General features: G+C 68.2%; 40 protein-coding genes. 22 read left to right on the top strand and 18 right to left on the bottom strand.

Features of this window, described 5'->3' with window-relative positions:
* Positions 1-35: 35 nt before the first annotated feature.
* The 6 genes from RJ1_RS35255 to RJ1_RS35230 all read right to left on the bottom strand — a co-directional run bounded on the left by RJ1_RS35255 (position 36) and on the right by RJ1_RS35230 (position 5,931).
* Positions 36-539 (bottom strand): flavin reductase family protein, encoded by a 504-nt coding sequence (locus RJ1_RS35255; protein WP_073367237.1) that lies wholly within the window; start codon positions 537-539, stop codon positions 36-38.
* A gap of 9 nt (positions 540-548) precedes the next feature.
* Positions 549-980: an ester cyclase gene (locus RJ1_RS35250; RefSeq protein ID WP_073367234.1), complete on the bottom strand. Its 432-nt coding sequence runs from the start codon at positions 978-980 to the stop codon at positions 549-551.
* 72 nt (positions 981-1,052) lie between these two features.
* A complete protein-coding gene (locus RJ1_RS35245) occupies positions 1,053-2,501 on the bottom strand; it encodes an aldehyde dehydrogenase family protein (protein WP_073367232.1) in 1,449 nt (482 codons plus the stop codon).
* 2 nt (positions 2,502-2,503) lie between these two features.
* Positions 2,504-3,892, bottom strand: a complete 1,389-nt coding sequence (locus RJ1_RS35240; RefSeq protein ID WP_083400509.1) for an MFS transporter — start codon at positions 3,890-3,892, stop codon at positions 2,504-2,506.
* Positions 3,893-3,924: 32 nt separating this feature from the next.
* Entirely contained in the window at positions 3,925-5,469 is a 1,545-nt protein-coding gene (locus RJ1_RS35235; protein WP_073367229.1) for a long-chain-fatty-acid--CoA ligase, read from the bottom strand.
* Positions 5,470-5,502: 33 nt separating this feature from the next.
* A complete protein-coding gene (locus RJ1_RS35230) occupies positions 5,503-5,931 on the bottom strand; it encodes a VOC family protein (protein ID WP_073367226.1) in 429 nt (142 codons plus the stop codon).
* A gap of 232 nt (positions 5,932-6,163) precedes the next feature.
* Between RJ1_RS35230 and RJ1_RS35225 the strand changes: the two genes are divergently transcribed.
* Both RJ1_RS35225 and RJ1_RS35220 read left to right on the top strand, forming a co-directional pair.
* Positions 6,164-7,252, top strand: a complete 1,089-nt coding sequence (locus RJ1_RS35225) for an LLM class flavin-dependent oxidoreductase (protein ID WP_073367224.1) — start codon at positions 6,164-6,166, stop codon at positions 7,250-7,252.
* Between the two features lie 213 nt (positions 7,253-7,465).
* Positions 7,466-8,053, top strand: coding sequence for a TetR/AcrR family transcriptional regulator (locus RJ1_RS35220; RefSeq protein WP_073367221.1), 588 nt, complete (start codon positions 7,466-7,468; stop codon positions 8,051-8,053).
* A gap of 69 nt (positions 8,054-8,122) precedes the next feature.
* On the opposite strand, the gene RJ1_RS35215 is transcribed toward RJ1_RS35220, so the two are convergent.
* From RJ1_RS35215 to RJ1_RS35200, 4 genes are all read right to left on the bottom strand, one after another.
* On the bottom strand, positions 8,123-8,302 hold the full coding sequence (locus tag RJ1_RS35215; RefSeq protein ID WP_073367218.1) for a hypothetical protein: 180 nt from the start codon (positions 8,300-8,302) through the stop codon (positions 8,123-8,125).
* A gap of 174 nt (positions 8,303-8,476) precedes the next feature.
* A complete protein-coding gene (locus tag RJ1_RS35210; protein ID WP_073367215.1) occupies positions 8,477-9,013 on the bottom strand; it encodes an LppP/LprE family lipoprotein in 537 nt (178 codons plus the stop codon).
* An 83-nt stretch (positions 9,014-9,096) separates the two neighbouring features.
* The gene (locus tag RJ1_RS35205) at positions 9,097-9,786 is read right to left on the bottom strand and encodes a response regulator (protein WP_073367213.1); all 690 of its coding nucleotides are present in this window, start codon (positions 9,784-9,786) and stop codon (positions 9,097-9,099) included.
* Entirely contained in the window at positions 9,783-11,348 is a 1,566-nt protein-coding gene (locus RJ1_RS35200) for a sensor histidine kinase (RefSeq protein ID WP_073367209.1), read from the bottom strand. Before RJ1_RS35200 ends, RJ1_RS35205 begins: the two co-directional genes overlap by 4 nt.
* 160 nt (positions 11,349-11,508) lie before the next feature.
* Here RJ1_RS35200 and RJ1_RS35195 point away from each other — a divergent pair, with 160 nt between their 5' ends.
* The 3 genes from RJ1_RS35195 to RJ1_RS35185 all read left to right on the top strand — a co-directional run bounded on the left by RJ1_RS35195 (position 11,509) and on the right by RJ1_RS35185 (position 14,274).
* On the top strand, positions 11,509-12,894 hold the full coding sequence (locus RJ1_RS35195; RefSeq protein WP_073367206.1) for a cation:dicarboxylate symporter family transporter: 1,386 nt from the start codon (positions 11,509-11,511) through the stop codon (positions 12,892-12,894).
* Between the two features lie 83 nt (positions 12,895-12,977).
* Positions 12,978-13,472: a glutathione peroxidase gene (locus RJ1_RS35190; RefSeq protein ID WP_073367242.1), complete on the top strand. Its 495-nt coding sequence runs from the start codon at positions 12,978-12,980 to the stop codon at positions 13,470-13,472.
* A gap of 97 nt (positions 13,473-13,569) precedes the next feature.
* The gene (locus RJ1_RS35185) at positions 13,570-14,274 is read left to right on the top strand and encodes a DUF2334 domain-containing protein (protein ID WP_073367204.1); all 705 of its coding nucleotides are present in this window, start codon (positions 13,570-13,572) and stop codon (positions 14,272-14,274) included.
* Between the two features lie 50 nt (positions 14,275-14,324).
* Here RJ1_RS35185 and RJ1_RS35180 read toward each other — a convergent pair whose 3' ends face one another.
* On the bottom strand, positions 14,325-14,972 hold the full coding sequence (locus RJ1_RS35180; RefSeq protein ID WP_073367201.1) for an MBL fold metallo-hydrolase: 648 nt from the start codon (positions 14,970-14,972) through the stop codon (positions 14,325-14,327).
* Between the two features lie 131 nt (positions 14,973-15,103).
* Here RJ1_RS35180 and purS point away from each other — a divergent pair, with 131 nt between their 5' ends.
* Together purS and purQ are read left to right on the top strand one after the other, a co-directional pair.
* Positions 15,104-15,343 carry a phosphoribosylformylglycinamidine synthase subunit PurS gene (gene purS, locus RJ1_RS35175; RefSeq protein WP_005244409.1) on the top strand — a complete coding sequence of 80 codons (240 nt, stop codon included), beginning with the start codon at positions 15,104-15,106 and terminating at the stop codon, positions 15,341-15,343.
* Positions 15,340-16,017: a phosphoribosylformylglycinamidine synthase subunit PurQ gene (gene purQ / locus RJ1_RS35170; protein ID WP_073367198.1), complete on the top strand. Its 678-nt coding sequence runs from the start codon at positions 15,340-15,342 to the stop codon at positions 16,015-16,017. The genes purS and purQ overlap by 4 nt, the downstream gene beginning before the upstream one ends.
* Positions 16,018-16,070: 53 nt before the next feature.
* Here the strand turns inward: purQ and RJ1_RS35165 are convergent, their stop codons facing one another.
* Positions 16,071-16,718: a HemK2/MTQ2 family protein methyltransferase gene (locus tag RJ1_RS35165; protein WP_073367239.1), complete on the bottom strand. Its 648-nt coding sequence runs from the start codon at positions 16,716-16,718 to the stop codon at positions 16,071-16,073.
* A 194-nt stretch (positions 16,719-16,912) separates the two neighbouring features.
* Between RJ1_RS35165 and malQ the strand changes: the two genes are divergently transcribed.
* Complete coding sequence (malQ, locus tag RJ1_RS35160) at positions 16,913-19,018, top strand: 4-alpha-glucanotransferase (RefSeq protein ID WP_073367196.1); 2,106 nt, start codon at positions 16,913-16,915, stop codon at positions 19,016-19,018.
* 9 nt (positions 19,019-19,027) lie between these two features.
* Here the strand turns inward: malQ and RJ1_RS35155 are convergent, their stop codons facing one another.
* Positions 19,028-19,618, bottom strand: a complete 591-nt coding sequence (locus RJ1_RS35155; RefSeq protein WP_073367193.1) for a TetR/AcrR family transcriptional regulator — start codon at positions 19,616-19,618, stop codon at positions 19,028-19,030.
* Positions 19,619-19,719: 101 nt separating this feature from the next.
* On the opposite strand from RJ1_RS35155, the gene RJ1_RS35150 reads away from it, so the two are divergent.
* The 7 genes from RJ1_RS35150 to RJ1_RS46340 all read left to right on the top strand — a co-directional run bounded on the left by RJ1_RS35150 (position 19,720) and on the right by RJ1_RS46340 (position 27,889).
* Entirely contained in the window at positions 19,720-20,919 is a 1,200-nt protein-coding gene (locus tag RJ1_RS35150; RefSeq protein ID WP_073367190.1) for a macrolide family glycosyltransferase, read from the top strand.
* A gap of 40 nt (positions 20,920-20,959) precedes the next feature.
* Positions 20,960-21,313 (top strand): VOC family protein, encoded by a 354-nt coding sequence (locus tag RJ1_RS35145; RefSeq protein ID WP_073367188.1) that lies wholly within the window; start codon positions 20,960-20,962, stop codon positions 21,311-21,313.
* Between the two features lie 25 nt (positions 21,314-21,338).
* Positions 21,339-22,622: a M18 family aminopeptidase gene (locus RJ1_RS35140; RefSeq protein ID WP_073367185.1), complete on the top strand. Its 1,284-nt coding sequence runs from the start codon at positions 21,339-21,341 to the stop codon at positions 22,620-22,622.
* 140 nt (positions 22,623-22,762) lie between these two features.
* Positions 22,763-25,084, top strand: a complete 2,322-nt coding sequence (gene purL / locus RJ1_RS35135) for a phosphoribosylformylglycinamidine synthase subunit PurL (protein ID WP_073367182.1) — start codon at positions 22,763-22,765, stop codon at positions 25,082-25,084.
* A 3-nt stretch (positions 25,085-25,087) separates the two neighbouring features.
* Positions 25,088-26,857, top strand: coding sequence for an alpha/beta hydrolase (locus tag RJ1_RS35130; RefSeq protein WP_073367179.1), 1,770 nt, complete (start codon positions 25,088-25,090; stop codon positions 26,855-26,857).
* Positions 26,854-27,498: a CPBP family intramembrane glutamic endopeptidase gene (locus tag RJ1_RS46345; protein ID WP_073367176.1), complete on the top strand. Its 645-nt coding sequence runs from the start codon at positions 26,854-26,856 to the stop codon at positions 27,496-27,498. Before RJ1_RS35130 ends, RJ1_RS46345 begins: the two co-directional genes overlap by 4 nt.
* A gap of 4 nt (positions 27,499-27,502) precedes the next feature.
* Complete coding sequence (locus RJ1_RS46340) at positions 27,503-27,889, top strand: sterol carrier family protein (RefSeq protein WP_073367173.1); 387 nt, start codon at positions 27,503-27,505, stop codon at positions 27,887-27,889.
* Here the strand turns inward: RJ1_RS46340 and RJ1_RS35115 are convergent, their stop codons facing one another.
* The gene (locus RJ1_RS35115) at positions 27,890-29,209 is read right to left on the bottom strand and encodes a class I SAM-dependent methyltransferase (RefSeq protein ID WP_073367170.1); all 1,320 of its coding nucleotides are present in this window, start codon (positions 29,207-29,209) and stop codon (positions 27,890-27,892) included. It lies immediately after the preceding gene.
* 173 nt (positions 29,210-29,382) lie between these two features.
* On the opposite strand from RJ1_RS35115, the gene purF reads away from it, so the two are divergent.
* Positions 29,383-30,966 (top strand): amidophosphoribosyltransferase, encoded by a 1,584-nt coding sequence (gene purF / locus RJ1_RS35110; RefSeq protein ID WP_073367167.1) that lies wholly within the window; start codon positions 29,383-29,385, stop codon positions 30,964-30,966.
* 120 nt (positions 30,967-31,086) lie between these two features.
* Positions 31,087-32,166: a phosphoribosylformylglycinamidine cyclo-ligase gene (gene purM, locus RJ1_RS35105; protein ID WP_073367164.1), complete on the top strand. Its 1,080-nt coding sequence runs from the start codon at positions 31,087-31,089 to the stop codon at positions 32,164-32,166.
* Between the two features lie 125 nt (positions 32,167-32,291).
* Here purM and RJ1_RS35100 read toward each other — a convergent pair whose 3' ends face one another.
* From RJ1_RS35100 to ygfZ, 4 genes are all read right to left on the bottom strand, one after another.
* Complete coding sequence (locus RJ1_RS35100; protein ID WP_005244376.1) at positions 32,292-32,492, bottom strand: DUF3073 domain-containing protein; 201 nt, start codon at positions 32,490-32,492, stop codon at positions 32,292-32,294.
* A 181-nt stretch (positions 32,493-32,673) separates the two neighbouring features.
* Positions 32,674-33,627, bottom strand: a complete 954-nt coding sequence (locus tag RJ1_RS35095) for an asparaginase (RefSeq protein ID WP_073367162.1) — start codon at positions 33,625-33,627, stop codon at positions 32,674-32,676.
* Positions 33,624-34,292: an MOSC domain-containing protein gene (locus tag RJ1_RS35090; RefSeq protein ID WP_073367159.1), complete on the bottom strand. Its 669-nt coding sequence runs from the start codon at positions 34,290-34,292 to the stop codon at positions 33,624-33,626. Before RJ1_RS35090 ends, RJ1_RS35095 begins: the two co-directional genes overlap by 4 nt.
* Positions 34,289-35,410, bottom strand: a complete 1,122-nt coding sequence (ygfZ, locus tag RJ1_RS35085; RefSeq protein ID WP_073367157.1) for a CAF17-like 4Fe-4S cluster assembly/insertion protein YgfZ — start codon at positions 35,408-35,410, stop codon at positions 34,289-34,291. The genes RJ1_RS35090 and ygfZ overlap by 4 nt, the downstream gene beginning before the upstream one ends.
* Before the next feature lie 62 nt (positions 35,411-35,472).
* Between ygfZ and RJ1_RS35080 the strand changes: the two genes are divergently transcribed.
* The 5 genes from RJ1_RS35080 to cydC all read left to right on the top strand — a co-directional run.
* Positions 35,473-36,345: an aminodeoxychorismate lyase gene (locus RJ1_RS35080; RefSeq protein ID WP_073367154.1), complete on the top strand. Its 873-nt coding sequence runs from the start codon at positions 35,473-35,475 to the stop codon at positions 36,343-36,345.
* Positions 36,346-36,478: 133 nt separating this feature from the next.
* Positions 36,479-37,975 (top strand): cytochrome ubiquinol oxidase subunit I, encoded by a 1,497-nt coding sequence (locus RJ1_RS35075; protein ID WP_073367151.1) that lies wholly within the window; start codon positions 36,479-36,481, stop codon positions 37,973-37,975.
* Between the two features lie 11 nt (positions 37,976-37,986).
* Complete coding sequence (gene cydB / locus RJ1_RS35070) at positions 37,987-39,024, top strand: cytochrome d ubiquinol oxidase subunit II (RefSeq protein WP_073367149.1); 1,038 nt, start codon at positions 37,987-37,989, stop codon at positions 39,022-39,024.
* Positions 39,021-40,733, top strand: a complete 1,713-nt coding sequence (gene cydD / locus RJ1_RS35065; RefSeq protein ID WP_073367146.1) for a thiol reductant ABC exporter subunit CydD — start codon at positions 39,021-39,023, stop codon at positions 40,731-40,733. Before cydB ends, cydD begins: the two co-directional genes overlap by 4 nt.
* The coding region (gene cydC, locus RJ1_RS35060) for a thiol reductant ABC exporter subunit CydC (protein WP_073367144.1) at positions 40,723-41,736 on the top strand (1,014 nt) is incomplete at its 3' end. The genes cydD and cydC, both read left to right, overlap by 11 nt.

Here is a 41,736-nt window from a genome sequence, read left to right as displayed (position 1 = left end):
CTCGTGGTGGTCATCGTTCTTTCCTTCCGTGGTGTCTACGCGGGGTGCAGCCGGGAGCTGTCGAAGAACTCGCCGGCTCGGTAGACGAGGGCGGGCCGGTCCGAGTGCTCGGCGCCGACGACACGTGCGACGAAGGCGGTGTGGGTCCTGACCTGCAGCCGCTCACAGATTTCCGCCTCCATCCACGCGCATGCGCCGGAGAGCACGGGGGAACCGTGCTCCGCCGGGCTCCACGGAACGGCCGCGAACTTGTCGACCCCTTTGCTCGCGAACACGCTTGCGGTCGAGAGTTGGTCGGCGGCGAGAATGTTGATGCCGAGATGTGTGGAGCGGAAGAGCGGATCGTGTGTGGCAGAGGAGCGCTGAACACACACCATGACCAGCGCCGGGTCCAGCGAGATGCTGGAAAAGGCGTTGACTGCCAGTCCTTTCGGGACCCCGTGGTCCATCGTGGTGACGACCGTGACGCCGGTGACGAAGGTGCGATGGACCCCGCGCATGGTGGCGTCGTCGACCGTGGGTGGCTGTGTGGTGATCATCTCTGCTCCTTACAACGCGGGGTGCTGACCGAGTGCGATCACGCCGAGGCTCCGGGTGATGTCCGAGTCGTCCCAGATCACCCATTCCTCGGCGATCGCGGACCTGTCGAATCGAACGAACGTCGTGCCCGACACGGTGACTGTTCGACCGGTGGGGGGAACGCCTCGGAACATGCGGTCGTGGGTGCCGGAGCCCTGCCATCGGAGGGCGACACGATCTGCGTCTTCGATCAGATCGTGCATCGTGAGGTGGAGATCGGGAAACGCTGTCCGCACCGCCGCGACGCTGTCCTTCATCGCGGTCGCGTCCTGATCACCGGACCTGCCGTGGCGAATGTACTGCGGAGACAAGTGTTCGTCGAGCGTGTCGAGTCGGCCGTGGTTCCAGACCGAGTCCCACACGGTGGCCAGCGTCGAGGCATGGCCGGTAGTCGGATCCATGAGAGTCTTCCTTGGTTCGGAGGGCGGGCGCGGGCCGGGCTGTCGGGCCGGCCCGCGCCGGACGGGTGGCGGTCAGTCCCGCAGGGCGATCCAGACCGACTTCTCTTCGGTGAACTCGTCGAGTCCGGAGCTGCTGAGTTCCCGTCCCCAGCCGCTCTGCTTGGCGCCGCCCCACGGCACCGAGGGATCGCACAGCGGCGACATGTTCACCCACACCATGCCGCTGCGGATGTCGGCGGCGAGTCGGTGCGCCGCAGTCAGATCGCGGGTCCAGATGCTCGCTCCGAGCCCGTAGGGAGTGTCGTTTGCCCGGGTGACCGCTTCCTGGATGTCGTCGTAGGGCATCACCGACAGGACCGGACCGAAGATCTCCTCGCGAGCGATGGTCATCTCGTCGGTGACGTCGGTGAACACGGTCGGCTGGAAGAAGTTTCCGCCGGCGAGGTCCCCACCGGGTCGTGCGCCGCCGCCGACCAGTCGTGCTCCTTCGGCGATCCCCTTCTCGACGTACGAGGCGACCCGGTCCAGATGAGCTTTCGACACCAGCGGACCCAGTACCGTCTGCTCCTGCAGTCCGTGGCCGATCGGCAGCGTCGCGGCCGCCGCGGCAAGATGCTCGGCGAAGGTGTCGGCCATCTTCCGTGGAACGAAGAAGCGGGTGTATGCAACACAGGTCTGGCCGCAGTTGACCAGACCTCCCTCGAGGTTCCCCGCGACCGCGGCTTCCAGATCCGCCGACTCGGTGACGATGCTCGGAGCCTTACCGCCGAGCTCCATGCTCACCCTCTTGAGGTTGCCGCTGACCGCCCGCACGATCTCCTTACCGACCTGGGTGGACCCGGTGAACGAGACCTTGTCGACATCGGGGTGCTGGACGAGAGCCTGCCCCACCTCCGGACCGCCGGTGAGACAGTTGACCACTCCGTCGGGTACCCCGGCTTCGACGCAGATCCGTGCCAGTTCGACAGTGGTCAGAGGGGTGTCCTCCGCGGGCTTGAGGATCACCGTGTTGCCGGTTGCGAGCGCGGCGGCGAGTTTCCAGGATGCGAGCAGGAGGGGGTAGTTCCACGGCGTGATCAGTGCACACACCCCGACCGGCCCCCGGGTGGTGTACGCGAGGACGTCGGGAATCGAGACCGACTTGACGGTGCCCTCGATCTTCGTGCACCAGCCGGCGTAGTAGCGGAAGGTCTCGACGGCGAACGGAACGCTGATTCCGGACGAAAAGCTCAGTGGCTGACCCTGGTCCAGAGTTTCCATGCGCGCGAGGCTGTCTGCGCGTTCTTCGATGAGGTCGGCGATCCGCCACAGTAGTCTGCCGCGCTCGGCGGCCGGGAGGTGCCGCCAGGTCCCGCGGTCGAAAGCGGTACGCGCCGCAGTCACAGCGCGTTTCACGTCCTCGGCGCCGGCTTCCGCGCAGACACCGATCGTCTCGGCCGTTGCCGGATCGAGGGTCGTGAACTCGGCGCCGGACGCCGAAGGGACCCACGAGTCCCCGATGAGAAGTTGTGACACAGTCATGTTCATTCCATTTCTTGTCGAGACAGTGGAGTTGCCGGTCGGGTGATGTCGGTTCCGCGCAGGCCCAGTCGCCGGGTGTCGCGGTCCGGTCGGGTGAACACGGCTGTGCCGAGTCCGCCCAGAACCAGCAGCAGTCCGGACCACAGGAACGCCGTGCGGTAACCCGCGGTCGGGGTTGCGGCGGCGTCGACCAACACGCCCGCGACCACAGGCGCGAGGACGGCGCCGGCGGTGACCACCGAGTTGAAGGTGGCGAGCATCGCGCTGCGCTGACCGACGGGCGACGACTCGGCGACGAGGAGGTAGCCGATCGTGTACACGGTGTTGGCCAATCCGAAGCCGACGAGCATCAACCAGGCTGCCGCCGACCCGGTGGCGATCGTCATGGCCGCGACGAGAAGCGAACCGCTCAGGCACACCACAGCTCCCGTGTAGACGCCGCGCGACCAGCGCGTACTGATTCCGCGCCGCACGAGAACGCCGCTGAGCCAGCTGAAGAACACGTGTCCAAATGCTGCGACCAGTCCGTAGACGCCGATCAGCCAGCCCATCGTGTGCGGAGAGAAGCCGAGACCGTGTACGAGATAGCTCGGTCCCCACACACTGAACAGCGCGAAGGCGCAGTACCCGGGAGCCAGCGCGAGGATCGGCCCCCACCACGACGACGCTGCGAACAACCTGCGATACGGCAGTCGCACCTCCGCTGTGGGGGCGCTGTCGCCCGGCAGATCCGCCGCCGAATCATAGGTGTTCAGCGGGCCTTCACGACCCACCACCTTCCATCCGGCCGCCCACAGGAGACTGACGGCGGCCAGGCACCAGATCGCGGACTGCCAACCGAAGTTCGTGATCAAGTAGGTCAGGAGTGGCGCCGCGAGAGCAACGCCGAGCCCGGAGCCGAGGAACACCATCGACGTCGGCACCGATCGTTTCGATTCGGAGAACCACTTCTGTACCGCATGTCCGGCGAGGGGTGCGGTCGGGCCTTCCGCTGCGCCGAGTAGAAGACGGTTGACGAGCAGACCGGCCAGCGACGGGACGAGCAGCAGCGGCAGCATCGACACCGACCACGCCAGCGCGATCAGCAGGAGTAACCGCGTGCTCGTGAACCGGTTGCCGAGAAAGCCGACGGCGACTCCCGCGACGCCGAAGAGGAGGAAGAAGACACTGCCTGCGAGGCCGAACTGGCTCGGTGTGAGCCCGAGATCCTTCATGAGGGGTTCGGCCGCCAGGCCGAGGACGCTCTTGTCGGCGAAGTTGATCGCCATCATGGCGCTCAGCATCACGGCGATGGCCCAGCCGCGGATCGGGGAGTGGGCCGATCGTGTGGGTGGTGCCGATGCCGGGTGTCGGATCGCGCCGACGTCAGAGTTGCGCGCTGCGGTGGACATCGAGGTGCTCCCTTCGCATTGTCATATCGGACTCAGGTGAGAGCGCGCTTGAGGATCTTGCCGGTCGCGTTCCGCGGGAGGTCGTCGCGGAACTCGACGAGACGTGGATACTTGTGGCCCCCCAGCCGGGTTCGGCACCAGGTGACCAGTTCGAGCTCGCCGAGTGTCGAGCCGGGTTCACGGATGGCGAAGACCTTGACTTCCTCCCCGTGCCGCGGGTGCGGTATGCCGACGACCGCTGCGAGACTGACGTCGGGGTGGCCCATGACGACCTCCTCGACCTCACGGGGATAGACGTTGTACCCGCCGCGGATGATCAGGTCCTTCTTGCGGTCCACGATGTAGAGGTAGCCGTCGGCGTCGCGTCGCGCGATGTCGCCGGTGTGGAGCCAGCCGTCGCGAAGTGCGGTCGCCGTCTCGTCGGGTCTCCGGTAGTAGCCCTTCATGACACCGTGGCCGCGCACGAGCAATTCGCCCGGATCGCCGGGGCCGACGTCGTTCCGCTCCTCGTCGACGATTCGTACCTGCACACCCCAGACAGGGAGTCCGACGGAGCCGGGACGGGACGGACGATCGTGGCGGTTGAACGCGACGACCGGACTGGTCTCGGACAACCCGTACCCCTCGAGGACGGGCACACCGTACTTGGTCTCGAAACCCTTCAGCACCTCCATCGGCAGCGGAGCACCTCCGGCGACCGCGTAGCGCAGAGCGCCGCGGATCCGGTCGAGGTCGACGCCGGAATCGTCGGCGCCGAGGAGGTCCCAGTACATGGTGGGAACCCCGGCGAAGAAGGTGACGTTCTCGGACTGCATCAGTCGCAACGTGTCGGCGGCGGTGAACCGCGGCTGGAGTACCAGGGTTGCGCGCTTGTAGAAGCCGGCATTCATCTGAATGGTCTGTGCGAACGTGTGGAAGAGCGGCAGCGTCACCAGGTGCACGTCGTGGGGATGGTCGGCGTACATCACGTCGAACAGGCGGGCGTTGAGCACCAGGTTGGCGTGGGTCAGTTCGGCGCCCTTGGGTTTGCCGGTCGTGCCACTGGTGTAGAGGATGACTGCGGTGTCCCCGGGCCGTGTTGCCGTGGTGTCGAAAGTCGGCGGTTGTGCACGCAGCGCCTCGCCCAGCGATGTCACCCCGGTGAGTGCCGAGTGTGCTGCCATGGGGTCGGCGGCTGCAGAGAAGAAGTGCGCGCAGTCGTCGACGTCCGCGAACGCCCGGAGACCGTGTTCGCCGATCGGCAGTTCTTCGGACCCCTCGAAGCAGAAGAACGCCTTGGCTTCCGAATCCGCCAGGTGGTAGGCGATCTCCTCGGACTTGAGGAGAATGTTGATCGGTACCACCACCGCGCCGGCTTTGAGGGCGCCGTAGTACACAGCCGGGAAACTGGGCACGTTCGGGCAGGCGAGGACGATCTTGTCGCCGGGGCCGATGCCGAGGCCGGTCAGCAGGTTCGCGACGCGATTCGCCGCGGCGTCGAGATCTCCGTATGTCAGCCGGATGCCCTCGCACACCACCGCGTCACGCGCGGGGTGTTCGCGAGTCGAATCCTCCAGCAGAACAGCGAGGTTGAGCATGTTTCTCCTCCGTCGAAGTGTCGTGGCGCGACGTCATGCGGCGGGCAGTGCGATCAGTTCGAGTTGGATGTTGTCGGGGTCGCGGAAGACCAGCACCGAGCCGTAGGCCGTGTCCGCGATCGGTGCCTGAGTGAGCGGCTGATCGGCCGCATCCGTCTGCCGCACACCGAGTTCGGTGAGTCGGTCGCCCCACGCGGTCAGTTCTTCGCGGCCGTCCACCCGGAAGCTCACGTGGTCGAGTCCGCTGCGCGTCTCCGCGAACTGCGCGCCCGGGTTGTGATCGTGGCGATGAAGCCCGATCACGAGCCGGAAATCTCTGTCTGCCAATACTGTGGCGGTTCCGCCGTCGTGCGGCACGTCGAGAACCTGCTGGATGCCGAACACCTGCTCGTACCACTCGACGCTCGCGTCGAGGTCGCCGACCGTCAGCGCGACGTGGTGGACAACGGGAATCTGAACCATGGAAGCACTCCTCTGTGTGACCTGTCTCTCATCAACACGACGATACGATACGGTGTCGTATTGATCCGGTCAATGATGAGTTTGCGACGAATTCTCTGGAGACTGCCCTGGAATATTCGCTATTGAGTGCGCGATCCCATTGCGATACGGTTCGGTGTCGAAATGCATGTGTGAACTGTGCGGCGCACGGGCGCAGACACGACGGCACACGACCGCTATCGAAGGAGACAGGATGTCGACACCGACCCACGAACCGGAACTTCACTTCGGATGGTTCATCCCGACCATGGGGGATACCACCGCATTCGGAGATCCGAATGCACGAACTGCACCGAGCCTGGAGCTCTTCGAGCGAGTCGCCAAGTCCGCGGAAGCGGCGGGGTTCGAATATGCACTGGTGCCGGTTCAGACCGAGTGCTACGAGGCGTGGATCGCCTGCGCCATGGTCGCCGCCCGCACCGAACGCCTCACCCTCCTCGTGGCGGCTCGGCCGGGAGTGATCGCGCCGACCGTCACCGCCAAGATGATCAGTACCTTCGACCAGCTCTCCGGCGGACGCGTCGCGATCAATCTCATCGCCGGAGGTTCCCCCACCGAACTGGCCGGAGACGGCCTCTTTCACGACCACGATGCGCGATACCGGCTGATGGACGAGACCGTCGAGATCATGAAGCGGGTGTGGACCGAGGACGAGCCGGTCACCCACCGCGGCGATCACTTCACCGTCGAGGGTGCAGTCGTCAAGCCGCGCCCGCTCCAGAAGCCCCACCCGGAGTTCTTCCTCGGCGGTCTCTCCGATGCAGCCGTCGACGTGTGTGCGAAACATGCTGACGTGTATCTCTTCTGGGGCGACCGGCCCGAGGTGATCGCGCAGAAGATCGCCGAGGCGAAGGAACGGGCCGCGCTGTACGGACGCGAAGGCGAACTCCGTTTCGGAATGCGGCTGCAGGTGATCGTCCGTGACACCGAAGCCGAGGCGTGGAGCGCTGCCGAAGCCCTGATCGCCGGAGCCGACGAGCAGAAGTGGCGCGGCGACTGGACCGATTCGAAGGCGCAGGACCGCATGCAGCAACTCGTGCAAGCCGACGACTACCGTCTCGGCGACCACCTGTGGAGCGGAATCACCACCGTTCGCCCCGGTGCGGGCGTCGCCGTAGTGGGTGACCCTCGGCAGGTCGCCGACACCCTGTCGGAGTTCGTCGACGTCGGCTGCACACACTTCTGTCTCTCCGGCTACCCGCACGACGAGGAGGCGACCCGGTTCGGCCGGGACGTCATGCCCCTCATGCGTGAGCGTGCAGCGGTGGTGTCCGCGGGCTGACCGAGCGGAACGCCCGATCACGGCGGAGGGGCTGCAGGCCCGTGATCCCTCCGCCGCGTCGGTGCAGTGTTTCGTTACCGAGGCGTATCTCGAACGGTCGTCGTCGGTCCTTCCCGGGCCGACTGTGACTGCGGAACAATTCGTCCCACGGCACGAGGGGAGGCGCCTGTTAGAGTACGGACGAGTAATGGATCCATGCCGAAAGGTGGTGAAATGGCTGATCGAGGCAGCGCCACCCGGGCCGGCAGGCCGCGCAGTAGCGACACAACGTCGGCGATTCTCGATGCGACGCTCGAACTGTGGATGGAACGCGGCTACAGCGCGGTCAGCATCGACGCGATCGCGGCCCGAGCAGGCGTCAGCAAACCCACCATCTACCGCCGCTGGTCCGGCAGGCAAGCGATTCTCGTGGCAGCCATCGAACGCCTCGTCCCGCCGGGAGAGGTCCCCGACCTCGGTTCGTTCCGCGACGAGGTCGTCGCGTTCCTGCGGGATCGAGCGGCGATGTACCGGACGAAGGGCGTCCGGCGCATCATGGCTGGCTCGGTCGCGGCAAGCGCCGAGGACGACGACTTTCAGCGAGACGTGCAGCCGTTCCTGGACCGATTTCCCGCCGGGATGCGCATCATCATCCAGCGGGGAATCGCTCGTGGCGACGTCCGTCCGGACGTCGACATCGAACTACTCACCGCGATGATCAACGGATCCTTTTATTACCGCAGCATCATCGAACACAAGGGACTCGACGATCGGGCCGCCGAATTCGTCGCCGATATCGTCACCTCCGCGGTCGCTCCGTGAGCTGAGGTTGGAGGCGTTGAATGCGGTGTCCCGGCGCTGCGGGTAGGTACCGCGAAACCCGTGCGTGGGTCAGACGCAGAAACTGATGCTGGCCGATCCCAGTGGCAGGTTGAGGCAGACCGAGATCGAACCGACTGCCGGGGTCGGTGCGGGAGCGAGCGGGGCGGCGATTGCTGCGGGGGCAGCCAGAGCGCCGAGTGACAGGGTCATTGCAATCGCGGCGAGTGTGGTGGCAATTCTGCTAGACATCGTGAAGTCCTTGACTGAGTGACTACGAGCCGGAGGTGACTCCTCCTCATCGTCCACCGATGTGATGCAGGTCACAACCTCTGTCGAGGGGTTTTCTCGCCCCCGCTCGGCCCGGAAACACCGCTTTGCCGATGCTGTTGTGCTGCAGTCACGCTCGCCGCCACTAAGGTGCGGTCAGTTGTAGGAGTCGAGCATCTCCGGCGGCAACGGTTGCTCCATGACCACCTGGGACCCGTCCCAGGTGTAGGTGATGACCGCGGGTCCGCCCGACGGGCAGCAGTGGGCGTCCTGGTCGCCGAGCCACTTGTACTCCACCGAGACCGCATCGTCGGTGGATCCGACCACGCGGGTGTAGGCATACGATTCGGCCGTGGCCGTACCGAGGTAGGTGCCGTCGTGGAAGAACAGCACCTGGGTCGGCGAACTCACCGTCCCCATGGGCGTCTCCGCGGTGGCCCACACGAGTTGCGGGCAGTGTTCGCCGGAAGCATCGGAGGCGGTGCCCGCTACCCACGGGTCGCCACCCGGTGCGTCGCCGAGCGTCGCGAACGCGTCGGTGACCAGTGTGGAATCGAGGTCGAGGCAGGGCCCGCCCTGCGCTGCGGCCGGGGTGAGCGGTGCCGCCGCGGTGTCTCCGCCGGTGCATCCGGTGAGCGCGGTCGCCGTCGCTACCGTCAGAAACCCTGCCGCTGCTGCTGCGCGAGTCTTCATGTGTTCTCCCTGCGTCGTCCCCCGACAGGAGATACTTCGCCTCACTCAGTGTCTCGCGCGGTGTGGCCGGTTCGTTACGGGGGTCAGCGCAGCGCGTACCGAATCTGTGGACGTCCCGCCCGGCCGTACTCGGTGTGCCGGGTGAGGACGCCGTCGTCGGCGAGGCGTTCGAGATAGCGCCACGCCGTGACCCGGGAGACCCCGATGCTCGCGGCCACCTCGGCCGCGGTGAGCGGTCCGGCGGCATCCCGCACACACGCTGACACGTGGTCGAGGGTCTGTGGTGCAACACCTTTCGGTGACGTCGCGCGCTCGTCGGACGTGCGCAGCGCCGACATCGCCCGGTCGATGTCGTGCTGGCTCAGCGCGTTGCTTCCGGCGGGCAGGGCGTCGCGGAACTCCCGGTACCGCTCGAGTTTGTCGCGGAACGCCGCGAACGTGAACGGCTTCAGCAGATACAATGCGATTCCGCGGGCCACGGCGGTGCGGACCATCTCGAGGTCGCGGGCCGAGGTCACCGCGATCACGTCGGGACTCGGCCGCACGCCGCTGAGCGCGGCGGCGACGTCGAGTCCGCTGGCATCCGGCAGGCCGATGTCGAGCAGGACGAGGTCGATGGGGTCGTCGCTGGCGTTCGCGGCGGCGACCGCGCGCATGGCCCCGTTGCCGTCGTGCACGACGGTGTGCACCGAAAAGCCCGGTATCCGTTCCACATACGCCCGATGCGCCTCCGCGATGAGCGGTTCGTCCTCGACGATCATCACACGGATCACGAGGCGTCTCCCTCGATCGGGATCTCGACGACGATCATCGATCCGAGTGACGGCTCCGTGCGGATCGTCCCCCCGTGCCGGGCAACCACCTGGGCGACCAGTGCCAGCCCCAGGCCGCGCTGACCCGACTTGGTGGAATAGCCGCGCGTGACCGCCTTGTCGAGTTCGTCGGCGGGAATGCCGGGTCCGCTGTCGGCCACCCGCACCACCATCATCGAATCCTCCTGACGGACGGTCACTTCCACCCACGCATCCTCTCCGGGCGACTCCGTCGCACCGCGGGCGGCGTCGATCGCGTTGTCCACGAGATTACCCACCAGCGTGACGAGTTCACGCGCACTGAGTGGCGCAACGGGTCCGAGCGCGGTGTCCTCGGTGACGGTCAGGTCGACTCCCCGTTCGCCGGCCACCCCCACCTTGCCGAGCAGCAGCGCGGCCAGGGCGGGTTCGTGGACCGCCGTCATCAGGCGGTCGATCAGCTCCTGCGACAACCGCAGATCCTCGGTGGCGAACGCGATCGCGTCGTCGTAGCGGCCCAGTTCGACCATCGTGATGATCGTGTGCAGGCGGTTCGCCGATTCGTGCGCCTGCGACCGCAGCGACTCCGCGAAACCGCGCACGGAATCGAGTTCGCCCATGATGCTTTGCAATTCGGTGCGATCCCGCAACGTCAGCACCGTTCCCAGTCGCTGTCCCTCCCACGTCACCGGTTCCCGGCTGACGAGCAGCACGCGGTCGGAGGTCACGTGCACCTCGTCGCGTGAGTCGCCTTCCTGTGACAGCCGCAGCGACTCCGGAAGCGCGGACAGGGGCACCGGGCCCTCGGGGAGGTCGAGGAGCCGGCGTGCTTCGTCGTTGACCACTTCGGCCTCCGCGGTGTCGTTGCCGTCGCGGCCGAGCACCACCAGGCCCTCGCCGATCGAGTGCAGGACGGCGTCGTGGTGCTCGTACATCTGGCGCAGTTCGTCGGGCGCCATCCCCAGCGTCTGACGGCGCAGGCGCCTGCTGAGCAGGAACGACCCCGCCGCCGAGACGGCCAGGCCGATCGCGGCGACCGCGAAGATGGTCGGCAGGCTCGCCGCGAACTGGTCGCCGATCTTCTCCCTCGTGACGCCGACCGAGACGAGACCCGCGATCCGGTCGCCGTCGTAGACCGGGGCGACGGCGCGGATCGACGGTCCGAGCGAACCGGCGTACGTCTCCGTGAACGTCTCCCCACGGAGAGCCCGGTCGATGTTCCCGGAGAACAGGCCGCCGATCAGCTCCGGGTTGGTGTGGGTGAAGCGGATACCGGCGGGAGTCATCACGACGATGAAATCGGTGCCGGTCGCGGCGCGGATCCGCTCGGTCTGCGGCTGCAGCACCGCCGTCGGGTCGGGCGACCGCAATGCGTCGACGGTGCCGTCCGACAGGGCCAGCGCGGTGGCGACGGCCGTGACAGCGCGTCGGGTGGTCTCGTCGCTGTCGCGACGTTGATCGAGGACCGCCAGCGCGGTCCCCGCGGCGATGACCAGCACCAACACGACCAGCTGCAGGAGAAAGAGCTGCCGCGCGACGCTCATGTGCCGTCTCGGCGGATGGTGAGGCAATGCACTTCTCCTGAACGTAATGAACACAAACTTCTCCAGCCAAGCGATCGCTTAGAAGATTCTTCCAAGACGTGATCGCGGTCACTACCCGGCCTCACCGATCAGCTTGCCACTCGAATTGGAGGACAATCCCATGAGTACTGCGACAGGGAAGACCAAGAAGCGCGACCGGACACACTGGTTGTACATGGGGGTCATCGTCGCCGTCGTCGCGGGCATCCTCGTCGGGTGGCTGGCTCCGGAGGTCGGCAAGTCGCTCGGCGTGCTCGGCACGATGTTCGTCGACCTGATCAAGATGATGATCAGCCCGGTCATCTTCTGCACGATCGTGCTCGGCATCGGATCCGTGAAGGCCGCCGCCAAGGTCGGCAAGGTCGGCGGACTCGCCCTCACCTACTTCATCGGCATGTCGACCGTCGCCCTCGGCATCGGCCTCGTCGTCGGAAACCTCCTCAACCCGGGCTCCGGCCTGAACATCAGCGCAGACACCGCCGGAACCGGTGCCGCGCTCGCCGAGAAGGCCCACGGCGCCGGCGGCACCATGGACTTCCTGCAGTCGATCATCCCCACATCGCTGATGTCGGCGCTGACCGAGGGAAGCGTGCTGCAGACCCTGTTCGTCGCGCTGCTCGTCGGCTTCGGACTGCAGGCCCTCGGCAAGCAGGGTGAGCCGATCCTGCGCGGTGTCGGCCACGTCCAGAAGCTCGTCTTCAAGATCCTGTCGATGATCCTGTGGCTCGCGCCGATCGGTGCCTTCGGCGCCATCGCGAACGTCGTCGGCCAGACCGGTCTCGGTGCCGTCGTCCAGCTCGCCACCCTGATGCTCGGCTTCTACCTGACCTGCCTGATCTTCGTGTTCGGTGTCCTCGGATCCGTGCTCCGCGTCGTCGCCGGCGTCTCGATCTTCAAGCTCGTGAAGTACCTGGCCCGCGAGTACCTTCTGATCTTCGCCACGTCCTCGTCCGAGTCCGCCCTGCCGCGACTGATCGCGAAGATGGAGCACGTCGGCGTCGAGCGCACCACCGTCGGTGTCGTCGTCCCCACCGGCTACTCGTTCAACCTCGACGGCACGGCGATCTACCTGACCATGGCCTCGATCTTCATCGCCGACGCGATGGGACAGCCGCTGTCGTTCCCCGAGCAGCTGTCGCTGCTGGTGTTCATGATCATCGCGTCCAAGGGTGCTGCCGGAGTCTCCGGCGCCGGGCTGGCCACCCTCGCCGGTGGGCTGCAGAGCCACCGTCCCGAACTGCTCGACGGCGTCGGCCTCATCGTCGGCATCGACCGGTTCATGTCCGAGGCCCGCGCGGTCACGAACTTCTCCGGCAACGCCGTCGCCACCCTGCTCGTCGGTTCCTGGACCAACACGATCGACAACGAGCGCGTCCGCACCGTTCTCGACGGCAAGCTCCCGTTCGACGAGTCGACGATGGTCGACGACGGCCACGGCGAAGTGGTCGAGGAGCAGGCCACCGAGACCCCCGCAGAGAACGAGCAGCGGGTGCTCGTGAAGAGCTGACAACCTCTCCGAAAGTAAACCTCTGTGCGCCCGGGCGATTCGAAGCCTGGGCGCACAGAGGTTTGTTGGCTACCTTGGTGCACATGACGACTCCTGTTCAGAACATCGGCATCAACACCCTCGGCGGCACGCCGACCTCACTCAGCGAGTACGACGGTCGCGCCGTCCTCGTGGTGAACGTCGCCTCGAAGTGCGGGCTCACCCCGCAGTACAAGGGCCTCGAGAAGCTGGCCACCGACTATGCAGACCGCGGACTCACCGTGATCGGCGTCCCCTGCAACCAGTTCATGGGTCAGGAGCCCGGCACCGCCGAAGAGATCGAGACCTTCTGCTCCACCACCTACGGCGTCACGTTCCCGTTGCTCGAGAAGATCGAGGTGAACGGTGACAACCGGCACCCGCTGTACGAGGAACTGACCAAGGCCACCGACGCCGAAGGAGCGGCGGGCGACATCCAGTGGAACTTCGAGAAGTTCCTCGTCGCCCCCGACGGCACCGTCGTCAACCGGTTCCGTCCCCGCACCGAACCCGACGCCCCCGAGGTCGTCGACGCGATCGAGGCCGTCCTGCCGAAGTAGGCGGCTCCGCCGCCCGTGCGCCTTTCCGGTAGCTCCGACTACCAGAAAGGCGCACGAGCTTTGCCTCGTGTTCACGTTGTCCTGTCACGCTGGGGCCATGACCGGACAGGTGATCGTGTCGGTGTCAGGAATCAAGGACGAGACGCGCGACTTCGCGGCCGCGTTCGCCGAGGAGATGGATGCGCGCGGAGTGCCGCTGTCGCTGCTTGTCGCCCCGCGCCTGAAAGACAAGTATCGACTGGTCAACGACCCCGCGACCCAGGACTGGGTCCGCGCGCGCCGATCCCGCGGCGACGCCGTCGTCCTCCACGGATACGACCAGGCCGCGACCAAACGCCGGCGCGCCGAATTCGCCTCGCTTCCCGAGCACGAGGCGCGGTTACGACTACTCGCGGCGGACCGGGTGATGGAGCAGACCGGACTGCGCACCAGACTGTTCGCTCCTCCCCGCTGGCTGGCGTCGCAGGGTGCCGTCGCGGCCCTGCCGTCCGCCGGGTTCCGGCTGCTGGCCACGATGACCGCCATCCACGACCTCGAACGCGAGACGTCGGTGCGGTCGCGTGTGCTGGGGATCGGTGAGGGATTCCGCGCCGAACCGTGGTGGTGCCGGGCACTGGTCCTCGGCTCCGGACGGACCGCCAGACGCGGGGGAGTGGTGCGCCTCGCCGTCACCGCCAAGCAACTCGGCACGTCGGGGCCGCGGCAGGCGATGCTCGACGCCGTCGACCTCGCGCTCTACCACGGCGCCCAGCCCGAGGTCTACCGCTGGCGGCCGCGGATCCCGCAGATCGGTGCCGCCTGACCTGTGAGTACTTGTTAACCGCCCGCGGTTAAGAAGTACTCACAGGGCCGTCAGGCCACCTCGACGCTCGACTCGCTCGGCATGGTGCGGAACTCGGTGCCCTCGGGCGCCATGTCCGTGTAGCGGCCGTAGAAGATGCCGGTGGCCTCGTTCGCGATGATCGCCTGGTGGATCGGCACCGCGACCCGCGGTGCGACGGCGCGCAGGTAGTCGATGGCCTCGGAGATCTTCAGCCACGGCGCGGCGGCGGGCAAGGCGAGCACGTCGACCTTCTGCTCCGGGACGAACAGGGAGTCGCCCGGGTGCATCAGCCGGGCGGGGTTGCCGGCGTCGCCGAGCAGGAATGCGGTGTTGTCGATCACCGGGATGTCCGGGTGGATCACCGCGTGCCTCCCGCCGGTGCCGGTGACGTGCACGTCGCCGATGTCGAACTCGTCGCCGGCGTGCACCCCCGTCCAGGCGCCGCCGAGCTGAGCCGCGGTCTGCGGGTCCGAGTACAGCGCCGCGCCGGGGTTCGCCTCGACGAGGGCGGGCAGTCGTTGCTGGTCGACGTGGTCGGGGTGCTGGTGGGTCACCAGGATTGCGTCCAGTCCGGTGATGCCTTCGAATCCGTGGGAGAAGTTGCCCGGATCGAAGAGGATGGTGGAACCGTTCAACTCGACGAGGACGCAGCTGTGGCCGAAGTGAGTCAATCGCATGAATTCGAGTATGCGCCTGCGAGCATGGCTCGTCCCGTTCGTCCGATGCGAACCGCAGGCAGGTAGCCCGGTAAACTTCCGGGTGCCCAGTGTTCCACTCTGGGCTCGCGCACTACAACAAGGAGCAGCACGTGGCCCGTGTCGTCGTCGAAGTCATGCCCAAGGCCGAGATCCTCGACCCCCAGGGGCAGGCCATTGTCGGAGCGCTGCCGCGGCTCGGCTTCGCTGGAGTGTCCGATGTCCGTCAGGGAAAGCGGTTCGAGCTCGAGGTCGACGGCAGTGTCGACGACGCTCAGCTCGAGAAGATCGCCGAGGCCCTGCTGGCCAACACGGTGATCGAGGACTGGACCGTGAGGCGCGTCGAAGCATGAGCGCCCGCGTCGGAGTCATCACTTTCCCCGGCACCCTCGACGACGTCGACGCCGCCCGCGCGGTGACGCTCGCCGGCGGCGAGGCCGTGAGCCTGTGGCACGGCGACGCCGACCTCAAGGGTGTCGACGCCGTCATCGTTCCCGGTGGCTTCTCCTACGGCGACTACCTGCGCTGCGGCGCCATCGCCCGGTTCGCCCCGGTCATGGGCAAGGTCGTTCAGGCGGCGCAGGGCGGTATGCCCGTCCTCGGCATCTGCAACGGCTTCCAGGTGCTGTGCGAGGCGGGCCTCCTGCCCGGCGCGCTCACCCGCAACCAGGGTCTGCACTTCATCTGCCGCGACGAGTGGCTGAAGGTCGAGGCCGCGTCGACGGCGTGGACGTCCCGTTACGAGCCGGGTGCCGAGATCCTCGTCCCGCTCAAGTCCGGCGAGGGCCGCTACCAGGCGTCGGAGAACGTCCTCGACGAGCTCGAGGGTGAAGGTCGCGTGGTGTTCCGCTACGTCGGCGACAACCCGAACGGTTCGCAGCGCGGCATCGCCGGCATCTCGTCGGCCAACGGCCGCGTCGTGGGTCTCATGCCGCACCCGGAGCACGCCACCGAGGCCCTCACCGGCCCCAGCGACGACGGGCTCGGCATGTTCTACTCCGTCCTCGACAGCGTCATCTCGGCCTGATCCGACCAGGCACCGTGCGCGGCCGTCGCTGTGCGCGGTGCCAGGCCGGGCGGCTACTTGACGGCGCGGATGACCACGATTTCTTCCCGGGTCTGACCGGCCTCGATGAGGCCTCTCCGTTCGAGCATCCCCCTGCGTGCGTGGAGAACCGGGCCGAACGGGATCTCCGCCGACGCGGCGACGTCGACCAGCATGTTCTGCTCCTCGAGCATCGTCAGTGTCTTCTCGACTCCGCTCAGCCCGGACTGCGCGAGCAGCAGGACGCCGCCGGGGACGAGAACGTCGGGGGCCTGGCAGCAGATTCGGTCGAGCAGTGCACGTCCGTTCTTGCCGGCGTCCCATGCGCGCGCCGGGCCGCGGTCGGGCACCGTGTCGACGGAGGCAGGAACGTACGGCGGGTTGGACACCACGACATCGAACCGTTCCGTGCGGACGTGCTCGGTGAGATCGCCGTGGATCACCCGGATCCGATGCCCTCCGAGAAGCGAATTGAGCCTGATACTGATCGCCGCTCGCCGCGACACGTCCACCGCGGTCACCCGGCCGGCACCCGCAGCGGCGGCGCGCACACTCAGGGCGCCCGTTCCCGCGCACAGATCGAGCACCCGCGAATCGGGTCCGAGAGGCTCCGCTGCCAGGACGTCTGCGAGCAACTGCGTATCGTGTTGCGGGCGATAGACTCCGGGAAGACGTAGCAGCATCGAAGACTCCTCGGTTGCCGGGCGCATCGGATCGCGACCACGGTCTGCCGTTCGGGGCTCGCCGTGGACCCGTGCGTCTTGATTACGACACAATTACCCCACTAAGCCCACGGCCAATCATGCGAAGGCGTCCGGACCGTCGCGCCGCCGGGCGAAGCCGCGCAGATCCCGACATGACCTGGCACGATCGACGGGTGGCGTACACCGAGCAGTTGCGTGACCTCGCGGCCCGGCACGGGGTGGCGACGTCGTACCGCGGGTGGGATCAGCAGCGGCACGACGTGGGGGACGACACGCTTCGCCGTGTCCTCGCGGCCCTCGACGTGCCCGCCGGCACGGACGACGAGGTGCGGCGCGCCCTGTCCGACTGCGCCGTGGCGCCGTGGCGGCGGATGCTGCCGCCCGTCGTCGTCGGGGTGCAGGGAGCCGAGACCCGGTTCGTGGTGCACGTTCCGCACGGCGAACCCGTGGACGTCGACATCGACCTGGAGTCGGGCGGGACGACCCCGGCACACCAACTCCAGGTGTGGGTCGATCCGCGCGAGGTCGACGGAGAGCTGATCGGCCGCGCGACGTTCGCCGTTCCGCCCGGGATTCCGTGTGGGTGGCACTCCGTGCGGGCCTCGACGTCCCTCGCCTCCTCGTCGTGCACCCTCGTGGTGACACCGGCGCGGTTGTCGACCTCCGACGCGCTGCGTGATCGCCGGCGGTGGGGTGTGCTCACGCAGCTGTATTCGATCCGGTCGCGTCGTTCCTGGGGTGTCGGCGACTTCGGCGACCTCGCGGATCTCGCGTCGATCTTCGGGTCCGCGCACGGCGCCGACTACGTTCTCGTCAATCCGCTGCACGCCGCGCAGCCCCGGCCGCCGATCGAGGCGTCACCCTATCTGCCGACCACCCGCCGATACGTCAATCCGATGTACATCCGGGTCGAGAACATCCCCGAGACGGCGTATCTCTCGACGCGACGCCATGCGCGGATGCGCGACGCCGCAGCGCGATTCGAGCGGGCGAACGATCGGTCCGACCGGATCGCCCGAAATGCGTCGTACCGGGCCAAACTTCGGGTCCTCGAGCGGGTGTTCCGGATCGAGCGCAGTCCGAGCAGGCAGCACGCGTTCGACGAATTCCGCCGCGTCGAGAGTGACGGCCTGCGCGACTTCGCGACCTGGAGCGCGCTCACCGAGAAATTGCGGCCCGACGACCCGCGATGGCAGACGAAGGCCGGTGCCCCCGACAGTGAGTGGGTACAGGCGCAGCGGCGTAAGCTCGCGCCGCGCGTCGAGTTCTACTCGTGGCTCCAATGGGTATGCGACGAACAGCTTTCCGGCGCACAGGACGCGGCCCTGGCGGCGGGCATGGACATCGGGATCGTGCACGACCTGGCGGTCGGAGTCCAGCAGGGCGGTGCGGATGCGTGGTCGCTGGGAACCGCTCTGGCGGAGGGGATCACCGTCGGAGCTCCGCCCGACGACTTCAATCAGCAGGGTCAGCAGTGGAATCAGCCGCCGTGGCGGCCGGATCGGCTTGCCGAGCTGGGCTACGCCCCCTACCGCGACATGCTGCGGACAGTGCTGAAACACGCGGGTGGCCTGCGCGTCGATCACATCCTGGGTCTGTTCCGGTTGTGGTGGATACCGGCCGATGCGGAGTCGCCGGCCGAGGGGACGTACGTCACCTACGAGCACGAGGCCCTGATCGGCATCCTCGTGCTCGAGGCGGAGCGGGCCGGCGCCGTGGTGATCGGCGAGGACCTCGGGGTGTTCGAACCCGTCGTTCAGGACTACCTCGCCGAGCGCGGGATCCTGGGAACGTCGATCCTGTGGTTCGAGCACGACGGAGACCGTCCGACGCCGCCGGAGGAGTATCGGACCCTGTGTCTGACATCCGTTACGACGCACGATCTTCCGCCGACCGCGGGATACCTCGCCGGTGAACACATCGAATTGCGCTCGCGACTCGGTCTCCTCGAACGCGACCTCGAGCTGGAGAAGGAACACGACGCGCACCAGCGTGAGGCGGTGCTGCAGTTGGCGCGCGACCGTGGGTTGCTGGCGGCCGACGCGTCGATCCCTGACACCGTGAAGGCGCTGTACCGCCTGATCAGCCGGAGCCCGTCCCTGCTGTCGGGCGTGGCACTCGCCGACCTCGTGGGGGAGTACCGGATCCAGAATCAGCCGGGCACCGACGAGACGCAGTATCCGAACTGGAAGATCCCGCTCGCCGACGCGTCCGGTCACGCCGTCCACGTGGAGGACCTGGCGCACGGCGAATTCGGGTTCGTCGAGGACTCTCGCTGATGCGTGCCGTCAGGGTGTGAGGGCACGCATCGCCAGGTCGACGACGGCGTCCGCGTGGTCGTGGGTGAGGGGATGCGCCCCGCTCTGCCAGCGGTAGAACATGGGTGCCATGAATAATTCGAACGCCAGGGCGAGGTCGACGTCGGGGCGCATCTGCCCGGCGTCCTGCGCGGACCGGAACCGCGTCGCGACGAACTCGAACTGCGGCCGGTAGATCCGTTCGACGATCTGTTGTTGCAGGTCGGGGTCCTGCAGCGATTCGATGGCCAGTGCCCGGAACAGCGGTTCGAAATCGGGTGACGTGAACTCGTCGACCGTGGCCCGCAGAACCAGCCGCATGTCGGCGGCGAGGTCGCCGGTGTCCGGCAGCGCCATCATCTCCTGGGCGCCGGCCGCGTTCTGTTCGTGGAGGGCGTCCACGACGAGTGCGCCCTTGGACCGCCACCACCGGTAGATCGTCTGCTTTCCGACCTTGGCGCGCGCGGCGATGCCTTCGATGCTGATCTTCCCGTAGGGCTGTTCGCGGATCAGTTCCTGCGTGGCCTGCAGGATCGCGGCGCGGGACCGTTCGGAGCGGCGGGGATTGTCGGCGGACGGCATGAACGGATCGTAGACCAGACGAGACGTATCGTCTTGACTCGACTTCGGTCACGTGTCACCATCAAACGAGACGGACCGTTCCGTCTAGGGAAGGATGAAAGATGACTCGCTCTCACATCGCCATGGTCAGCATTCCCGCGCCGGGGCACGTCAACCCGAGCCTGGAGATACTCCGCGAACTCGTCGCGCGGGGGCACCGCGTGACGTACGTCAACGATGCCGCCGTGAAGGACGTCGTCGAGAGCACCGGGGCGGAATTCAAGGAGTACACCTCGACGTTGCCGCGCGTGAACACCGCGGGTGCGACCGAAGAGTCGGAGAAGTCCTGGGAGGGAGACACGATCGATCAGCTCACCCTGTTCCAGGCCGAGTACGAGTCGATGCTGCCGCAACTGCGGTCGCTGTACGAGGACGACCGCCCCGACCTGTTCCTCTACGACATCGCGGGAGGTCCTGCCCGGGTTCTCGCCGAGGAATGGGGTGTTCCGATCGTGCAGCTGTCGCCGACGTACGTGGCCTGGGAGGGCTACGAAGACGACATGAAGTCCTTCGTGGACACGATGCGGGCCGACCCGCGCGGCGCGGCCCTGTACGAACGACAGCGGAAACTCCTGGTGGACAACGGTGTCGAGACCGACCCGGACGAGTTCTACGGGCGCCCCACCCGGGCGGTGGTGCTGATCGCGAAATCCATGCAGCCGGGCGCCGACCGTGTGAACGAGGACGTCTACACGTTCGTCGGGCCGGCGCTGCCCACCCGGCGTCCCGCCGACGGCCGATGGCAGCGTCCGGCAGGCGCGGCCAAGGTGCTGCTCATCTCGCTCGGCACGGCGTTCACCGACCACGCCGACTTCTACCGGCGCTGCATCGAGGCGTTCGGCGACCTCGACGGCTGGCACGTGGTCCTGCAGGTCGGTCAGCACGTCGACGTCGCCGAACTCGGAACCGTGCCCGGCAACGTCGAGGTTCACCGCTGGGTGCCCCAATTCGACATCCTGGGTCAGGCCGACGCGTTCCTCACCCACGCCGGCATGGGCGGGTCCAGCGAGGGAATGTTCACGGGAACCCCGATGATCGCCGCGCCGCAGGCCACCGACCAGTTCGAGAACGCCGACGCCCTCGTAGCCGCGGGAGTGGCGGTGCGAGTGGACAGTTCGGAGGTGTCGCCGGCCGAACTCCGAGACGCGCTCGACCGGGTCGACGCGGGGCCCGTGCGGCGGCGCAGCGCCGAACTCGCCGCCGAGTTGCGTTCTGCGGGTGGAGTGGACGCGGCCGTCCGGGTGATCGAGGAATTCCTGTGACACCCCGAAACGTGTCGGTGGTCCGGACTACTGTCCGGGCATGGCACTTACACTCGGCATGATCACGTTCGACACCCTCGATCCCGGTCCTCTCGCGACGTGGTGGGCGAAACAGACGGCGGGTACGATCGAGCAGGAGAACGACGGCTGGTTCTACGTCGTCGCGCTGCCGGACTCCGCGCAGAAACTGGCCTTCCAGAAGGTCGACGATCCGACACCGGGGAAGAACCGCATCCACCTCGACCTGTCGTCCGAAGACCTCGACGGCGAGGTGGGCAGGCTGAGTGCAGACGGCGCGACCGAGGTCGCGCAGCACGAGATGGGCGGTTTCCGCTGGGTCACGCTCGCCGACCCGGACGGCAACCAGTTCTGCGTCTCGGGTTCCCACACGTGACACCGGGTCCTGCATGATTGAGGCCATGCCTTCCACTACGTGGGCCGACGCCCACGGCCTCTGCACCTTCGTCGATGCGTCACCGTCGCCGTTCCATGTGTGCGCGACGGTGTCGATGTTGCTGACCGGCAACGGGTTCACCGAGTTGCGCGAAACCGACTCGTGGCCCGGCGAACCCGGCCGGTACTTCCTCGTGCGCGGCGGATCGCTCATCGCCTGGAGTACCGAAGGGGTGGGCCGGACGGCGCCGTTCCGCATCGTCGGCGGGCACACCGACAGCCCGAACCTGCGCGTCAAGCAGCACCCCGACCTGTCGTCGGCGGGGTGGCAGCTGGTGGGTCTCGAACCGTACGGCGGCGCGTGGCTCAACTCGTGGCTCGACCGCGACCTGGGCATCTCCGGACGGCTGAGCGTGCGGGCCGGCAACGCGGTGGAGGAGAAACTCGTCCGCGTCGACGAACCGATCCTGCGCGTGCCGCAGCTGGCGATCCACCTGTCCGAGGACCGCAAGGGAGTGCACCTCGATCCGCAGCGCCACCTCAACGCGGTATGGGGTGTCGGGCCCGAACGCCGACCGTTCATCGACTTCGTGGCGGACCGCGCGGAGGTGCCGGCCGACGCGGTGCTCGGGTGGGAACTGATGACCCACGATCTCGCGCCCAGCACGCTGGTCGGAACCGAACAGGACCTCGTCAGCGCGCCGCGGCTCGACAACCAGGGCACCTGCTACGCCGGCACCCAGGCGTTGCTGGCGGCGGCCGAGAACCCCGGCGACCACGTGCCCGTGCTCGCACTGTTCGACCACGAGGAGGTGGGAAGCATGTCGGATCGGGGTGCGTTCTCCGACCTCCTGAGCACCGTGCTCGAGCGCATCGTCCTCGGCCGCGGCGGCGGGCGCGAGGAATTCCTGCAGACCATGGCCGGCTCGATCTGTGCGTCGGGCGACATGGCGCACGCGACGCATCCCAACTATCCCGACCGGCACGAGCCGGCCCACCACATCGCCGTCAACGGAGGTCCGGTGCTCAAGGTCAACCAGAACCTGCGTTATGCCACCGACGCGGCCGGAGCCGGGGCGTTCGCGCTCGCCTGCGACCAGGCGGGCGTGCCGCTGCAGCGGTACGTGCACCGGGCCGATCTGCCGTGCGGTTCCACCATCGGCCCGATCACCGCCTCGCGCACCGGCCTGAGCACCGTCGACGTGGGCGCCGCGCAGCTCGGAATGCATTCCTCGCGGGAGTTGATGGGCGCCCGTGACGTGCGGGCGTACTCCGACGCTCTTGCGGCCTTCCTCACACCGACGGCGTGACGGAGGCGGGCGGGGAGCGCCAGGTCGGTACCGGAACGAGCCGCCGGATAGACTGACGTACGGCTCGTCGCCACTCGGCTTGCGCCGACCGTGACTCCCGGCTTGCCTTTCGACCCCGTAGGGAAGGGACCCCACCTCCAGTGTCAGCACACCCGGTCGACACCGTCACCGCCGCCACCGCGACCCCCGACGTCGCACAGCCCTTCAAGGAACTGGGCCTCAAGGACGACGAGTACGCCCGCATCAAGGAGATCCTGGGCCGTCGCCCCACCGAGGCCGAGCTCGCGATGTACTCGGTGATGTGGAGCGAACACTGCTCCTACAAGTCGTCCAAGGTGCACCTGAAGTACTTCGGTGAGACCACGACCGACGAGATGCGGTCGTCGATGCTCGCGGGCATCGGCGAGAACGCCGGTGTCGTCGACATCGGCGACGGCTGGGCCGTCACGTTCAAGGTCGAGAGCCACAACCACCCGTCCTACGTGGAGCCGTACCAGGGCGCGGCCACCGGTGTCGGCGGCATCGTCCGCGACATCATGGCCATGGGCGCCCGCCCGATCGCGGTCATGGATCAGCTGCGCTTCGGTGCGGCCGACGCCCCCGACACCCGTCGCGTCGTCGACGGTGTGGTGCGCGGTGTCGGTGGCTACGGCAACTCGCTCGGCCTGCCCAACGTCGGTGGCGAGACCGTGTTCGACGAGTCCTACGCGGGCAATCCGCTGGTCAACGCGCTGTGCGCCGGCGCGATGCGCGTCGAGGACTTGCACCTCGCGTTCGCATCCGGCGCCGGCAACAAGATCATCCTGTTCGGTGCGCGCACCGGCCTCGACGGCATCGGCGGCGTGTCCGTCCTCGCGTCGGAGACGTTCGACGGCGACGAATCCGGGGACGAACACGAAGCCGAAGGCGGAGCTGGAGCATCGAAAAGCCGGAAGAAGCTTCCGGCGGTGCAGGTGGGCGACCCGTTCACCGAGAAGGTGCTCATCGAGTGCTGTCTCGAGCTGTACTCCGCGAAGCTCGTGGTCGGTATCCAGGACCTCGGCGGGGCCGGGCTGTCCTGCGCGACGTCGGAGCTGGCGGCGGCCGGCGACGGCGGCATGCACATCAACCTCGAGCAGGTGCCGATGCGTGCCACGGGCATGACCGCGGCGGAGGTGCTGTCCAGCGAATCGCAGGAGCGCATGTGCGCCGTCGTGACCCCCGAGAACGTCGACGCGTTCATGGAGGTCTGCAAGAAGTGGGACGTCCTCGCCACCGTCATCGGTGAGGTCACCGACGGCGAGCGGCTCACCATCTCCTGGCACGGCGAGACCGTCGTCGACGTGCCGCCGCGCACCGTCGCCCACGAGGGCCCGGTGTACGAGCGCCCCGTGCAGCGTCCCGCCACCCAGGACGCCCTGATCGCGAACACCACCGCGGGCCTGAAGCGTCCCGAGTCGGCCGAAGAACTGAAGGCGACTCTCCTGAAGATGCTCGCGTCCCCGGCGCTGTGCAGCCGCAAGTGGATCACCGAGCAGTACGACCGCTACGTGCGCGGCAACACCGTTCTCGCCGAGAACGCCGACTCCGGTGTGATCCGCGTCGACGAGAAGACGGGTCGCGGCATCGCGCTCGCCACCGACGCATCCGGCCGGTACACCGCACTCGACCCGTACGCGGGTGCGCAGCTGGCGCTCGCCGAGGCCTTCCGCAACGTCGCCGTCACCGGTGCCACCCCGAAGGCCGTCAGCAACTGCCTGAACTTCGGTTCCCCCGAGGACCCGGGAGTCATGTGGCAGTTCCAGCAGGCCGTGCGCGGTCTGGCGGACGGCTGCGCGAAGCTCGGCATCCCCGTCACCGGCGGCAACGTCAGCTTCTACAACCAGACCGGTGCGACCGCGATTCTGCCCACCCCGGTGGTGGCCGTGCTCGGCGTCATCGACGACGTGCACCGTCGCATCCCCACCGGTCTCGGACTGGAACCGGGCGAAACGCTGATCCTGCTCGGCGACACCCGCGACGAGTTCGACGGGTCCATCTGGTCGCAGGTCGAGCACGGCCACCTCGGTGGCGTGCCGCCGAAGGTCGACCTCGAGCGCGAGCAGTTGCTGGCCGACATCCTCCTCGCGGCGTCCCGCGACGGACTGGTGTCCGCAGCCCACGACCTCTCCGAAGGTGGCCTCGCGCAGACCGTCGTCGAGGCCGCGCTCGCCGGCGAGACCGGGTGCCGCATCCTGCTTCCCGACGACGCCGACCCGTTCGTCACCCTCTTCTCCGAGTCTTCGGGTCGCGTGCTCGTCGCGGTCCCGCGCACCGAGGAAACTCGCTTTACGGGTATGTGCACGGCCCGTAATCTCCCGTGGGTGCGCATCGGTGTGGTGGACGAGGGGTCCGATTCCGTCGAGGTCCAGGGCCAGTTCTCGGTCTCGCTGGCCGAGCTGCGCACGACATTCGAGGGAACTCTGCCGGCATTGTTCGGGTGATGAATGGTCGAATCGGGGGCATTGGAGAGGGTTGACAGGGGGCCGCGGGAACTCTCGCGGCTGGTTGATCCTGCACTCCTCCACGGCCCCCGGCTCGACCGGACCTGGCGTTTCCTTCGTCTCGACTTCACCGGCATCGCGTTCGCGACGCTGTTCTTCTGCTGGTCGCTCACGCCGTCGCTGCTGCCCCGCGATTGGTTGTTCCAGGGGCTGATCGGCGGCATCAACGCCGCCATCGGCTACACGGTGGGAACGGCGATCGGCTGGGCGGTGCGCCGCTACTTCCTGAGGCGCCGGTCCTGGTGGCCGCTGCCGGAACCGTGGTCCACCGGCCTGCGTGTGCTCGTGACGGTGACGTGCGTGGTCGTCAGTCTCGTGATGCTCGCGTATTCCGCCGCCTGGCAGCGGGAACTCGCCGCGCTGATGGGGGCGGAGGGAACCACCACCACCGGCTACATCCGCACGGGTGGTCTGAGCCTGATCGTGGGTGCCGCGATCATCTCGGCATACCGGCTGTTGCGCGAACTGGTGCGATGGATCGCGGGACGCCTCATCCGGCGGTGGCACCTCGCGATCCCGACCGCGACCACGGTCGGCATCCTCATCGTGACGGTGCTGTTCTTCCTCCTCGTCGACGGTGTGCTGATGCGCGGTGTGTACGCCGCCACGAATGCCGCCTTCAGCCTGCAGAATTCGACCACCCGGGACGGCGTCGAGCAGCCCCTCGACCCCGAGAAGTCCGGTAGCCCGGAGTCTCTCGCGTCGTGGGACAGTCTCGGCTACGAGGGCCGCAACTTCGTGTCCCGCGGTCTCGACGCCGACGAGCTCACCGCCGCCAACGGCACACCGGCCAAGGACCCGATCCGCGTCTATGCGGGTCTCGAGACCGCCGAGGACACCGACGCGCGCATGGATGTCGTCATCGGTGAACTCGAGCGGACCGGCGCCTTCTCGCGGAAGGTTCTCGTCGTCATCCCCACCACCGGCACGGGGTGGGTCAATCCGACTGCGGCGCAGGCGATCGAGTTGGTCCACAACGGTGACACGGCGTTGGTGGCGAGCCAGTACTCGTTCCTGCCGAGTTGGATCTCGTTCCTCGCCGACCGGGAGAAGGCCGCGGAGGCGGGTAAGGAACTGATCGACCGCATCCATGAGCGGTGGTTGCAGGAACCCGAGGCGACCCGGCCCAAGCTGCTCGTCTACGGCGAAAGCCTCGGCACCCAGGCAGGGGAGGGTGCGTTCGAGACGCTCAGCGACATCCGGCAGACCGTCGACGGTGTTCTGTGGGTCGGGCCGCCCAACTCGAACCGTCTGTGGGGACAGCTGATCCAGCGCCGCGACCCGGGAACACCCGAGGTGGACCCCGAATATTCGGCGGGGCTGGTGGTGCGGTTCGCCGACGACTCCGCCGACATGGTCGAAGACACCGGAGAGTGGCTGTCACCGCGCATCCTGTACGTCCAGCACCCGTCCGATCCCGTCGTGTGGTGGTCACCCGACCTTGCGTTCACCCGGCCCGACTGGCTGAAGGAACCGCCGGGCGACGACCGTTCGCCGTCGATGAAATGGTTTCCGTTCGTGACGTTCTGGCAGGTGTCGGCCGATCTCACGAACGCCGCCGGGGTGCCCGACGGGCACGGCCACAACTACGGGACGCTCGTCCTCGACGGCTGGATCACGGTGGCCCAGCCCGAGGGGTGGACGGCCGTCGACACCGAACGCGTCCGCTCCACCCTCGAATCGCTCGCCGGGACAGAGGGCCCGGAGAAGTGAGCAGGCTCGCCTCCGTTGCGGCTGCGACGGCGGCGCTGGTGTGGAACAACGTCGTGCTGCCCCGGTCGGGGCTCGGCCCGTACGGGCGGGCCGTCGCGGGCGGTGCGCTCGGACTGTCGGCTGTGGGAGCCGCGCGCGCCGCCGGGTACGGCGTCGACGAACTGGGGCTGTCCGCGTCGCGGGTGCGGTCCGGACTCCACTACGGCGCCCTGGCGTCCGTCGCGCCGCTCGCGGGATATGCGATCACCCTGAGCGTCCCCGCGCTGCGAAAACGTGTGCCGCCGGGGGACGGCGCCACCGATCTCGCCGGCTGGGTGGGGTTCCGGATACCGGTGGGAACGGTGACGCACGAGGAACTGGTGTTCCGCAGCGTCCTGTCGGCCATGTTCCACCGGGGGTGGGCACCCACGACGGCTGATGTCCTGCACGCCACGACGTTCGGGCTGTGGCACGTGCGGGCCGCGCGGACCGCCGGCGACGACGTGAGGACGACCGTACTGCTCACCGGCGCGTCGACGTGGCTGTTCGAGTGGTTGCGCCGGCGCAGCGGCAGCGTCGTAGCCCCTGCACTGCTGCACCTTTCGGTGAACGTCGGTGGGGCGGTGGCCGCCGAGGTGGCGCGGGCCCGCGCAGTAGATTGACCGTATGCCGTCCCGTCGTGCCGTAGATCCCGCCGAACTGAGAGCCGCCGTCCTCGAGGTCGGTCCGTGGCTGCGCGGCGACTCCACGGAGAAGCCGTCCCGCACCCAGCTGGCCGCGGCGGTCCGGCTCAGTGCCCGGACGCTCGAGCAGGTGGCGCCGGGTTCGAGCGTGGAGGTGCGGGTTCCCCCGTTCGTCGCCGTCCAGTGCATCGAGGGTCCCCGGCACACCCGCGGCACCCCGCCGAATGTCGTGGAGACCGATCCGCGGACGTGGCTGCTGATGGTGACGGGGCTGCTGGACTTCGACGGCGCGACCGCCGACGGCGGAGTCTCGGTGTCGGGGAGCCGGGCCGGGGAGATCGCCCACTGGCTGCCGCTGCTGCGCGTGTAGTCATCTGAGCCACAGCGCGCGGGTGCGCGGCAGGCCGCTCGACCCGTCGTCGGACGGTCGCACGGTGAGGACCTGGTGGATCGTCAGCCGCCCCTTCTCCTCGAATCCCAGTGCGCTGGCCGCGAGGTACAACAGCCAGGTGCGGGCCCGCTCGGCGCCGGCGAGCCGGACCGCGTCGTCCCAGGAGTCGCGCAGCCTGCTCACCCAGGCCCGCAGCGTGAGTGCGTAGTGCTCACGGAGGGCCTCGATGTCGCGCACCTCGAGTCCGGCGTGTTCGAACGCGTCGAGCGTGCGGCTCAGCGGCAGCACCTCACCGTCCGGGAAGATGTAGTTCTCGATCAACCCCGGCGAATTCTCCGTGCCGGTGAGCGACCGGACCGACGCGATGGCGTGGTTGAGCAGGCGCCCCTCGGGGCCCAGAAGGTCGAGCAGGTGCTCGGCGTACCCCAGCAGAGCGGAGTCGCCGACGTGCTCGGACATGCCGATGCTGGAGATCGCGTCGTAGGGTCCGTCGGCGATGTCGCGGTAGTCCTGAACCCGGATCTCGATCCGATCCGACAGTCCGGCCTCGGAGACCCGGGCCCGCGCCCATTCGGCCTGTTCGTGGCTGAGGGTCACCCCGACGACGGACACGTCGTACTTCTCGGCGGCGTGGATCGCCATCGAACCCCAGCCGCAGCCCACGTCCAGCAGGCGCATCCCCGACCGGAGGCCGAGCTTGCGGCAGATCAGGTCCAGCTTGTCGTCCTGCGCCTCTTCGAGGGTCCCGGTCGTCTCGCTGCTGCCGGACCGCTGGTCCCAGTACGCGCAGGAGTAGACCATCGTCGGCCCCAGGAACAGGCGGTAGAAGTCGTTGCCCACGTCGTAGTGATACGAGACGGACGACGCGTCGCGCGCCTTGCTGTGTTTGGTGCCGCGCCGCCGTGGCGCCTCCACCGACGGTGGTCGGGGTCGCAGCCCGAGACCCCCGAGCCGGACGAACGTCGTCAGCGACTTCAGGACGCTGCGACAGTCGGAACCGCGGACGCTCAGGGTTCCCAGCCGGTCCACGAGGTCGGGGAGGGCGAGCAACCGGAAGACGTCGCCCTCGATCTCGAGGTCGCCGGACACGTAGGCCCGGACGAGTCCGAGCTCGTTCGGCGACCACAGCACCCGCCGGATCGCTCTGCGGTTCCGGAAGACGATGGTGACGTCGGACGCGGGTCCCGCCTCCGAACCGTCCCAGCAGCGGACGTGCACGGGAAGGGGGATGCCCATCGCGCCCTCGAAGGCGCTCAGGAGACGTCCTGCGGCGGTCGGAGCCGTGGTGCGGATGTTCATCGGAAAAGCCCCCGCTCGGTGGTTCGAGGATGCTGATCGGTACCGAAACTAATCTATTTTGGCCCGTTCGTCCGGGAGTCGGGCCGGTTCGAGCGGCACCGTGGGCGAACCGCCCGCGCCGGGCACGTAGACTGACCTTGCCCCTCACACGCCCATCCCCAGGGAGCACCCCGGTGACCAGAGCCGATCTGTCGGTCCACAGTCCTAATCTCCTCTCCTCGAACCCGTCCGATGAGGACGAGAACGAGCCCCGCGAAGAATGCGGAGTCTTCGGCGTCTGGGCGCCGGGAGAGGATGTGGCGAAACTCACCTACTACGGACTTTATGCTCTGCAGCACCGTGGGCAGGAGGCGGCGGGTATCGCCGTCGCCGACGGTTCGCAGGTGCTGGTCTTCAAGGACCTCGGGTTGGTCAGCCAGGTGTTCGACGAGCAGACCCTGGCGGCAATGCCGGGCCACGTCGCAGTCGGACACTGTCGCTATTCCACGACGGGCTCGACCACGTGGGAGAACGCGCAGCCGATCTTCCGCACCACCGCCGCGGGCAGCGGCATCGCCCTCGGGCACAACGGCAACCTCGTCAACACGGCGGAGCTCGCGCAACGCGCCCGTGAGGCCGGACTGGTCAACGACAAGCGTCCCGGCGGCGCCACGTCCGACTCCGACGTCGTCGGCGCCCTCCTGGCCCACGCCGCCGCCGACAGCACGATCGAGCAGGCGGCCATGAAGCTCCTGCCGACACTGCGCGGTGCGTTCTGTCTCACCTTCATGGACGAGCACACGCTCTACGCGGCCCGTGACCCGCACGGCATCCGCCCGCTGTGCCTCGGACGCCTGGACCGCGGCTGGGTGGTGGCCAGCGAGACGGCCGCACTAGACATCGTCGGTGCCTCCTTCGTCCGCGACATCGAGCCCGGCGAACTGCTCGCCATCGACGCCGACGGTGTCCGCTCCTCCCGCTTCGCCAACCCCGAGCCCAAGGGCTGCGTGTTCGAGTACGTGTACCTCGCTCGCCCGGACAGCGTCATCGGCGGACGCTCGGTGCACTCGACCCGCGTCGAGATCGGCCGCCGCCTCGCCACCGAGCACCCCGCCGAGGGCGACCTCGTCATCCCGGTGCCCGAATCGGGAACCCCGGCCGCGGTCGGGTACGCGCAAGGGTCGGGCATTCCGTACGGCCAGGGTCTGATGAAGAACGCCTACGTGGGCCGCACCTTCATCCAGCCGTCGCAGACGATCCGCCAGCTCGGTATCCGTCTCAAGCTGAACCCGCTCAAGGAAGTCATCCGCGGCAAGCGCCTCGTGGTGGTGGACGATTCGATCGTCCGCGGCAACACCCAGCGCGCGCTCATCCGGATGCTCCGCGAGGCCGGCGCACTGGAGATCCACGTCCGCATCGCGTCGCCGCCGGTCAAGTGGCCCTGCTTCTACGGCATCGACTTCGCCTCCCCGGCCGAGCTGATCGCCAACGGCGCGGGCGGCAACGGGGAACCCGGCAGCTTCGACGAGATGCTCGAAGGGGTGCGCCGCTCCATCGGCGCCGACACCCTCGGCTACATCTCCACCGAAGGCATGATCGCCGCCACCGAGCAGCCGGCATCGCGGCTGTGCGCGGCCTGCTTCGACGGCACGTACCCCATCGCGCTCCCCACGGAGACGTCGATCGGAAAGAACGTTCTCGAGGGAATGCTCGAGAGCGCGGCAGGCGGTCCCGCGACGCGGGAGAACGACAACGCGAACGCCCTCAGTCGGCCGTAGGCCAGTACATCGGGGTCCGGCCGGAGAACGTACTCCGGTACCGTAAGGACGCAATCACAGCACTCGATTGCCCGACCGACACGATTTTGACGAGCAACAGAAGGCTGGAGTAACAACCACATGACCGAGGATCCGACAAGTCGCCCTGGCGCGTCCTACGCCGCCGCAGGAGTGGACATCGCCGCAGGCGATCGGGCGGTGGAACTCTTCGCTCCCTTGGCCAAGCGCGCCAGCCGTCCCGAGGTTCTCGGTGGTCTCGGTGGATTCGCGGGACTGTTCTCGCTCAAGGGTGACTACAAGGAGCCGCTCCTCGCGGCCTCCACCGATGGTGTCGGCACCAAGCTCGCCGTCGCCCAGGCACTCGACAAGCACGACACCGTGGGCCTCGACCTGGTCGCGATGGTCGTCGACGACCTCGTCGTCTGCGGCGCCGAGCCGCTGTTCCTGCAGGACTACATCGCCGTCGGGCGGGTCGTTCCCGAGCGGGTCGCCGAACTCGTCAGCGGCATCGCGGAGGGCTGCATCCAAGCCGGTTGCGCGCTGCTCGGTGGCGAGACCGCGGAGCATCCCGGTGTGATGGCGGACGGCGACTACGACCTGTCCGCGACCGGTGTCGGTGTGGTCGAGGCTGATCAGGTGCTCGGACCCGATCGGGTCCGTCCCGGCGACGTCGTGATCGCGATGGGTTCGTCCGGATTGCACTCCAACGGTTACTCGCTGGCCCGCAAGGTCTTGCTCGAGATCGACCATATGAGCCTGACCGCGCACGTCGACGAGTTCGGCCGCACGCTGGGCGAGGAGATGCTCGAGCCCACCAAGATCTACGCCAAGGACTGCCTGGCGCTCGCCGCCGAGACGGATGTGCGCACGTTCTGCCACGTCACCGGCGGTGGACTCGCCAACAACCTCGCGCGTGTCATGCCCAAGGGCCTGGTCGCCGAACTCGACCGCGGCACGTGGAGCCCGGCTCCGATCTTCGCGATGATCGCGCAGCGCGGACGCGTGGAGCGCGCGGAGATGGAGCAGACGTTCAACATGGGCGTCGGCATGGTCGCGATCGTGGCGCCCGAGGACGTCGATCGCGCGCTGGCCGTCCTGACGGCACGGCACATCGACTGCTGGACGCTGGGCAGCATCAAGAAGTCGCACGACGTGTCGGCGGATCGCGCGGTTCTCGCGGGCGATCACCCGAGGTTCTAGGGTCGGACTTCTAGGGTCGGACGCAGTCTGTCGGAACGGGGCGAGCTAGTGGCCCCGACCGGCTGAAGATGTGGAAATGAGGGGGAGCCGGTACCGGCTCCCCCTCATTTCGTTGTCTTCAGATCTCAGCGCCGCCAGTCGTCGTCATCCTCCCGGGAGTGACCCTCCCTGTCGGCACGCTGGTCAGCGAAGACCTCGTCCCGATGCGAGTTGGACGACCCACCTGAGAGCTCTCTTTGCAGGCTGTCAAAATCCGTGGTCGGTACGCTGTACTTCAGCTCGCGTGCAACCTTGGTCTGCTTTGCCTTAGCCCGGCCGCGGCCCATGGCTGACCCCCTCGCGCTTTCGCGGGGCGGCCTGGGGAATTTGGCGGCCCCGTTTGAGTGTGTAAGTTCCTGCTCCACACTCTAGCGTGGAAAAGTCCCTCGCGCTTCCATCCACACCCCGAAGCAGTGTCGGTTTAGTCTCACCGGGCTCGCGAACTGCCCCGATGCCGGAATTTCGCCTTCAGAAGACTCCCGGAATTGCCCGGACCGTTCCCACTCGGACACCGCCGCCGAGCACGGGCTGCGACGCGAGGGCCGCGAGATCCTCGGTCCATTCGGCGCCCATCCTGTGGAGAAGTGCTGCGGCGAGGGGTAACCGGGCCCGTTCGTGGCCGTCGTCGACCTTCAGCGCGAACGCCGAGCCGTCCGCAAGCGCGCCTGCGTAGACGCCGTCGGCGCCGGCCTTCGACAGCAGCCCGGGCACGACCGGCATCAGCCGCGCGTCGTCCTTCCCGGTGCCCGAGACGAGGTACGGGTGTTCGCGGACAGCGTCTGCGACGGCGAGCTCGGGGGAGTCGGGCTCGGCGGTTACGAGCCGGGCGAACGCCCGTGCCAGATGCGTCAGCGACAGCGGGACGATCGGCAGCCCGCATCCGTCGATGCCGAGTTCGGCATCGACGTCGCCGCTGATCGACCCGAGGGTCTCGACGACCGCGAGTTGCAGCGGATGCGTCGGCTCGAGGTAGCTGTCCAGCGGCCAGTCGTTGGCCAGGCACGTGGCGAGCATCGCCGCGTGCTTGCCCGAGCAGTTCATGTACACCGGCCGGGGGAGCTCACCGGCGGCCAGCAGTTCGGCCCGGGCGAGTTCGTTGGAAGGCAGGTCCGCGGGACAGCGGAGCAGGTCCTCGTCGAGGCCGTACCGGGCCAGCAGCCGCTCGACGAGTTCGATGTGGTCCGACTCACCCTCGTGGGATGCCGTCGCGATCGCGAGCTCCTCGGAACTGGACGGCTCGAAGCCGTTCCGCAGCATGGTCACGGCCTGCCATGGCTTGTTCGACGACCGCGGATAGATCGGCGTGTGCACCTCACCGAGGGTGAGGGCGATCTCGCCGTCCGCGCGGAGGATCACCGCCGAACCGCGGTGGACGCACTCACGGAAACCGGAACGGACGACCTCGACCAGTTCGATGCTCAATACGTGACCTGCACTTCCAGTCCGGCGATCCGTCGGCGGGCCTTCTCGGCGACGGTCGGAGAGAGGTTCTCCTGCTGTTCGAGCAGTGCGACGAACCGTTCCGGGTCGCGGCCGGTGAACAGGTCGCGCACGGTGACGCCGTGGCCGGGTACGTGGAGGCGGTGGACGGTGTCGCCGGCGGTGATCGACCCCTCGGTGACCACCCGCAGGTACGCGCCGGTGTCGGCGCGTTCGGAGAACCGTTTGACCCACCGGGGCTCGGCGGCCCAGACGCCGAACGTGCCGCACGGCGTCCGGGGGCTTGTCACCTCCAGTTCGGTGGTGCCGATCCGCCAGCGCTCGCCGATCACGGCGTCGGTCGCGGCGACCCCGTCGAGGCGAAGGTTCTCGCCGAACCATCCCGGGGGCAGTTCGCGGCCGAGCTCCGACGCCCAGCGCTGCGCCTCGTCCTCCTGGTAGGCGTAGACGGCCTTGAACGGGCCGCCGTGGTACTCGGTGTCGCAGACGTGGTCGCCGGCCAGTCCGGCGGTCGTGACGCGCACGGGCCCGTCGACGGGCCGCTTGTCGATCGCCGTCCGGGTGACCCGCCGGGTGCCGCTGTCCCGCTCGGTGTGCAGCACGCAGACGGCCAGCACCTCGCCGGCCGTCGCGGTCGCCTCGCTCATCGTCCCCGGAGCCGGTCGACGGCCGCGCGGCCCGCCTGGACCGTGTCGTCCGCGGGCACGGAGTCGGGGTCGATCGACGCGGCGCAGCCGCCGGCCACGAGTTCGGTGTCGGTGGGGATGGACCGTTTGACGAGGGCCAGCGCGATGGGTCCGAGCTCGTGATGGTCGATCACCGTGCCGATCCGTCCGACCGCACGGCCTCCCGCCGTCACCGGGTCGCCCGGTTCGGGCCGGCCCTCGGCACTGCCGTCGAGGTGCAGCAGGACGAGGTGACGGGGCGGTTTGCCGAGATTGTGGACGCGGGCCACCGTCTCCTGGCCGCGATAGCAGCCCTTCTCCAGGTGGACCGCGCCGTGCTCGGCGGGACCGCCGATCCAGCGGACCTCGTGCGGGATGGTGCGGTCGTCGGTGTCGAGTCCGATCCGAGGCCGTGCGGCGGCCACTCGGAGTGCCTCGAACGCCCACGTTCCCGCGGGAGCGGCGCCGGCGGCGGTGAGCCGGCCCCACCACGTCGCGAGTCCTTCCCGCGGGATCAGCAGGTCGAAGGAGTCGGCGTTCGGCCACGGCATGCGGCGGACGAACCCGCCCCCGGGCACCGCGACGGCGGCATACGGCTCCGCCGGTGCCACGACACCGGCCGCGTCGAGGACAGTCACGGCGTCGGGGCCGATCACGCTGAGGACGGCGAGCTCGTTGCCCTCGCGGGGCTCGGCCTTGGACCAGAACACCATTTTGGTGAGGAACGACAGGAGGTCGGGTCCGCGGTCGGCCTCGGTGTCGATCCAGGTGACGCCGTCCAGGTCGGTCTGGACGAAGTGGTGCTCGACGCGGCCGTTGACGTCGAGGCTGAGGTTCTCGGCGCTCGCGCCGTCAGGGAGCGCGGCGACGTGCTGGCTCGAGATGGTGTGCAGCCAGGTGAGTCGTTCGGGTCCGCTGATCGCGATGACGAACCGGTGGGAACGGTCGACGACCACCGCGGAACGTTCGGCGCTGCGTTGTTCGCCGAGTGGATCGCCGTGATGCCAGGCGACGCCGGCGTCGGGAGAGCCTTCGGGCGCAGGAACCGCGCCCGGGGCCGTGAGGAGTGGACTGGGTGAGACGGGCAGTTTGTCGACCACGAACCCAGTCTAGGGACCATGGACCACAGGTGGCGGTCAGCAGGGTCGATAGGCTGGGTGTCATGTCTGATCGAGTGCTGGTGACACTGGACCACGAGGTGCGCGACGCGGATGCTCCGCTGCTGCACGCGGACGATCTGGCGGTGGTGCGCGGCGACGGTGTCTTCGAGACGCTGTTGGTGCGCGGCGGTCGCGCGCTGAAGGTGGAGCCGCACCTCACTCGTCTGGTCGCGTCGGCCCGCGCCCTCGGTCTGCCCACGCAGGACCTGGACGACTGGCGGCTGGCGCTGGAGTTGGCCGTCGAGGAGTGGGGGTCCGAGCGCGAGGGCGCGATGCGCCTGGTGCTCAGCCGCGGCCGGGAGTCCGGGGGAGAGGCGACGGCCTTCGTCACCGTCGGGCCGGTGTCCGAGCGGATCCGGGACGCGCGGCGCGACGGCGTGTCGGTACTCACACTGGCCCGGGGCTATTCGGTGGATCTGTCGGCGAGCGCGCCGTGGCAGCTGCTCGGGGCGAAGACCTTGTCGTATGCGACGAACATGGCGGCCCTGCGGTACGCGGCGACGTTCGGGGCCGACGATGTGATCTTCGTCAGTAGTGAGGGCAATGTGTTGGAAGGGCCACGTTCCACGGTGGTCATCGCCCGCGAGAAGACGCTCCTCACGCCGCCGCCGGAGCACGGAATTCTGCCCGGAACCACGCAGCAGGCGCTCTACGAGGTGGCGGCCGGCAAGGGCTTCCGCTGCGAGTACGCCGCGCTTCGTCCGGCGGATCTCATTACGGCGGAAGGTGTTTGGCTCATCTCGAGCATCACCATGGCCGCGCGCGTGCGCAAGATCGACGGGCTCGCTCTGCCCGATGCGCCGCTCGCCGACGAGATCGTGGAGCTGGTCGAGCTCGCGGTCGAGACGACAGGGGCCGAGTCCGCGGGCGCTTGACAGGTCTACTACATTTCGTAGTAGCAAAGTCCTGCGGGAGAAACGACCCCGCAGTACGTTGTTTTCAAGGGTCGGGCGGAAGCCCACGCTCCGACCCTGAAGCCTGTCCTACGGGCCCAGTTTCGGAGTAGCCATGGATGCCTTGGATGTCTCCCGGTGGCAGTTCGGCATAACCACCGTCTATCACTTCATCCTCGTTCCGCTGACGATCGGTCTGGCCCCGCTGATCGCCGTCATGCAGACGATGTGGGTGGTCACCGGAAAGGACCACTGGTATCGGCTCACCAAGTTCTTCGGAAAACTCTTCCTGATCAACTTCGCGCTCGGCGTCGCCACCGGCATCGTGCAGGAATTCCAGTTCGGGATGAACTGGAGCGAGTACTCGCGCTTCGTCGGCGACGTCTTCGGCGCCCCCCTCGCGCTCGAGGGACTGGTCGCGTTCTTCCTCGAGTCGACGTTCCTCGGACTCTGGATCTTCGGCTGGGGACGACTGCCGAAACTCGTCCACCTCGCCACCATCTGGCTCGTGGCGATCGGCGTGAACGCATCCGCGTACTTCATCATCACCGCCAACTCGTTCATGCAGCATCCGGTCGGGGCCGTGTACAACCCCGAGACCGGGCGCGCGGAACTCACCAGCATCTGGACGCTGCTCACCAACAACACCGCCCTCGCCGCCTTCCCGCACGTCGTCGCCGGCGCGTTCCTCACCGCAGGAACGTTCGTGGCAGGTGTCGGCGGCTGGTGGATGGTGCGCAGCATGCGCAAGGCGAAGGAAGCCACCGAACCCGAAGTGGCGAAGAAGCACGAGGACACCGCCCGGACGATGTTCCGTCCGGTCACCGTCCTCGCGCTGTGGGTCATGGTGGCCTCCGGCATCGGACTCGCCATCACCGGCGACATCCAGGGCAAGCTGATGTTCGAACAGCAGCCCATGAAGATGGCGTCCGCCGAATCACTGTGCCACACCGAAACCGGTGCCGACTTCTCGATCCTGACCGTCGGCACCCAGAACAACTGCGAGAGCATCACCCAGCTCATCAAGATCCCCGGGCTCACCTCGTTCCTCGCGGACGGCACCTTCGACTCCACCGTCGAGGGCGTCACCGAGATCCAGGCCCGCTACGAGGAGATGTACGGTCCAGGCAACTACAAGCCCAACCTGTTCGTCACCTACTGGACGTTCCGCGCGATGATCGGCTGGGCCGCCGGTTCGGCGCTGCTCGCCGTGGTCGGCCTGTGGATGACCCGTGGTGGCCGCGTCCCGGACAAGAAGTGGTTCGGCTGGCTGTCGATCCTCGTCATCCCGACACCGTTCCTCGGGAACAGCGCGGGCTGGGTGTTCACCGAGATGGGTCGCCAACCGTGGGTCGTGGCACCCAACCCCACCGGTGTGGACATGATCAGACTGACTGTCGACCAAGGAGTCTCGAATCACTCCCCGTGGACCGTCTGGGTCTCGCTCATCACGTTCACCGTGGTCTACGGAGCGCTGGCCGTCGTGTGGTTCACGCTGATCCGCCGCTACACGATCGAGGGACCACTCGAACACGACGCGCATCCACCGGGTGACGACCACGACGAGCCCGAAGAACCGGGCCGGCCCGAGCAACTGTCGTTCGCGTACTAGGGGAGACGGTCATGGGACTTCAAGAAGTGTGGTTCATCCTGATCGCGGTGCTCTTCATCGGGTACTTCGTCCTCGAGGGATTCGATTTCGGTGTCGGCATGCTGATGCCGGTTCTGGGGCGGCGCAAGGATCCCGAAGGGGACACGCGACGTCGGGTGGTGCTCAACACGATCGGCCCGGTGTGGGACGGCAACGAGGTGTGGCTCATCACCGGCGGCGGCGCGCTGTTCGCGGCGTTCCCGGAGTGGTACGCCACCCTGTTCTCCGGCTTCTACCTGCCGCTGCTGATCATCCTCGTCGCACTCATCGTCCGGATCTGCGCCATCGAGTACCGCGGCAAGATCGACGACGACACCTGGCGCAGGCGGTGCGACTGGGGCATCGTCTTCGGATCCTGGGTGCCCGCGGTGCTGTGGGGTGTCGCGTTCGCGAACATCGTGCGGGGCGTCGACATCGACGCCGACAAGCAGGTCACGTCGAACCTGTTCGATCTCCTCAATCCCTATGCCCTGCTGGGCGGTCTGACGACGGCGCTCGTGTTCGCTCTGCACGGTGCGGTGTTCCTCGCCCTGAAGACGGCCGACGAAGTGCGCACGGACGCAGTCGAGTTGGCGTCCCGGCTGGCCCTCCCGGCGGTTCCGGTGGCCGGCGCGTTCGTGCTGTGGACGCAGTTGGCGCACGGCAAGGGCTGGACGTGGATCCTCGTCGCGATCGCCGCCGCCGCACTCCTCGGGGTGGTCGCGTTCACCCGCGCCGAACGGGAGGGCTGGGCGTTCCTGCTCACGTCGATCGCCGTCATCGCCACGGTGGCACTGCTGTTCGTTTCGCTGTTCCCCAACGTCATGCCGTCCACCCTGGACGCCGCCTACAACCTGACCATCGAGAACGCGTCGTCGAGTCCATACACGCTGAAGGTGATGACGTGGGCCGCCGCATTCCTCACCCCGGTGGTGCTGATCTACCAGGGCTGGACGTACTGGGTGTTCCGTCAACGGATCTCGACCAAGCACATCCCGCCGTCGATCGGTCTCCCGCTCGAGCGCAGATGAGCACAGCGGTAGGCGACGCACCCCGCCCCGCCGAGGAACGCCCGGGCGGGGAGCGCGTTTCCCGGCGTCCCGTCGATCCGCGTCTGTGGCGGTACTCGGCGGCGGCCCGCGGATATCTCGTCCTCACGGTCGGGCTGTCGATCGTCAACGTCGCGATGGTCATCGTGTCGGCGCTCATGATCGGCCGCGTGCTCGGCGGGGTGATCGTCGACGACGCCACCGACCTCGGCCGGTGGTCCACCGAACTGGTGGTGCTCGCGGCCGCGGTGGGGATCCGGGTTCTCGGCACCTGGTTGCAGTCCCGCTTCGCGCACCGGTCCGCGACACGTGTCGTGGCGGAACTGAAGGGGGAGGTGCTCGATGTCGCCACGCGGATGCGGCCGCGGGAACTCGATCCCCGCCGGGACGAGGTCGCGACCGTACTCACCCGCGGCATCGACGGACTCGTGCCGTACCTCACCGGGTATCTACCCGCCCTGGTGCTCGCGGCCACGCTCACCCCGGCGACGTTGGCGGTCATCGCATTCCAGGATCTGACGTCCGCGGCCATCATCTTCGTGACGCTGCCGCTGATCCCGGTCTTCATGATCCTCATCGGCCTGCTCACCAGGGGCAAGGCCGCCAAGACGCTGACCGCGATGACCACCCTGTCCTCGCAACTCCTCGACCTGCTGGCCGGTCTGCCCACACTTCGCGCGCTCGGCCGCGAGCAGGGTCCGGCGACACGGGTACGTGAACTCGGCGACGCCCACCGCCGCACCACCATGTCGGCGCTGCGGGTGGCGTTCCTGTCGTCGATGGTGCTGGAACTGCTGGCCACGCTGTGCGTCGCGCTCGTCGCCGTCAGCATCGGACTTCGGCTGGTGTACGGGGGGATGGAACTCGAAGCGGGCATCGTGGCACTGATCCTCGCGCCCGAGGTGTACCTCCCGCTGCGGATGGTCGGAACCCAATTCCACGCCGCCGAGGACGGAATGGCCGCCGCGAGCAGGGCCTTCGCCGTCATCGACACCGACCGCCCGGGCGACGCGGACGGCGCGGTCGGCGCGGTCGTGGTGGACGCGGCCGGGGCGCGCCTCGAATTCGACGGCCTGGACGTCCGGTCCCGGCACGGACTGGCGCCGCGCGGACTGACCGGTGCTCTCGAACCCGGCGCGGTGACCGTGCTGACCGGACCCAACGGGTCCGGGAAAACGACTGCGGTGCACGCACTCCTCGGCCTCCTCGAACCGGAGCGTGGAAACGTGCGCGTGGCCGGCGCACCCGTGGACTCGCTCGACCGGTCCGCGTGGTGGGCGCAGGTGGCGTGGCTGCCGCAGCACCCCGTTCTCGTTCCCGGCACCCTCGACGAGAACCTCCGGCTGACCGGAGACGTCGTCGACCTCGAACATGCCTGCACTGCCACGGGTTTCGACGAGGTCCTCGCCGAACTCCCCGAGGGCTGGAACACGCGGGTCGGATCCGGCGGAACGGGACTGTCGCTCGGTCAACGGCAGCGGCTCGCCCTGACCCGTGTGCTCGCCACCCGGCGTCCCGTGCTGGTGCTCGACGAACCCACCGCGCACCTCGACGACGCCGCGGAGCGCACCGTGCTGGATTCCCTGCGGAGCCTCGCCGCCGCCGGCCGGACGGTCGTGGTGGTCGGGCACCGTCCGACGGTGCTCGCGGCCGCCGATCGGGTGATCGAGGTGACCGCCGATGTCGCGTGACCCGCTGATCCGGGCGCTGCCGCTGCTCGACCTGCAGCCGGGACGGGTGTTGCGCGCCGTCGCGGCCGGCGTCGCCACGCTGGGTAGTGCGCTCGCGCTGGCGGCGCTGTCCGCGTGGTTGATCACCAGGGCATGGCAGATGCCACCTGTCCTGGACCTCAGCGTGGCCGTGGTGGCGGTACGGGCGCTCGGCATCTCCCGCGGCGTCTTCCGCTACCTCGAGCGGCTCGCCACCCACGACACCGCCCTCCGCGGAACAACGTCCGCCCGCACCCAGCTGTACCAGCGGCTCGCCGACGGAGACCCCGCCGCCGCGGCCGGACTGCGGCGCGGCGAACTGCTCGCCCGCACCGGCGCCGACGTCGACACCCTCGGCGACGTCGTGGTGCGCGCGCTCGTTCCCATCGCCGTGTCCGTCGTCCTGGCCGTCGTCGCCGTCGGCATCCTCGCGGTGATCACACCCGCATCGGCACTCGTCCTCGCCGTGGCGCTCGCGGTGTCGGGGGTCGCGGCGCCCTGGCTGTCCGCGCGGGCCGCCCGCACCGCCGAGACGTCCGGCGCCGACGCACGCGCCCAGTTCAGTGAGGACGCCGTCACCGCCCTCGATCATGCTGCGGAACTCCGCGTCGCGGGCCGCCTCGACCGGACCGTGTCGCGGGCCGCCGACGCCGAACGCGCCGTGGTCACGGCCACCGACCGTGCCGCCGCACCCAGCGCCTTCGCCGACGCCGCCACCCCGCTCGCGGTGGGAGCTAGCGTGATCGCGTCGCTGCTCATCGGCATGGACCTGTACTCGTCGGGGACCATGAGCCCGATGGCCCTGGGCATCCTCGTGCTCCTGCCACTGTCCGCGTTCGAGGCCACGGCAGCGCTGCCCGCGGCGGCGGTCGCGCTGACCCGGGCGCGGATCGCGTCGCGCCGCATACTGTCCGTGCTGGACGCCGCCGTCGCGGACCCGCACCCCGGGGACCTGCCTCTCGACGGGCCCGCGCAGATCGTCGCG

The organism is Rhodococcus jostii NBRC 16295 (assembly GCF_001894825.1).
Taxonomy (GTDB): Bacteria; Actinomycetota; Actinomycetes; order Mycobacteriales; family Mycobacteriaceae; genus Rhodococcus_F; species Rhodococcus_F jostii.
The sequence above is the reverse complement of the archived record's forward strand: the minus strand, read 5'-3'. Positions and strand labels throughout refer to the sequence as shown.

Bases quoted from the DNA above. Each gene is read 5' to 3' on its own strand.
- RJ1_RS35255 (WP_073367237.1), bottom strand. From the start codon at position 539: ATGATCACCACACAGCCACCCACGGTCGACGACGCCACCATGCGCGGG.
- RJ1_RS35250 (WP_073367234.1), bottom strand. From the start codon at position 980: ATGGATCCGACTACCGGCCATGCCTCGACGCTGGCCACCGTGTGGGAC.
- RJ1_RS35245 (WP_073367232.1), bottom strand. From the start codon at position 2,501: ATGACTGTGTCACAACTTCTCATCGGGGACTCGTGGGTCCCTTCGGCG.
- RJ1_RS35240 (WP_083400509.1), bottom strand. From the start codon at position 3,892: ATGTCCACCGCAGCGCGCAACTCTGACGTCGGCGCGATCCGACACCCG.
- RJ1_RS35235 (WP_073367229.1), bottom strand. From the start codon at position 5,469: ATGCTCAACCTCGCTGTTCTGCTGGAGGATTCGACTCGCGAACACCCC.
- RJ1_RS35230 (WP_073367226.1), bottom strand. From the start codon at position 5,931: ATGGTTCAGATTCCCGTTGTCCACCACGTCGCGCTGACGGTCGGCGAC.
- RJ1_RS35225 (WP_073367224.1), top strand. From the start codon at position 6,164: ATGTCGACACCGACCCACGAACCGGAACTTCACTTCGGATGGTTCATC.
- RJ1_RS35220 (WP_073367221.1), top strand. From the start codon at position 7,466: ATGGCTGATCGAGGCAGCGCCACCCGGGCCGGCAGGCCGCGCAGTAGC.
- RJ1_RS35215 (WP_073367218.1), bottom strand. From the start codon at position 8,302: ATGTCTAGCAGAATTGCCACCACACTCGCCGCGATTGCAATGACCCTG.
- RJ1_RS35210 (WP_073367215.1), bottom strand. From the start codon at position 9,013: ATGAAGACTCGCGCAGCAGCAGCGGCAGGGTTTCTGACGGTAGCGACG.
- RJ1_RS35200 (WP_073367209.1), bottom strand. From the start codon at position 11,348: ATGAGCGTCGCGCGGCAGCTCTTTCTCCTGCAGCTGGTCGTGTTGGTG.
- RJ1_RS35195 (WP_073367206.1), top strand. From the start codon at position 11,509: ATGAGTACTGCGACAGGGAAGACCAAGAAGCGCGACCGGACACACTGG.
- RJ1_RS35190 (WP_073367242.1), top strand. From the start codon at position 12,978: ATGACGACTCCTGTTCAGAACATCGGCATCAACACCCTCGGCGGCACG.
- RJ1_RS35185 (WP_073367204.1), top strand. From the start codon at position 13,570: ATGACCGGACAGGTGATCGTGTCGGTGTCAGGAATCAAGGACGAGACG.
- RJ1_RS35180 (WP_073367201.1), bottom strand. From the start codon at position 14,972: ATGCGATTGACTCACTTCGGCCACAGCTGCGTCCTCGTCGAGTTGAAC.
- purQ (WP_073367198.1), top strand. From the start codon at position 15,340: ATGAGCGCCCGCGTCGGAGTCATCACTTTCCCCGGCACCCTCGACGAC.
- RJ1_RS35165 (WP_073367239.1), bottom strand. From the start codon at position 16,718: ATGCTGCTACGTCTTCCCGGAGTCTATCGCCCGCAACACGATACGCAG.
- RJ1_RS35155 (WP_073367193.1), bottom strand. From the start codon at position 19,618: ATGCCGTCCGCCGACAATCCCCGCCGCTCCGAACGGTCCCGCGCCGCG.
- RJ1_RS35150 (WP_073367190.1), top strand. From the start codon at position 19,720: ATGACTCGCTCTCACATCGCCATGGTCAGCATTCCCGCGCCGGGGCAC.
- RJ1_RS35145 (WP_073367188.1), top strand. From the start codon at position 20,960: ATGGCACTTACACTCGGCATGATCACGTTCGACACCCTCGATCCCGGT.
- RJ1_RS35140 (WP_073367185.1), top strand. From the start codon at position 21,339: ATGCCTTCCACTACGTGGGCCGACGCCCACGGCCTCTGCACCTTCGTC.
- RJ1_RS35130 (WP_073367179.1), top strand. From the start codon at position 25,088: ATGGTCGAATCGGGGGCATTGGAGAGGGTTGACAGGGGGCCGCGGGAA.
- RJ1_RS46340 (WP_073367173.1), top strand. From the start codon at position 27,503: ATGCCGTCCCGTCGTGCCGTAGATCCCGCCGAACTGAGAGCCGCCGTC.
- RJ1_RS35115 (WP_073367170.1), bottom strand. From the start codon at position 29,209: ATGAACATCCGCACCACGGCTCCGACCGCCGCAGGACGTCTCCTGAGC.
- purM (WP_073367164.1), top strand. From the start codon at position 31,087: ATGACCGAGGATCCGACAAGTCGCCCTGGCGCGTCCTACGCCGCCGCA.
- RJ1_RS35100 (WP_005244376.1), bottom strand. From the start codon at position 32,492: ATGGGCCGCGGCCGGGCTAAGGCAAAGCAGACCAAGGTTGCACGCGAG.
- RJ1_RS35090 (WP_073367159.1), bottom strand. From the start codon at position 34,292: ATGAGCGAGGCGACCGCGACGGCCGGCGAGGTGCTGGCCGTCTGCGTG.
- RJ1_RS35080 (WP_073367154.1), top strand. From the start codon at position 35,473: ATGTCTGATCGAGTGCTGGTGACACTGGACCACGAGGTGCGCGACGCG.
- RJ1_RS35075 (WP_073367151.1), top strand. From the start codon at position 36,479: ATGGATGCCTTGGATGTCTCCCGGTGGCAGTTCGGCATAACCACCGTC.
- cydB (WP_073367149.1), top strand. From the start codon at position 37,987: ATGGGACTTCAAGAAGTGTGGTTCATCCTGATCGCGGTGCTCTTCATC.
- cydD (WP_073367146.1), top strand. From the start codon at position 39,021: ATGAGCACAGCGGTAGGCGACGCACCCCGCCCCGCCGAGGAACGCCCG.